We start from the raw sequence: 56,665 nt of genomic DNA on the forward strand, positions 1-56,665 counted from the left end.
AAAATGTCTCACGGTCGCTGAACCGCTACACGGTTCATCGCAGTCCGGAAAAAGCTTGAATCGCATTTGATTGAGAAAAAGGTCCTCATCAACCAAGCCCTGGCTAATGTTAACAGCGGCCAGCGGATTGACCGTGTACATAACTTGATGTCGGGATTACTGAAAGATCTAGAAGACAACGCCGAAGTTAATGCAGAACGCACACTTTTCCACTTAGGACTTAAGGGAAAGGTCGCGGAAATTGAGTATCTGGAATATCCTAAATCCTTCTCTTCCGACACAAAATCAGCAATATTCTTAGAAGCCACACTCAAGAACGCGCTTGAGTGCCCAATATGCGGAGGCAAAGTAGATGCCTCGAAATCAGTATCATACGATCATATTATCCCAAAAAAAATTGGGGGAGATGGAGCAAAACAAAATGCTCAAATGACCCATCCATTTTGCAACACCACGGTCAAAAACTAGTTCTCAAGCTTTCTTTGTAGCGTCCCTAACTCATCCACTTCAGAACCCTTGGTTCGATCGGGTTGGCAAATTCGCGATCTTCGGTGCGGCAGTCCGTCCACTCACGTTTGAGGCGTTGGTACCATTTGGCCTGGACGTCGATGTCGTCGATCCAGAGCATGGCTTTCTGGTGGGCCATGCCCTGGTTTTGCAAATCTACCATGTCGCCATCCTGGCGGAGGAATTTGCGGGCCATGGGCTTGGCGATCGGCACAGCGAGATGCAGCAGCGGCGCCCCGGTCCACCAGGTGAACTGGGTGATCCGTGTACGCTTGGGTGCCTCTGGCGTCAGGCAGGTGAGTGTCAGCAGGCGCGCAGTATCATTGGAAATGATCTCCCAGCGATAGCCCGGCAGCTGGAACCGAATTTCCGTTTCCACCTTGCCGCCGAACACCCAGCGATAGAGCTTTGAATTGGAACTTGGCTGGTGACGGTCAATCGCCCAGCCGCGCTCTGTCGGCACAAAGGGCTTTTCCTTCAGCTTCAGCCCGGCCGAGGGCGGGCGCCACCACCATTGATTGTGCACGAACGGAACATGCGCAGGGTCCATCAGGCCGACGACGGCATCATCCATATGCGCGTTGAACACGTCATGAATGACAAAGCCCGGCTTTTCCGGCAGCGGGCCAAATTCCGGCGGCGGCACGACGGGCGGCGCATCACTGCGCGGATTGTGCGCAACATAGAGATAGACCGCGCCGTTCGCCTCATGCACCGGATAGCGGCGCACCTTCACGCGGGAGGGGTCATACGGGCTGTCATCGGTCAGGCTCGGCATGTGCTTGCAGCCGCCATCGGTGCCGAAGCGCCAGCCATGATAGGGGCATTGCAGCGTCCACTCGCCATCGGTTTCCAGCTGCTGACCGGCAGACAGCGGCACCAGGCGGTGAGGGCAGATGTCGCGCAGGGCAAATGCCTCCCCTGCCGGCGTACGGCCAACAACGACCGGCTCTCCCAGCACCATGACGCGGTGCTGCTTGCCCGCTTTCAGCTCATCCGACGGGGCGGCGAGATACCAGGAATCCGTCAGATAGCCATCATCCGTGATGCCGACTTTGCCTGTCGATGCGGAAGCCGCCTGTTGCGGCGCGGAGGAAGAGGAGTCAGCCATACGACCTGCTTACACCCGCACCCGGCACAGGAAAACCCGGTCTGACACGTAGGCCAAACCGGGTTCCCCACTTCGATTCACCGGCCTGCCTTCCGGAGAACCGAATTTTTCATGCAGCTTATGCGGCCACGCGGTTAATTCCGCCTTCGGCGAGCTGGGACATTTCCCGGTCGCCTGAATAGGTATTATCGAGACAGACCTGCAGCTTTTTGGCGTCGTCTTCCAAGCCGAGACGGCGGGCATAGGCCAGCACGGTGCCGTAACCGGCCAGCGCATAGTGGGTCATGCGCTGATATTGCGAAATGATAGAGGCGTCGCGAACATCCGGATCGGCAATGTCGGCGTCAATGGCGTGGGCTTTTGCCTCTTTCACCAGGCCTTCCATGCCCTGGCAGAATTCACCCTTCGGGTCTGCCTTGTGGTGGCGCAGCAGGGATTCGACGGCCTCCACGCCGTCTTCAATGCCGCTGACACCGCGCTTCAGCGCACTCTGCAGCTCGTCATTATGGGCCTTTTCCTGCAGCCGTTCCGTCACTTTCTTTGATTGACGGTTGGCGCTGTAAAGGTCCTGAAGTTGGTCGATGTATAGATCTTGGAGCGTCTGAATGCTCATGGGGCGTCTCCTTCTTGATTGCGTACACATAATCAATGGGAGAGGCGCTGCATCGTTCCGAGAATTGCCTGTTATTAATGGAAATCCGCCCGAATTCGCGCTTTCGGGGCATTTGCGCGCGCGGCGCATGAAGGAGAGTGCTTCCCGCAAGCCGAAAGCACGGCTATATCCCGCCCATGACACCACGTGACAAAATTCGGAATTTTTCCATCATCGCCCATATCGACCACGGCAAGTCCACGCTGGCGGATCGCCTGATCCAGACCTGCGGTGGCCTGACGGACCGCGAGATGAAGGAACAGGTGCTCGACTCGATGGACATCGAGAAAGAGCGCGGCATCACTATCAAGGCGCAGACCGTGCGGCTGAACTATACGGCCGCAGATGGCGAAACCTATGTCCTGAACTTGATGGATACGCCGGGGCATGTCGACTTCTCCTATGAGGTCAGCCGGTGCCTGGCGGCGTGCGAGGGCTCGCTTCTCGTGGTGGATGCCTCCCAAGGGGTTGAGGCGCAGACGCTGGCCAACGTCTATCAGGCGATTGATCAGGATCATGAGATCGTGCCCGTCCTCAACAAGGTGGACCTGCCGGCGGCTGACGTGGACCGCGTGAAGGAACAGATAGAGGATGTCATCGGGCTCGACGCTTCCGATGCGCTGGAAATTTCCGCCAAGACCGGCCTTGGCGTGCCGGATGTGCTGGAAGCCATTGTGAAGCGCCTGCCCCCGCCCCCGTCTGGCGAGGCGGACAAGCCGCTGAAGGCCGCGCTGGTGGATGCCTATTACGACCCGTATCTGGGTGTCGTGGTCATCGTGCGCGTGCATGATGGTGTGCTGAAGAAGAAGCAGAAAGTCCGCATGATGCGTACCGGCGCGACCTATGAGGTCGACAAGGTAGGCGTCTTCGGGCCGAAGCCGGTCGATGTGGAAGAGCTGGGCCCCGGCGAAGTGGGCTTCCTCGTCGCCTCGATCAAGGAAGTGGCCGACACGGCGGTTGGTGACACGATTACGGAAGAAAAACGCCAGGCCGACAAGCCCCTGCCCGGCTATAAGGAAGTTGTGCCGGTCGTGTTCTGCGGCCTGTTCCCGGTCGACGCGGCAGACTTTGACGATCTGCGCGCGGCGATGGGCAAGCTGCGCCTGAATGATGCGAGCTTTACGTGGGAGATGGAAACCTCTGCCGCACTGGGCATGGGTTTCCGCTGCGGCTTCCTGGGCCTGCTGCACCTGGAAATCATCCAGGAGCGTCTCAGCCGCGAATTCGACCTGGACCTGATCGCCACTGCGCCGAGCGTTGTCTATGAAATGACGATGACGGATGGTGAAGAGATCGAGCTGCACAATCCGGCGGACATGCCGGAAGTGACCAAGATCAAGGAAATCCGCGAACCCTGGATCGACGCGACGATCTACACGCCGGATGAATATCTGGGCGCCATTCTGAAACTGTGCCAGGACCGGCGCGGTATTCAGAAAGAACTGTCCTATGTCGGCGGGCGCGCCATGGTGAAATACGAATTACCGCTGAACGAAGTGGTGTTCGATTTCTATGATCGCCTGAAATCGATCAGCCGCGGCTATGCGAGCTTTGATTACGACATTATCGGCCACCGCGCCGAGAATCTCGTCAAGCTGCAGATCTTGGTGAATGATGACCCAGTCGACGCGCTGGCCATGCTGGTACACCGCGACCGCGCCGAAAGCCGTGGCCGCCAGATGTGCGAGCGCCTGAAGGATCTGATCCCCCGCCAGATGTTCAAGATCCCGATCCAGGCAGCCATTGGCGGCAAGGTGATCGCCCGCGAAACCCTCAGCGCCCTGAGGAAAGATGTGACAGCGAAATGCTATGGCGGTGACGCCAGCCGGAAGCGGAAACTGCTGGACAAGCAGGCCGCCGGTAAAAAGCGCATGCGCCAGTTCGGCAAGGTGGAAATCCCGCAGGAAGCCTTCGTCGCAGCCCTGCGGATGGATGGGGATTAAAGCCCCCACCCACGCTGTTTATGGCAGTTCGCAGGTCTCGCCGACCTGTTCATAGGGGCGGTTGCAAGTCCAGCCGTCGCCGCCATAATTGATGTGCGCATTCGCAGGCACCTGGACGGCGGCGCATTGGTCGCCTTCCTTGGTATAGCCGCGATCGCACTCCCATCTGTAGCCATAGGAACTGCTGGTGAGGTAGCCATTGGCAGGCACGTTTATCTCATCACAGCGATCATGATTGGCGACAAAGCCATGCGCGCATTCCCAGCCAGTGCCATATTCCGTATCCGTCAGATAGGCATTATCCGGCACCAGGATTTCCTGGCAGACGGTTCCGTCTGAGGAATAGCCGCGCTCACAAGACCAACTGGTGCCGAAGGAATCAAGATATCCATGCTCGGGTACGGCAATCAGCTGGCACTTCATCCCCTTGCGGACATATCCATACTCGCACTCCCAGCCCCGGCCATAGGCCGTATCAGTGGCGTAACCATTGGGCGGAACAACCACCTTCTCGCATTCTGCGGACGTGGCACGATAGCCTATATCGCACGCCCAGCCGGAGCCATAGGATTTGGAAGAGGAATTCTCCGGCAGCGTCTCTTCAGCACGAGCCGGCATGGCGAAGGAAACGGCCAAAAGGGCCAGAAGGCCCAGAACGCAGACGAGTTGCAGCGTCACCCAGCCGGGCCTGTGCGGCCGCGCGGAGAGGCCGTAATGAAGGGAAAGGGTCAGCTGAGACAGCTTTCTTGAAATGCCGATTGCCATGTTTGGGTGGTCCCGTTTCAGGGCACAAGAAAGATGCCCGGTGCAACGCAGCCCTGACGGCCACAATGTACAAATATTATGTGGCAGGCAGTCTGATGCCTTCTCAACGCTTCCGGCCGGTACATCGCGGCCAGGAACAGAATGAGCTTCGCTTCCACTCTGATGGACTAGTCCACTGAATATGGGGCGGATTGCGGCAATTACATCATTCCTGCGAAAATAAACCTTCTGAGGGCGGGCAGTCAGCCCTCTGCAGCCTTGTCCAGTTCGGCGATTTCGGCATCGATCTGTCTGACGGCGCGGTTGTTCAGCCAGATGATGCCAAAGGCGATGCCGCCCATGATAACGAGGCTGAACAGGAACCCCGGCAAGGCCAAGAGGAAGGGCAGTCCCGTATCCGGCGCGAAGGATACGCCGCTCACGAACAAGAGAGCGCCCGGGAGGAAGGGTAGCAAATACCAGCGCCAGACATTGGCAAGGGCCTCGCGCTGGCGCACCAATTCGCCGCGATGATAGCCGATAAGACTATCCGCTGTGTCGCCGCCATGCGCCATGTTCACGCCGGAATAAGTGTGCATCTTCCAGCTGACATAGAGCGCGCCCAGAATAATGAGACCCGCGCCGAGCTTCACCACAGGTTGAGGAATCAGAAAGGCCATCCAGCCGAAGACGCCGACAACCAGAAGTGCAGCAAGGTATTCCGTGATATTGCGTATACGGAGGCTGGCTTGGAATTTACGCGCGCGCTGGCGCAGCTCTTCCGGAGAAAGGCTGAAGGGCTCCACCGGCTGGGTGGCCCAGAGTTTTTGCAGTCTGTCGAGATCAGGCATTGTCTGTCTCCTGAAAATCCTTGGTCAGGTACGCCTTAAGACGCGAAATACGTGTAGCGATAGCTCCGGGCGTTAGGCCTGTAATATCGGCAATCTCTGCAGCGCTGAGGTCTTCAAGGTAAAGTGTCATGATCTGGTGATCAGGGGATTTGAGCCGCCTGATCCAGGTCATCAAACGCCCCAGTGCATCGGCCTGCTCCATCTCGCCGGACAGGCTGCGCCCGTCCGGCATCTGATCAATCGTGTCCAGCGTAACCGTGCCCCGATTGCGGCGCGCTTCGCGGGCTACATGACTGGCGGCGACATTGTGGGTGACCCGGTAGACCCATGTGCGGAGGCTGCAACGGCCGTCGAATTGCGCAAAACTGCGCCAGATGGCGACGTGCATGTCCTGCACCAGATCTCTCTGGCGCTCGGCATTGGCCTCGGTCGCGCGCGCCAGACGCTGCATGGCGGGCCCGAATGTTTCAGCCGCTTCGCGATAGAGCGCATCCTGATCCTGAGCGTGTTCCATATCTGAATAGTCCCCTGCCCTGCCCCTTTCTTACACGCTTGCGACAGAAAATGCAGATCCGGCGTGGTCTTTCAGGCGATGGCCGTGTTTGCGCCCCTGCGGGGAAGGCTTTCCAAACCGGGCCGGGGCGCTTACATGCCTGGCATGAGCAAGGCGCTGACCATATTGGGTATCGAGACAAGCTGCGATGAAACCGCGGCGGCTGTGTTACGCTTGCAGGATGGGTGCGCGGAGCTGATCTCTGATGTGATCCGCACGCAGCTGGAAGAACATGCGCCCTATCTGGGCGTTGTGCCAGAGATTGCCGCGCGGGCGCATGCCGAACTGGCGGACCTGACCGTGAAGGCGGCAATGCATGAGGCCGGCCTTTCCTATGCTGACCTTGACGGCGTGGCGGCGACCTCTGGCCCCGGCCTGATTGGCGGCGTTCTGGTCGGCATGATGACCGGCAAGGCAATCGCGCAGGCGGCGGGCAAGCCTTTCATCGCGGTGAACCATCTGGAGGGGCACGCCCTCAGCCCCCGGCTCGGCAATGACTGCCCCTTCCCTTATCTGCTGTTGCTGGTCTCCGGCGGGCATTGCCAGTTTCTTGAAGTCCGGGGCCTGGGGGAGTATCGCCGCCTCGGCTCCACGATTGACGATGCCGTGGGCGAGGCCTTTGACAAGACCGCGAAGACGCTGGGCCTCGGCTTTCCGGGTGGCCCGGCGGTGGAGCGTCTTGCCGAAGGCGGCAATGCCGAAGCGTTCGACCTGCCCCGCCCCCTGCTGAACCGGCCCGGACTGGACATGAGCTTTGCCGGCCTGAAGACGGCCGTGGCGCGCGCCGCAGAAGACGCGCCGCAAACGGAGGATCGTCTGCGCGATCTCTGCGCGAGCTTTCAGAAAGCGGTGACGGATGTGCTGGCGGTGAAGGCCGGGCGGGCGCTGGAGGCGTTCGAGCCGGGCGAAGGCCAGGAGAAGAGGTTTGTCGTGGCGGGCGGCGTCGCAGCCAACAAGGCTATCCGGGCCGCGCTGGAACATGTTGCCGCTGAGGTCGGGGCGCGGCTGATTGCGCCGCCGCTGAGACATTGTACGGATAATGCCGCCATGATCGCGCTTGCGGGCGCAGAAAGACTGGCAGCTGGCCTCGTCTCAGGAGAGGCCGGGGACCTTGGCACCGGGGCAAGACCACGCTGGCCGCTGGATGAAGCGGCGGCGAAAGCCTCTCCCGTCTATGAGACAGGACGTCGGGGCGCCAAGGCCTGATATAGCGTCACGGGGCTTAAACCGTGTATTCAACGAGCGCCACGACAGCCGCCAGCATGGCAAAGGCCATCGGAATGGCAGCCGCAAAAGAGAACAGGGCCTGGCGCGTTTCGGTTTTGGACAGGGTCATTTTTCAAGGCACTTTCTAGCAGGTGAACGGCAGACAGCGCCGTCCATACCCTGCATATAGCAAGCGCCTGAATAAAATTCAATGAACAATTTATATTTTATTCAATCATCACTCAATATGTCGTTCTGGCACGACGGCCCCGGCCGACAATCCGGCCAGCAGAAGATTCATGACACCGGCCAGTTCCCGCTGTAATTTCGGCAGGGTGAGGTGTGAGAACATCTGCGGAAAGCGGAATTTCATCAGGGATGCCTGGATCATCTCCGCCACATCTTCCTTGTGCTCGATCGGGCGGAACTCACCAGACTCGATCCCCTCTTCCAGGATCTGGACCAGGTAGACCCGTTCCTGAGCCAGCTGTTCATTCATGAAGAGCGGCCGCTCATCGCCCAGCGTCTCGGCCAGCTCGATCAATTTGTCCTTTTCCTCGAGTGCCTCATAAGTACGAACAAGACTGAACTCGAAGAAACGCCGTAACCGGTCTGCCGCGCTCGCTTTCTGGCGGCATATGCCTGCATAGGACTGGTAGAGTTCTGCATTGAACTTGCGGGCAATGGCCTCGGCGATATCCAGTTTCGAGGCGAAGAAGCGATAAATATTGCCGGCGGACATGTTGCAGTCCTTGGCGATCTCGGACATCGTTGTCTTGGCATAGCCATAATGAACGATGCGCTCCATGGCAGCCTCAAGGATCTGCTGGCGGGTATCTGTTGTATCACTCATTGCGCAAGCATACTCTCAGTTTCTGAAGGATCAATGATTCATTCAGCGCATTTTTTCCGTTCAGCCGATTGGAGGAAAGAGCCCAATCGTGCCATAGGGATGCCCGGTCTGATACAGATATGGAGACAATAACCTTATGCCCCTTTACTGCTTTCACTGCCTTGATGATGAAACCCATGGCGCAGAGCGTCGCTCAGCCAACCGCCCTGCCCATTTGGAATGGGCCGGCACTTTGGGAGAGCGCATTCGCATGGCAGGGCCGCTGATGTCAGAAGATGGCCGCATGATCGGCTCGCTCTTTCTGATCGAAGCCGAAAGTCTGGATGCGGCAAAGGAACTGGGCCAGCAAGACCCATACGCAAAGGCAGGCCTGTTCGCGGATGTCCAAATCAACGAAGTAAAGTGGCTCCTCGGGCCAGGAAAGCCTGCATGAGACAGCTGGTCCTCGGCAATCTGAACTATTCCAGCTGGTCAATCCGTCCCATGATGGTTGCCCGCAAGGTGAGCCTGCCTGTGGAGGAAGTAATCGTCCCTCTGGATTTTCCGGAAACGTCCGCCCAGCTGAAAGAGATCAGCCCGACGGCCAAGGTACCGCTTCTGATATGGGGTGATGTGACTGTCTGGGAAAGCCTGGCGATCACGGAATGGATTGCCGAGTGGGCCCCGGCCGGCACTGTCTGGCCGGAAGACAGCAGTAAGCGCGCCATCGCCCGCGCCGTAGCCGGCGAAATGCATGCCGGCTTCCCAGCCCTGCGCAAGGCCTGCCCGATGGATATTCGCGGGCGCGAGGAAATGCCCGAAATGACAGAATCGCTCCATTCCGATATTATGCGCATACAGAATATATTCAGCAGACTGCGCGAAGAATATGGAGCAGGCGGAGACTTCCTGTTCGGAAAATGGAGCGCGGCAGACGCATTCTATCTGCCTGTTGTGACGCGGTTTCGCACTTACGGACTCAAGCTAACCGGCGCCGCGAAAGACTATTATGATACCGTTCTGGAAGATCCGGATTTCAAGACGCTGGAAAAGCAGGCCGAAGCCGAACCGTGGTGGATCAAATACACTGCAGACGGACGTTCAAGCGGCTATGTCAGGACGGAAAGCTGAGCAGATCATAACCTAGGTCATGCCGGAACAGCGTCCGGACATAATCTGAATAGATCTCCATAGCCTCACCGCTGAACAGCTCGTCCAATGGCGTTTTCCGGTTTTGCAGTACATTAGGCTCTCCCGCAGGATCCACCTTCTTGGCCATGGCCTCTTTCGTCCCCGCAGCAAGAGCGGCATTGATCGCGGTGGGCGTGAGATCAAGGCCCCATTGGCAAGAGACGGCTTCAAGAATCGCGCGGGGATTCTTTTGGGTCTGCTCATAATGAACCAACAGGATCGTGTCGCGATGCCGGGCATAAACATCCCCCCAGCGGTTCCAGAAGCGGGCGAGCCAGTATAGGTCGCAACGATACCGCGACCCGCCGGGGTCCCCCTTCAGATAGGTCAGCCAATCCACCTCAATGTCATATTCCCATTTGGCGTAATGGCTGGCGAGGATCGACATGGGATGACGCACGGCGAGCACATAAGGCGGCAGCCCGGCCAGGCTGCGCGCCCAGCCCACATCTGCCAGATGATGCGGAATCGTATGGCTGAACGCCAGACGTGGAAGCTCAGGATAGGTCACATCATCCTTAGGCCAACCAATGTAAGGTCGAACCGCATTCTCCGAGAAGTAGGTTGGGTGCGGAATATCATAGGTTTCCGCCAGTGCCACAGCGAGCATATATTTCAGCCAATGCGTGCCGGAATTCTTGGACGTCACCAATATGCCGTCGAAACGACCGTGCCGCAAAATGGAGAAATTTGTCCACGCCTCATTCAAGGCTTTGGCGCGATATTCGGCGGGGAGACGATTTGGCATCACCTCTGACATATTATTCCCGCACATCCGTGGCAACGGACTACCGCAGAAAAAGGCTTCAGATCTTCAGTCCTGCCTTATCTCTGAACACCTGCAGCACGGCCAATTGCTCACGCGTCGGCACGCCCTCTGCTTCTGAGACAGAAACCAGCATGGCATCCAGATCAACAATCTCCTTGGGGCCGAGTTGCGGTGCACTGACAATCAGGTGACTGAGCCTGCGCATGGTCTGGCGTGGGTCCGGTGCGGTATTTGTCACCCAGGCCGCATGGGCAGACAATTCCTCGGCCTCGGCCAGCGTGAAATTGAAATGCTGCATGATCTCTTCCTTCAAAGTGCGCGCCTGAGCCTCTGTCAGGGGGCCTCCACGGGCACGCGCAACTTCCATCATCATAATGGCGGCCGCTTCTCTGGGATCTGTGATCAAGCTGATGCCATTTTGTCCGGCTTTGTAGCGGAAAGCGAAGCGGCGCGGCGCATTGGCAACGGTGCGGGCAGCATCAAGCGCGCCCCTGGCCCCCTGGCGCGCCATGTGAATCCGCCAGGTCCAGACCCAGATGACTGTGAGTACACCCAATATGAGGATCAGGATTTGCATCAAGCATGTGTAGCGCGGCCTTGAGAGCCGCGCCACACCAAAGTCAAAGGCCTTTATTCTTCCCCGGCATCTTCCTCGGACGGCTCTTCAGCCGGCTGGGCAGCATATGCCTGGGCGAGAACATAGGCCCGAATGGTTTCGGCCTGTTCCGGTGTCAGTTCGTCCGCAAAGGAGACCATGCCATTGGCAGCCAGGTTTCCGTCGATGACAACGCCCCTGAAAGCGTCCTGATTGCCGGTGATTGCAGACCAGCGCAGATCCGGCAGCACACCGGAGCTGACCGCAAGCGGCCCATGGCAAACCGCACAATTGCGGGCAAAATGGACTGCGCCCTCCGCGATCATGGCGTCATCGCCGAACGCCTCCCCTTTCGGGGTCTTGTCGATCATCGGGAAGTCCGGATCAGCGATCTCTGCCGTTCCACCCAGCTTGAAGGTGACCACCTTGCCGACGGTAGAGGGAACCGTCTCGTCATATCCAAAGCCTGCCGCAAGCGCGAAGGCGCTGCCCCAGCCCGTGGTAATGGTGACGTATTGCGTGCCATCAATCATGTAGGTGCCGGGGCCGGAGGCGCCGCCCGCTTTCAGATCATGGCTCCACACCTTGTCGCCGGTCGCCGCGTCATAAGCCGCAAACTCGCCGGTCAGCTTGCCCTGGAAGACGAGGCCACCCGCTGTGGAGAGCACGCCGCCATTCCAGGCATTGCCATGCTCTACCGTCCAACGCGGGGCACGGGCGACCGGGTCCCAGGCGATGAGACGACCTTTCAGGGTCGAACGCAGCATCTTGGCGACTTCCGGAGGGGCAATCGGCGGCACCCCTGCGGAGAAGTCTGCGCCGGTATTCCAGCCCACAGGCTCTGATTCAAAACGGTTGTCGCGCGCATAGGCCTGCGGAATTTCCTGTGCCGGAATGTAGGCGAGATTCAGGTCCGGATTGAAAGCCATCGGGTGCCAGTTATGGCCCCCCAGCGGGCCGGGCGTCTGCAGATAGGGCGTATCACCATAGCGCGCGTCGGCAATTTCGATCGGTCGGCCATTCTCATCAAGGCCGGTGGCCCAGTTCATCGGCACATAGGCATCGCCGGAGATGAACTCACCCGTCTCGGCATCAATCACATAGAAGAAGCCATTCTTCGGAGCCTGCATGGCAACACGGCGAGTAGCACCGCCCTCTCCTACTGGCAAGTCTGCGAGAATGATGCTTTGCGTGGCAGTATAGTCCCAATTGTCGCCTGGCGTTGTCTGGAAGTGCCATTTGTATTCACCTGTCTCAGCGTCCACCGCGACGATGGAAGACAGGAACAAATTGTCCCCGCCGGACGGGTCCCGATAGGCGCGGTTCCAGGGCGAGCCATTGCCGACACCGAAGATGATCTGGTCTTTCACATCATCATAAACGATGGAATCCCAGACCGTGCCGCCGCCACCATCTGTGACCCAGGCGCCCTCATCCCCCCAGGAGACATTGCCGATTTTCTCAAACGCGGCATCGGACGCTTCGCCATCTGGCTGCTTTTCGGGATTGGGGACGGTGTAGAAACGCCAGATCCGGTCCCCAGTTTCGGCATCATAGGCGGAAAGATAACCCCGTACGCCGAGTTCCGCTCCGCCATTTCCGATCAAAACCTTGCCATTCGCAACACGCGGCGCGCCGGTGATCGTGTAGGGCTTGGACTGGTCGACCGTGACCGTGCTCCACAGGCGTTCGCCCGTCTTGGCGTCCAGCGCTTCCAGACGACCATCTATGACGCCAACATAAATCTTGCCATCATAGACAGCGACACCGCGGTTCACGACATCGCAGCAGGCATTCACGCCGACAGACTTGTCAACGGCCGGGTCATAGACCCACAGCTCTTCCCCTGTCTTCGCATCAAGCGCGTAGACGATGGACCAGGCCGAGGTGACGTACATGACGCCATCGACGACGATCGGTGTGGATTCCACGCCGCGATTTGTAGCGAGGTCATATGTCCAAGCCACACCGAGATCGCCGATCGTTTCCTTGCTGATCTGAGTCAGTGTGGAATGGCGCTGCTCATCATAGGTTCCGCCATAGGTAAGCCATTCATCGCCGCCGCTGGCGGTTTCGATGCGAGCCGTATCGACAGCGGCGAAAGCCTCCGGCTCGGCAGGTGTCTCTGGTGTATTTTCGGTTTTTGCCTGCCCGCAGGCGGTTAGGATTGCGAGCGATGCCCCCGCAATCAAGGTAGACTGCCAATTCCTCATGGCCGTTTCGCTCCCCTTTGATTTTCATGCAGGACGGTCTGATGCCGCCTTAATGGAGAGATGCTAAAGGATGGCCGCAGATTGTCGAGACCTGTCTCTAGGTCAGCCCGCATTGACCGCCGAATTGCCAGCATGTCGGGATAGATCGGCCTGCGCGTCATCAATCGCCGCTTCGATCAGTTTACGCCAGTCTGCTTTTGTGGCGGCAGTATCGCTGCCTGCCGGGAAAGTGACCGAGCGGGACGCATTTACCGTACCGCCCTCAAGGCGATTGCCGATACGGGTGAAACCCGCCAGCGCGTCCGATGCGCCGCCGCCCTGCGCGCCATAGCCGGGCACCAGGAACAGGGCCTGCGGCGCCAGACTGCGCAGATGGCGCGCCTCGTCCGGACCTGTTGCACCCGCTACCAGCATCAGACTGGACCAGCCTTCCGCGCCCTTCAGCCGCTCAATCGCCGGGGCAAGCGCCTCAACCACGCGGGCATAGAGCGGTGCACCTTCCAGATCCCGGGCCTGGAAATCCGCAGAGCCGGGATTCGACGTGCGCGCCAGTACGACGACGCCCTTCCCTGTCGTTTCGGCCTGTTCAAGGAAAGGCTCCAGCGTATCAAGGCCCATATAGGGGTTCACAGTAACGGCATCGGATGGGAACGGTGCGTTCACAGAAAGATAGGCGGCCGCATAGCCCTTGGCCGTAGTGCCAATGTCGCCGCGCTTGGCGTCCGCGATGACAAGCAGGCCCGCCTCCCGGGAGGCTTCGCAAACACGCTGCAGGGCGCGCATCCCGTCCGGTCCGTGACGCTCAAAAAGGCCCACTTGCGGCTTCACTACAGCGACGCGGCCAGCCGCAGCTGCCACCACAGCCTCACCCCAGTCAGCCAGCCCCTCTGGCGTGTCGCCGCCGAACAGATCCGGAATGCGGCCGGGGTGTGGATCGATGCCGACACAGAGGGGCCCAAGCTCCCGCGTGCCCAAAATCAGGCGGCTGGCAAAATCGCTCATGGGCTCACCCGGCAGGCAACTTTGACGACCTGCAGGCGACGTCGCGCATTGTCTGACATGGGACCGTAGGTCTCCTCTTGGAATATCTCTGTCGGGCCGTCTTCGCGGTCCACACTCAAACTTGTCAGGAAGGCATCTATAGAGGTCGGCGCCGCTGTATAGATGCGGCCTCGGCGTGGGCTTTCAGCCACGATCACGCCGCGGACTTCGCCCTTATTGTCAAACACCGGACCGCCGGAAATGCCACCCAGAGAGCCGGTTAGTCCGCGCGTGCGGCCAATCTCTGCCCAGGCAAGAATGGGCTCGGCCCCTTCCCGTCGTCCGCGCGTAATCAGTTTCGAGCGTGACATCAGCTTGGTCGCAACCTCTCCCGGGCGTCCCTGCGGATAGCCGACATGATAGCCATGCGCGCCGATACGCAGCGGTGAATCGAGGTCGAACTTTACCGGGCTCGGACTGCGGCCCGTAGACAACAGCGCCAGATCATGATCCGGGTCCACGACAATGCTCTCGACCGGAACATACTGGCCGGGCGCAACCAACAGGCCGACAGAGTTGCAGCCATCCACGACATGTCGCGCGGTGATCCATTGGCCCGACTTGTTGACGGCAAAGGCCGTGCCAATACCGTCCTTGGGTTCATTGACCTGAACCAGAACCTGTTCGTCCAGCGGAGAGGGGGGCGGCAGGGTTGGCCCATCGGCTTCAATAACCGCTGGCGCAGGTTCCGGGGCGTCCGCTTTAGGGTCCTGCGCGAACATCGTCCAGACGAAGACCGCCAGAACCGCCATATAGATCACCCAGTCAAACGAACGCAAAGCCAGGCTCCCTTTTCAGAATCGTTGCAAGGCCGGATCCCATAGACCGGCTGCAAGTATAAGAGCTGAGGATAATTTTGCGGCAATCAAGACGATGGCTGCGCCAGCCTCCTCTTGTTCGATTCGCTTTGGAATGTCCGTCAGTATGACGTCGACGAGGCGATACACGATGAGTTGAATAAGCAGTGACACGATGCCCCAGATCGCCAGATCCATCAGCGTGACACTGGAGGCGAGACAAGATGCAATTGGAATGGCAAGCCCGGCTATAGCTCCCGCCAGCGCCAATCCGGCAGAAGAATTTCCTTTTTTTACAAGGGCAAGCTCTTTCCATGGCGTCAGCAGCACATAAATCGTGCTGGCAATGACCAGCATGATGCCGGCCGCACCGGTCCACAAAAGGAAGCGCGGAAACGCCTCGACAAATGCCAGAGTTTCACCACCCATACGGAGCTCGCTCTTTCCTCTACGACATGTCAGCCCCATTTGAGCCTGACACATCCCTAGCCATAGCTTGGCACAGCCTCAAGGAGACATCTCATGCTCAAAGGTAAAACTGCACTCGTTACCGGATCAACAAGCGGGATCGGAAAAGCGATCGCCGAGCGTCTCGCGCGGGAGGGGTGTGATGTCGTTCTGAACGGCTTTGGCGACCACGATGCCATCGAGGCCCAACGCGAAAGCATGGAGCAAGAACATGGCGTGAAAGTTGGCTATGCCAATGCGGACCTGACCGATCCGGACGCCATTGAAGGCATGATGGGCTATGTCATGCGCGATTTCGGCGGCGCAGACATTCTGGTCAACAATGCCGGGGTGCAACATGTTGCACCACTGGAAGACTTTCCGGTCTCCAAATGGGAGCTGATCATCGCGCTGAACCTCAGCGCAGCTTTTCATACAATCCGCATGGCCATCGGCCCGATGAAGGAAAAAGGCTGGGGCCGGATCATCAATACCGGCAGCGCCCACGCCAAGGTCGCCTCCCCCTACAAGTCAGCCTATGTCACGGCCAAGCACGGCCTGGCCGGCTTGACCAAGGTGACGGCGCTGGAAGGCGCACAGCATGGCGTGCGCTGCAACCTTATCTGCCCTGGCTATGTTCACACACCACTGGTTGATGGCCAGATCGACGATACGGCCAAGGCACGAGGCATGACCCGCGACCAGGTCGTGAAGGATGTGATCCTGGCCGCCCAGCCGACCAAAGAATTCGTCACGGCAGAACAGATTGCCGGCTTTGCGGCCTTCCTCTGCTCACCGGATGCAGATCAGATCAATGGCGCGGACCTGTCCATTGATGGCGGCTGGGTCGCGCAGTAGCGCCTATTCCTGCAGCACTTTCCCGAGGCACGCCGCGATGGTTTCCGGCGTGTCTTCATGTGTGAAGAAGGTTTTCAGCTGCCAATCCTTGTCCATCAGATACAGAAGAGACGTATGGTCCATCGTGTATTCTGAGGCGCTGTCAGGCTGTTCGACACGGGAATAGTCTGCCACGAACTCATCAGCCGCCTTGCGGATCTGTTCCGGCGTGCCGGTCAGGCCGGTCAGGTTTTTAGGGAAGCGCGGTGCCTCCACATAGGAGGCCAGCGCCTCCGGCGTATCCCGTTCCGGGTCCACCGAAATAAGCAGGGTCTGCGGCGGCGCAACACCGTCCGGCAGCTGCTCATAGGCGCGCTCCACATTGACCAGGGTCATCGGACAGACATCCGGGCAATAGGTGAAGCCGAAATAGATAAGCGTGAACTGGCCCTTGTAATCATCCTGCGTTACGGCCTTGCCGGTTTGATCGGTCAGCGAGATCGGCCCGCCGATTTCCGGATAGGCCCGGCTGAGGCAGTCCGCCGTGTTACCGCCGGAGACGGCAATATCGGTTTTTGTCTCTCCATTCGTCGCGGCAGGAGACGGGCTGCAGGCCGAAAGCACGGCAAGAAGGGCGGAGGCGCCAAGCAGCGCAGGCATATGTCTTGTCATGGCAGTGATATGGAACGCAACAGGCGCTTGGCGCAAGCGTCACGCTGCCGCATAAGGCGCAGATGGATGATTTGTCCCGCGAAGCCCAGTTCGATCTTGATGATGCGATCTTCACCTTGCCCCCGGAAGGACTAGGCTCTGCCCAGTCTGCACTGGGCCGCACGCGCCTGCGCACTTTCATCACGCTGCGCTGGCTGGCGGTGGCCGGACAGACGGCAGCGGTCCTTTTCGTCGCTTTCGGGCTTGGCTTCACGCTACCACTGGCGCTGTGCCTAGCGATCATCGCCGCGTCCGCCTGGCTGAACGTTTTCCTGTCCTTTGCCTTTCAGAGCCAGCGCCTGACGCGCGGATGGGAAGCGACGCTGCAACTTTTCTTCGACACGATGCAGCTGGCCGCGCTGATCGCAGCGACAGGCGGCCTGTCGAACCCGTTCCTGCTGTTGCTGGTTGCTCCTGTGACTGTCGCCGCGCTCAGCCTCAGCCCGTTCCGGGCCACTTTGGTGGCGCTGCTGGCGCTGATACTGGCGGCGCTGATGCCGGTGCTGCACTTGCCCCTGCCCTGGGGTGTGGCGAATGCGATCTCCCTGCCTCCCCTGTTCCAGCTGGGCCAGTTTTCGGCGTTGGCCGTAGGCGTTGTCTTCTTCTCCCTTTCCGCCGCGCGGGTCAGTCAGGATGAGGCGCGCCTCGTGCGGGCGCTGGACGCTGCGAGCGTGGTGATGGCGCGGGAGCAGCGCCTTTCTGCGCTTGGCGCCATGTCGGCCATGACCACACATGAACTCGGCACGCCGCTGGCCACGATCCATCTGGTCGCCAAGGAATTGCAGGCCGAACTCAGCAAGGATGACCCTCGCGCAGAAGACATTACCTTGATTGCCGAACAGGCCGACCGGTGCCGCAATATCCTCGCCACAATCCGCGAAGCGCGCGAGGCGACGGACATTGTCCACGCACAGATCCCGCTGGATGCGCTGGTGACGGAGGCAGCCGCGCCATTCAAGGGCCTCGGCGTGGATCTGCGCGTGAGAGCCGAGCCCAGCGATGGCGGCAGTGCCAAACCCCCGGTCCTGAAGCGTAGCCCGGAAATCCTGCACGCCCTGGGCGCCTTTATTGAAAATGCCGTCAGCTTTGCCGATACAAGCGTGAATGTCGTTGCAACCTGGAGTGAGGAGCAGATGACGGTCACAATCAGTGATGACGGGCCCGGTTTTGCTGCCGAAGTGCTGCCAAAACTGGGCGAACCCTATGTTTCCCAGCGCGGCGAGGCCCATCTTGGCGGCGGCGACATGGGACTCGGTTTCTTCATCGCAAAAACGCTGATCGAGCGCACTGGCGGGCGTATTGCAACCCGCAACCGGACACCGCCGAAGAAGGGCGCGGTCGTACAAACTTTATGGCCTTTGCGTCTTTTGCAGGTGTCTGACTTGGAATAGTAGGCGCAACTGGCCTATATGTTCAGGATTAGTTCAGGGGTTTTGGCGATGGATCGGCCAGTAAATGTAAACCTGCATGAGAGTCTCAAGGATATTGAGGATCGCTCGTGCCTTGTCATGGATGATGACGGCCCGTTCGTGCAAAGACTTGCACGTGCGCTTGCACAGCGGGGGTTTGTGGTTTCCGCAGTCTCCAGCGTCAGTGAGGGCAAGGACATTGCCCGCCTGAACCCGCCCGCCTTTGCGGTTCTGGACCTGCGCCTGGAAGATGGCAGCGGCCTGGATGTGGTGGAAGTACTGCACAAGCACCGCCCGGACGCACGCGCCGTGATCCTGACCGGCTATGGCGCAATTGCCACCGCCGTGGCCGCCGTAAAGGCTGGCGCCGTGGATTACCTGTCCAAGCCAGCGGATGTGGAAGATATTATCCGCGCTCTGGTGGCCTCTACCGATGAAAAACCTGCACCGCCGGAAAACCCGATGTCGGCAGATCGGGTGCGCTGGGAACACATTCAACGCGTGTATGAGCTGTGCAATCACAATGTCTCAGAAACGGCCCGCCGCCTGAACATGCACCGCCGCACATTGCAACGTATTCTGGCCAAGCGCGCCCCGAGATAAGCTCTGCAAGGCGACCGTCACTGTGTGACCTCATCTCTGGGGCATGGCTTCCATGCGACGATAAGGCATTGCAAGCGATTCTCAGAGACTGGTAAGCGCGGCAGATGAAAACTTTCCACTGCCTGACCACACCGCTGATCCTGACCGCCATCGGTGCGCCAGCCTTCGGCCAGATTAATGATGCCCCAACCCGGCTTGACCCGGTCGTCACCACGGCAACCGCGAGCGAAACGCCGCTGAGCGATATTCCCATGTCCGTCAGTGTTATCGGCGCGGCGGACCTTTCCCTGACCGATGCCTATGTCGGCGCAGAGGATGTGACCGACCTGCTGACCGGCGTGGAAGCGGCCGTGGCCAATGGCACGCAGGTGGCCTTCCAGATCCGCGGCATCGGGGCAGTAGACCATCAGGCGCTGACGCCAACTGCCGCCTCCGTCTATTCCGATGGCGTCTATCTGGCGACCAATGTGCAGACCGGGATGATGCTGTACGATCTGGAACGGATCGAGGTTCTGAAAGGTCCGCAAGGCACGCTGTATGGCCGCAATGCATCTGGCGGCGCGATCAATTTCATTTCCGTGCGCCCCGGAGAAGACCAGCGCCGCTATGTCCGCGCAGGCTATGGCAATTTCAATCGCGTGGATCTCGACGGCGCCTATGGCAACAGCCTCGACAATGGCTTCAGCTATCGCCTGGCCGGACGGTATCTGAGCCGCGATGCTGTGCTGGACAATGTAGACGGCCCGGAAGATGCGGGCGGTGTGCGCGATGAGTTCGGCCTGCGCCTTGGCCTGAACTGGGAACGCGCACTGGGCGGCAGCCTGCTGGTCCGCACGCATTATGAAGAAGACAATGGCGTCAACGCGACACCGCGCAATGACACGCTAAACCTCAGCGATCACGAGATATCCTCGTCCGGTGACGGCCTGCAAGATACGGACAATGAGTTCTACGGCATCTCTGCCGAGTATGAACGCGCACTGGGCCGCTGGACGCTGACCTCCCTGACATCCTTTGAAGGATACAACCAGGATTACGGTTTTGACTTTGACGGCGCGGCCGCCCTGTATGGCGATCCAGCGCTGAGCGCGAACCTCTCCTATATCCGCGACTTCCGTCAGTACACACAGGAAGTACGCCTGAAGACCGATTGGGACAAAGGCAGCAGCCTGTTCGGCATTCATGCCTCTCAGGAAGATTTCAGCCAGACCTATACAATCTGGTGCGGAGAGCTGGACCCAGCGACCCTGATTGGGAGTTGCGCCTATGTGGGCGCGGGCAGCCGCGCGGGCCCTGATCCGATATCGGATGGCACGGCCATGACGCTGGTGACGGACATCCGCCAGGAGCGCACCAGCCTTGCCGCCTTCACCTATAATGAGTTCGACCTGTCAGACCGCCTGACCGCAACGCTGGGCGCACGCCTGACGCATGAAGAGATAGAAGGCATTGGCAGTGGACGGCATGTTTTTGATGACGGCACAATTGGCTATAATAATGTCAACGGCCTGGGCCTTGCTGCAGGCAGCAACAAGATTGATGACACGCAGCTGAGTGGCAATCTGGCGCTGTCTTACAAAATGGCAAACGGTACAGCCTATGCCTCCATCGCCAACAGCTATAAATCTGGCGGCTTCAATGGCGAGGTGCAGAACAATGTGACCCATTTCGCCGATGATGGACTGTTCGATGCCGAAACCGTCACTGCCTATGAAGTGGGCTATAAGGGCCGGCCGAGTGCGACGTTGACCTACAATATTTCCGCCTTCTATCAGGACTATGACAGCCCGCAGGCCCGCATCTTTGTGGACTTCCAATTGCCGGGCGGGGGCAGCATCACGTCCAACTCCCTGTCCAATCTGGATGCGGCGACGTCTTATGGCCTCGAAGCCGATCTAACCTGGCAGGCCACGGAAGCCTTCATGCTGGAAGCGGGCCTGACCCTACTGGAGACAGAGATTGACCAGTCTTCAGATACGGGCGGCAATTCTACAAAATTTAACGGCAATCCTCTGCCCTTCGCGCCGGATGTCTCTGCAAAGCTGGGCGGACGGTATGCCTACACGCTGTCGCAAGGGGTGGAAGGCACGCTGTCCGCACATCTGAAATATCGCGGCGAATATTATCTTGACCCGGAAGGTCTGGACACACGCATGCAAAAGGGCTTCACGACCGTGCAGGGTGAAGCGGGGCTGCGCTTTGTCGAGACAGGCGTGACGCTGACCGTATGGGGGCGGAATTTGACCGACGAAGACTATGCCGTCTCCGGCTATGGCTTTATCGGCTATAACACGTTCCGCTCCGACCCGCGCACCTATGGCGTGCGGATCGGTTATGATTTCTAGGACCTAGCCTTCCGGGCAGCCGCCACGATCAAACCGGTAAGCCCGGAAATTCACCGGGTCTCCGTTTGAATAGTTCAGCGCGTAATAGGACTCGGTCTCTGTCACGCACAAACTCATCTGCTCGGCCTGCTGGCGCAGATGCGCGACTTCTTCCGTGACCGCAGGCTCTGCCTTACGGTCTTCGAAATTGATCAGATAGACCACCGGATAGGCGGACGGGTCCGATGGAAGATCGAGTGGGGTTTCCGGTGGATGCAAATTCTGTGTGCCGAGCGTCAGCACATAGGAGGGTTCTGCATAGCCGAGCGCCAGAATACGCGCAGGCGTCTGCCATTTGCAATCTTCACCCGGCACACCGCAGACATCTTCCAGGGCCAGTCGCGCGGTTTCCGTCGGCTGCACCCAGACCTGACTGGGCAGCATGTAGATGCGCACATGCCAGCCGATCAGCACGCTGGCGAGGATGGAAAAGAGCGCCGCATTGCATTCATGCCGGCGTGAGAATTCGATAATCGCCACGCCGCAGAGAATAAAGCCAGGCCACCAAAGCCAGAGAGGGAATTCCCGGTATTGAGACCAGGAAGCGAGCACTTCATCGGCTGAAACCGTGGTGAAGTCCCCTGCCGTCTCGGCCATGAAATAGGTCGTTACGCCCGGATAGGACGCCGCCAACAAGAGGATTGCCCCCAGGCCGAACAGGGCAATCGAGACCCAACGGGTCACCGGCCATTTCGCGCCATCCATCAGTCTTGTCGCCGCATACCCGCCGAGTAGGCCAAAGGCGGGATAGGCCGGCAGAATATAGTGACTGAGCAAGGTCGGCATCAACTCGAAGAAGGCGTAGGTCAGCACGGCCCAGGCGACGATCAGGCGCAGGCCGCGCATCTCATCGGTCGAAACGCTTTCGCCAATGGGCCAGCGATCCTGCCATTTCGGCTGACTGGCCAGCCAGCCGAGCGTGACCAGCAGCAAGGCAGGCCAGACCGGCAGTGGCTTCAGGGTGGCAATCGTATTGACCGCTTGAGGGACCATGCCTGTGCTCGAAGGACGCGGCAGCAGCGGCAGAAGATAACTAAGTGCCAGAAGGCCTACGAACAGCACGGCTGAGACCAACAGGATGTGTCGCATCCATTTCCGGCCTTCAGGCCCGTTGGGCTTCAACGCTTTCCAGGCGGCAACAAAGCCTGGCACCAGGAACAATGTCGCCGGGAAATACCAGGCCGGCAGGTGTGTCAGGTGGTAGAAGGGCCAGCCGCCATGACCCTCAGAGGCCCCGGTGAACTTGTCTTTCAGATCCTTCCCGACAGCGCCCTTGATATACTGGCCATCGGTCGCCGCCTGAATCCACAGGAACCAGGGCAGCACCATCGCCACAAAGATCGCCGGCCCCGGCCACCAGAGCAGGACACGCCACCAGTCTCCCCCCTTCCCGTCTGCCGCCTTGGTCCAGACCCAAGCACCAATGCCGGCATAGGCGGCAACCATGGGCGTGACCGGCCCCTTGATCAGGAAGCTGGCCCCCATGCAGAACCAGAAAAGCAGCGCCATCTTTTTGGACTGGTCCTTGTTGATGTAGAGCCGCGCCAGCGCCCCGATGCTGAGCGTCGTCAGAAAGACGAGCACGCCATCGGTCTTGGAGATATGCGCTTCCGACGTCAGCAGTAGGGTTGCCCCAAATGTCGCCGCGCCGACAAAGCTGGCGCGCCGGCCAATCAGTGGCAGCCCGGCCCAGAAACAGGCCAGCGTCGCGAAGGCCGCGCCCAACCAGCTGGGAACGCGATAGGTCCAGATCTGCTTGGCTTCCGGCCCGGTGAGAACGGCCGTTGCGCCCGCCTGCAACCAGTGAATCCCTGCCGGCTTCTTGTTCCGCAGCTCATCCTGATACTGGATGCGGATATAGTCATGCTCTTCCAGCATTTGCTTGGAGGCCTGGGCGAAACGGCTTTCATCGCGGTCCAGAGCAGGAAGGTTAAACACGCCTGGCGCGGCAGCGCCAAAGGTCAGCACGAACAGGAGCACCCATGGCTTCCAGCCAGCGGAAAGTCGGTCTAGCAAAGTCATGCCAGCCATTTACCGTGTTCGGGCGCATTCGTCTTGCAATTTTGCCCGTAATTTGCATCGCAGCCGGAAATGCGCACCGGGTCTCGCCTTGAGGGCCAACGCTTTGTATGAGCGTGCAAAACAAGCCCCATGACATCAGGGGCGAATAGCCTGAAAGGTGCCAGACATGGCCCAGTCACTTGAATTTTCCGTCGTTGTTCCCGTCCATAATGAGGCTGGCAATGTCGAGACCCTGATCACAGAGATCGCCAGGGCCCTGGATGGCCGGGCCTTTGAAATGGTGTTCGTGGACGACGCCTCCACCGACGATACACGTGCCAAGCTCGCTGAGCTGAAAGGAAAATTCCCGATGCTGCGCGTTCTGGGTCACCGCAAGAATGCCGGCCAGAGCCGTGCGATCCGCTCTGGTATCCTGGCCGCGCGTGCGCCGGTGATCGGTACGCTGGATGGGGACGGACAGAATGATCCGGCAGACCTGCCGGACCTTTACCGTCAGCTGACCCGCGCCGATGCACCGGACAATTTGAAAATGGTGATGGGCCGCCGTGCCAAGCGCAAGGACACAGCCTGGAAACGCTTTGGCAGTCGCTTTGCCAACAATATCCGCAAGCGCATGCTGAAGGATGATTGTGACGATTCCGGTTGTGGCATCAAAGCGATGAAGCGCGACGCCTATATCCAGCTGCCCTTTTTCGATCACATGCACCGCTACATGCCGGCGCTGATGCGGGCCGAGGGCTTTGATGTCGAATATCGGGATGTAAATCACCGCGAACGCGGCACGGGCACGTCCAACTACACCAATTTCGGACGCCTGAACGATGCGTTCTCGGATCTGCGCGGTGTGACCTGGCTGATACGCCGCCGCCGCAATCCGGGCGGAGCAGACGAGATCTAGCCCCCCCTGCCCGGCCAAACGGTGCGGATTCAGCGATAGGCTGCGATTGCGATGAAAATCTCGCCATCCTCATCAAACACAAAGGTTTCGGCGGCCTTCTGGCCGCGATGATTGGTGTAGAGCACGGTGATGGCATCCGATCCGGTCAATACGTCATCCAGCTCAAAGAAAAGGCCGCTCGCCATGGCGAGGGCCTTCTCCCAATATTCCCGCAGGGCTGGCTTGCCCATGATGCTGCCTGAGCCCGTGCCCAGGACTTGCGCAATGCGCGGAGAATGGAACACGATCCCGTCTGCATAGTGCGACAGCACCGCATCAAGATCGTGATCATTCCACGCCGCGACCCAGTCTCGGGCGAAGTTTTCCGGGTCAGGCCTTGCCATGACAGCAGACCTGTCAGCCCTGACCGCTGACGGCCAGAATGTCTTCCACCGTGCGCAGGCCCGGCTTCGGAGACGTCACCAGCACGGCCATGTTACCGGGCAAGTGCTTGTTATCCAGCATCTTGTCATGCGCCGCCGGAATATCGGACCATGGGAAGACTTCCGACATGCCAGGGTCAATCCGGCGGTTGATGACCAGATCGTTCGCCGCAGAGGCCTGTTTCAGATTTGCGAAGTGGCTGCCCTGAACACGCTTCTGGCGCATCCAGAGGAACCGCGCATCCATGGTCAGGTTGAAGCCGGTTGTCCCGGCACAGATCACAACCATACCGCCACGCTTCACGACAAAGACAGACACCGGGAAAGTCGACTCGCCAGGATGTTCGAACACGATGTCGACATCCTTGTTGCCGGTGATCTCCCAGATCGCCTTGCCGAATTTGCGACTCTCGCGCATGTAATCCTTGAATTCGGGGCCGTTTACCGTGGGCAGCTGGCCCCAGCAATTAAAGTCCTTCCGGTTCAGCACGCCCTTGGCGCCAAGACTGAGCACATGATCTTTCTTGTCGTCACTGGAGACGACGCCGATCGCGTTCGCCCCGGTGACCGCACAAAGCTGGACACCGAAACTGCCAAGACCGCCAGACGCGCCCCAGACCAGCACGTTGTCGGCCGGTTTCACGATGTGCGGACGATGGCCGAACAGCATGCGGTAAGCGGTGGCCAATGTCAGCGTGTAGCAGGCGCTTTCTTCCCAGGTCAGGTGTTTCGGGCGCGGCATGCACTGACGAGCCTGAACGCGGCAGAACTGCGCGAAAGAACCATCCGGCGTCTCATAGCCCCAGATGCGCTGGCTGGGCGAAAACATCGGATCGCCGCCATTGCACTCCTCATCATCGCCATCATCCTGGTTACAATGGATAACGACTTCATCGCCCGGCTTCACGCGCGTCACCTTGCGACCAACGGCCCAGACAATGCCTGCGGCGTCAGAGCCGGCAACGTGAAAATCCTGTTTGTGAACATCGAACACAGACACTGGCTCACCCAAGGCGGCCCAGATTCCATTATAGTTCACGCCTGCGGCCATCACGAGCACAAGCACTTCGTCGGAATCTATTTCCGGAACCGGAACCTGCTCCATTTGCATTGCCGTTGATGGGCGGCCATGACGCTCGCGGCGAATTGCCCAAGCGTGCATGAATTTGGGGACGTGAAACTCCGGTGGAATCTCACCTACCTCATAAATATCCTTAACTTCCCTCGCCATAATCGGGGTGCCCTCCTCCAATTGTGTCTGCCAAATTTCTATGAGCGCACTTATCGGAGTGGCTTCACAAATTCCTCGGCTCGCGCCACCTTGGCCGCTCGGCGGTAAGCTTGCAAGATGTTTGTTGCGCTGCACAATTCTTTACAGGGAGGCATGGCAAAAATGCCAATAGGTGACCAGGTGCATCTTAACGGCCAGATCGTGCCGCTCTCCGAAGCCTATATTTCGCCTCTCGATCGGGGCTTTCTGTTCGCCCATGCCGCCTATGAAGTGACCGCTGTCTATAATGGCAAATTCGTGGATCTGGACGGCCATCTGCTGCGCCTTAGGCGCACTCTGGATGGCATCGCCCTGCCCAATCCGCACAGCGATGCCGACTGGACGCGTATCCATCAGGAGCTGATTGACGCGAATGGCATCAACGAGGGGCTCGTATATTTGCAGGTCACGGGCGGCGCCTATGAGGCACGGGACTATACCGGACCAGATACGTTTGAACCGACCATATTCATGTATGCAGATACCAAGCCTCTGATCGGTCAAGGGCCGAGCGAGGTATCGCTGCGATCTTCATGCATGACACACGCTGGGCCCGTCGTGACATGAAGACGGTACAATTGCTGTCGCAGGCCCTCGCCTATCGCGCGGCCAAGCAGGCGAGGGCAGATACAGCCTTTCTGGTGCAGGACGGCAAGGTAACAGAGGCCGCTTCCGCCAACGCCTGGATCGTGGATGAGATGGGCCGGCTGATCACCCGCAATCTTTCCGCGGACATCCTGCCCGGCATCACCCGCTCAGGCGTTCTGCGCCTGCTGGACAAGACCGGACTTGAAATGGAAGAGCGCGCTTTTACGCCGGACGAAGCCCTGAACGCAGCAGAAGTTTTCACGACATCCGCGGGAGCCATGATCGCGCCCGTCATCATGCTGGAAGGCCAGCCCATCGGCATGGGCAAGCCAGGGCCTGTCACGCGCAAGGTGCAGAAGGCCTATTACGAAGCGATTGGCGCGGATGTGGACTCTGTCGCGCCCTGGGTTCTAGCCTGAAGCAAGTGCCAGATCTTGAGACTCAGAATCACCATGGCAAGTAGCAAGGTGACGGAATTGGCCAGGATCATCGGCAGGGATTGCTCCATGATGCCATAGACCAGCCATGCAGCGACGCCCGTCGTGAACATAATGTACATGATCAGCGAAATGCCCTTGGTTTGACGCGTGCGGATCACAAGTAAAGCCTGCGGCAGGAAAGACAATGTTGTCAGGGCCGCCGCCAAAAGGCCGATAGAGTCAGACATATCCTGTATCTCCGGAAACTTGGATGAGACCTAGCTGATGTGTGGTAGCGGTAAAATGCCGGAATTCAATCACGGTCGATGATTTCGCCCTCAATGATGTCGCCATTTCCAGGCTGGCCATCGCCGATATTATCATTCGCGCCACTGGTACCAAACGCCGCATTCACCTGCGCCAGAGCCCCCTCCATTTCGCGCCCCGCAATAGATGCGCTGACCCGGTTTGCGGTGAGCGCAACCCCTGCTGCAGCGAGAAGAAGGATCAGATCCGGCAAGCCCAGCCCACGCGCCAATGACACATCCCGGAACAGGGCGAGGATACCGAGGCTAAGAATGAAAACGCCCGCCAGCAGGCCAATACGCCAGGCAAGTCCCGGCAAAAATCCTGAGAAATCAGGTCGGTCTTCACTTCCGGCAAGCCGAATAAGGCGCAGTCTTTCTACCCAGCTGACCCCCAGCATTCCGATGGCCAGCACCACCACCATCAGCGCGCTACGCTCCATAATGGCGGCCAGTACGACGCCCGCCGGGAAAGCCAGCAGGGCAACAAGCCGCAAGATCAGAACGGTCTTGAGGGGAGAAGAAGACTGTATCACATTCATTTCCTGTTTCAGGTCATGTGGTTGTTCAGGCGGGCAGCGGCAAGCACGGAATGCTTGCCTTGTTACGTCTCACGCGGCATGTTGCGGCGCAACATAATCAGGGGAGAATTCCGTGGCAGACATGGATAAATCATATCAGCACAAGCCAGACCGGCCGTGGATTTTCCGCACCTATGCCGGGCACTCTACCGCAGAGAAATCGAACGCGCTGTATCGCGGCAATCTGGCAAAGGGCCAGACCGGCCTGTCGATCGCCTTCGATCTGCCGACCCAGACGGCCTATGACGCCGATCATGTGCTTTCGCGCGGCGAAGTCGGCAAGGTTGGCGTGCCGGTAAAGCATCTGGGCGACATGCGCGCGCTGATGGCTGATCTGCCGCTGGAGGAAATGAACACCTCCATGACGATCAATGCCCCGGCGGCCTGGATGCTGGCGCTGTATGTCGCGTTGGCGGACGAGCGCGGCGATGACCGCAAGGAGCTGCGCGGCACGACGCAGAACGACATCGTGAAGGAATATCTCTCCCGCGGCACCTATGTTTTCCCGCCAGAGCCGAGCCTGCGCTTGATCTCTGACATGGTGAGCTGGTGCTACACAGAAGTTCCTAAATGGAACCCTATGAATGTTTGCTCCTACCATTTGCAGGAAGCGGGTGCGACGCCGGAACAGGAACTCGCCTATGCCCTGGCGACCGCGATTTCGGTGCTGGATACGGTGAAAGCTGGCGGGCAAGTTCCGGATTCAGACTTTGAAACCGTCTTCGGACGCATTTCATTCTTCGTGAACGCTGGCGTGCGTTTCGTAACGGAACTATGCAAAATGCGTGCTTTTGTGGAACTTTGGGAAGAGATTGGCCGCGAGCGCTATGGCGTAAGTGATCCCAAGGCGCTGCTGTTTCGCTATGGGGTTCAGGTGAACTCGCTTGGCCTGACAGAGCCACAGCCGGAGAACAATGTCTATCGCATCCTAATCGAGTCGCTGGCCGTAACGCTGTCCAAGAAGGCCCGCTGCCGCGCGTTACAATTGCCCGCCTGGAATGAGGCCCTCGGCCTGCCGCGTCCATGGGATCAGCAATGGTCCCTGCGTCTGCAGCAAATCCTGGCCTATGAGACAGACCTTCTGGAATATGAAGACATCTTCGATGGCAGCCATGTGATCGAGTCCAAGACCGATGAGCTGAAAAAGCTCGCCCGCAAAACACTGGCCGACATTGATGCGCGCGGCGGCGCGACACAATCCATCGACTATATGAAGGAGAGCCTCGTCGGCGCACATATCGACCGCATCAAGGCAATCGAGAGCGGTGACCTAACGGTTGTGGGCGTGAACCGCTATACTGAATCCGAGGCAAGCCCGCTGGGCGCTGGCGAAGGCGCAATCCAGACGGTCGATCCGGCAGAAGAGGCCGCCCAGGTGCGCGACCTGAAGGAATGGCGCAAATCCCGCGACCAGGTCGCCGTCGATGCTGCTCTGGAGGGCCTGCGACAGGCGGCTAGCGAAGGCAGCAACATCATGGAGCCGTCCATCGCCTGCGCCAAAGTCGGCGTGACAACCGGCGAGTGGGGCAATGTGATGCGCGAAGTATTCGGTGAGTATCGCGCCCCAACCGGCGTCGCCACGATTGCGCGCGGCGATGTCGGCGAAGACATTGATGCCGTCCGCAAGGAAGTCGACCGGGTGTCCGAAGCGCTGGGCCGCCGCCTGACCTATGTGGTCGGCAAGCCGGGCCTGGATGGACACTCCAACGGCTCGGAACAGATTGCAGCGCGCGGACGGGAAGTCGGCATGGATGTCGTCTATGAAGGGATCCGCTTCACGCCGGCAGAGATTGCCGAGCAAGCCAAAGACGCGAAGGCGCATGTTGTAGGGCTGTCGGTTCTCTCCGGTAGCCATCTGGACCTGGCCCGCGAAACACTGGCGGAACTCCGCAAGGTTGGCCTCGGCCATGTGCCGGTCATCATTGGCGGCATCATCCCACCGGAAGATGCCATGGCGCTGAAGCAGATGGGCATTGCCCGAGTCTACACACCCAAGGATTTCAAGATCACGGAGATCATGGGGGATGTCGTGAAAATCGTGGAAAACGCGTGGCTAACGCCTGCCTGACGCATTCTTCTGCACTGCCATGATTGAATGCTAACCTGTTCGCCTCTATCCGGCGCAAACTCGCAAGAAGGCTTTGGCTCATGACGCACACAGAACCGTTCGAACTCGGCTGGGAAGAGTGGCTGTCGCTACCGGATCTCGGCTTGCCCGCGATCAAGGCAAAGGTGGATACCGGTGCGCGCACGTCCGCCCTGCATGCGAGCGTTATCGAGACGTTCGGCCCGCCTGATGCGCCGCAAGTTCGCTTCCTGATCCAGCCCGACCCATCCGATCCGGGGCTTGAGATCACCTGCTCGGCACCTGTCGTGGACCGGCGGGAAGTCACCAGTTCCAATGGCGACACCGAGCTGCGTTATGTGATCCAGACGGACGTGCAGATGGGCGAACGCCGCTGGCCGATTCAGCTGACGCTAACCAATCGCGAGACGATGAGCTATCGCATGCTGTTTGGACGTGGCGCGATCCAGCCGGATATGATTGTCGATGCCAATGCCTCCTTCCAGCAACCGGAGCTGGCGTACGCGGCCTATGCCGGCCTGCCCAAGAAAAAGCCCGTCAAACGCCCGCTGCGCATCGCCCTACTGACACGGGAGCCAAACAATTATTCCAGCCGCCGCCTGATCGAAGCCGCTGAAGAACGCGGCCACGTCATCGAGGCCATTGATACGGCCCGCTGCTATATGCAGATCGGCACGTTGGATCCGGAAGTCCATTATGATGGCAAGGCCCTGCCCCGCTATGATGCAGTCATCCCGCGCATAGGGGCCGGCATTACCGATTATGGCCTGGCCGTTCTTCGACAATTCTCGAATACGGGTGCCTTTTGTCTGAATGGCGCTGGCTCAATTGGCCGCTCACGCGACAAATTGCTGGCCCACCAGATGTTGGCACGCGCCAAGATCGGCATGCCGATAACGGCCTTTGCCCACAGCCCGAAGGATACCAAGGGCCTCATCTCTCTGGCGGGCGGCGCGCCGGTTGTCGTGAAACTGCTCTCCTCCACGCAAGGGAAAGGCGTTGTGTTGGCTGAAACGCGCAAGGCCGCCGAAAGCCTGGTCGATGCATTCCGGGGGCTGGAGGCAAACTTCCTGGTACAGGAATTTGTCGAGGAAGCCGCCGGAGCCGATGTGCGCGCCTTCGTCGTCGGCAACAAAATTGTCGGCTCCATGAAGCGTCAGGCTCAAAAGGGAGAGTTCCGCTCCAACCTTCATCGGGGCGGCACGGCATCCGCCGTCAAACTCACCAAGGCAGAACGTGATACCGCGCGCGAAGCTGCCCGCGTGCTGGGCCTGAGAGTGGCAGGTGTGGACCTGCTGCAGACAAAGGACGGGCCAAAGGTTCTGGAGGTGAACTCTTCACCCGGGCTGGAAGGGATTGAGACGGCGACCGGCAAGGATATTGCCGGGCTGATCATATCTCATCTGGAAAGCCAGGTACGTCCTCTCTCCCGTGTCCGCGAGCCTGCTGCAAAAACGCGCCGACGTGCACGTCAGCTCAGCGCGAACTGAAAAGCTTTCCCTCTTCCGTCACTAAGACAATGATGAAGGACACAATGCCAAGACACGCAAAGCCGATAATCAGCGGCAGCGTGGAACCATTATAGAATCGGCCGATCATAATACCGATCAGGCTGGAAACGGTTGTCGTGGCAAAACCATAGGCCGCTGAGGCCGTACCTGCGATCTTGCCCAAGGGCTCCATCGCCAACGCCGAGAAGTTCGCCCCCATCAGGCCAAAACAGGCGAAAGTGATCGCAAACATAGGGAAAAACCACAGCAGGCTTTCGCCGAACATGTAGGTCACGAGCGCCAGTGAGACAGACATCAGGGTGAAAAAAATCACCGCCGCATGGCTGATCCGGCGCATGCCAATTTTCTCGACAATGCGGGAGTTTAAGAAATTCGCGCAGGCCAGCGCACCCGCAACGCCGGCAAACCAGAAGGCGAAGGTTTCTTCCTGTTTGAAGACATCCCGGAAGATCTGCTCGGACGAACCGATGAACGAAAACAGCGCGCCGAAGATCACTCCGGAGGCGCACATATAGCCAAAGGTCGTGCGATTGCGGATCACCGCCATGTAGCTGCGGGCAGCAGCGCCCAGATTGAGGGGATTACGGTTCTCCGGGGCAAGGGTCTCGGGCAGGCGAAGCCATGTCCATACCAGCAAGGCTGAGCCGAACACGGCGAGCACAGCAAAAATCCACTCCCATGGCGCAACGAACAGGATCAACTGGCCAATAGCTGGCGCAATCATCGGCACGACCATGAAAATCGTCATGACCAGCGACATGAAGCCTGCCATACGCCGCCCCGCATAAAGGTCACGTACAACGGACACTGCAACCAGTCGCGCGCCAGAGGCAAAGACGCCCTGCATGAACCGCACTGCCAAAAGGGCATGAAATTCCCTTATGGTGATGCACAGCAACGCCATCAGCACATAGCCAATCAGACCCACAAAGAGAGGGGCGCGCCTGCCGAACCGGTCCGAAATCGGCCCCCAGACGAGCTGCGGCGCACCAAAACCGAGGACATAGGAAAAGACAATCAGCTGCTGGCGGTTGGCATCTTCCGGAGATGTACCCGTCAGTCCAATGGACTGGGCAATCTGACTCAGGGCCGGAAGCATGATGTCGATAGCCAGCGCATTGAGCGCCATCAGACCTGCCACCATGATCACCATTTCCGTACGACCAGGCACAGGACGCCCATGGGCGCCAACACTTCTCACGGGTTCTGTAGGAATGGGTTCACTGTCCGGCATACGCCCTGATGCCTTTCTATAATCGGATGAGCAGCCTATCTGGAACACTCGGTATGAAATAACCAGTCTTGCTCACATAAAAAGCCCCGCCCTTTCGGACGGGGCTGATCTGCAATTGTTGCAAATGCCTATTTCGGCTCTGGGCGCAGAATGTTGTTGCCAAGATTGAACAACACCTGTTCGGCATCGAAAAAGGCTGCATCATCAGGCTTCACGCCCTTGCCCATAAGAATCTCTGCGGACGCCTCATAACTGGTGCGCTCTCGATATTCCGCCGGCCCCCCCCAATAGGGATCATAATAGCCGAACGGCGAAACATTCCATGAGTAGGGATAGCGCGACCGCAGGAAGGGATCGCGATAATATGGCGCGTGCGGACCGTAATAGATGTAGTCCAGATAGAAATGGTCGTAGAAAGGCGAATAGGGCCTGCCGCCGACTGGCACCAGACGGCTCTCGGCATCCGTATCGCGGCGCACAACACGGAAATAGTCAAATCCACGCTCTCGCGTCAGTTCGGCAGCGCGATAGAGCAGATAGGTCTCAACCGTTTTTCGATCCGTCAGTGTGTTACCGGAAAACTGGACCAGGAAACGGTTGGCTTCAATCTGCTGCTCTGAATAGCCGCGATTGGAGTCAGTTGCTGCCTGATAAGGCGTAGCCGTCGCGCATGCGGCCAAAATGGCAAGCGCGGCCGCCCCGGCGATGGTCTTGAGTTTGGGCATGAGTCATTACCCTCCGAATATGAGTTCCCTTGTAATGTATGGATGAAGCCACCTGAACGCCAGTTGAATTCGCTTCACAATTTGGCGAGCTATCCCCGGCACATTACAGGATGCAAAAAGGGCGACTTCATAGGCCGCCCTTTTCGAAACAAATATTCCGCGTGAGATCAGGCGGCTTTATAGCCGATCACCGCTTTGACTTCGAGGAACTCCTCAAAGCCGTGTTCACCCCATTCGCGACCATTGCCGGACTGGCCATAGCCACCGAATGGCGCGGTAAAGTCAGGGCGTGCGCCATTGACCTGGATCTGACCTGCACGGATGCGGTTGGCCACTTTACGGGCTTCGTCTTCCGGTCCCTGCACATAGCCGGCAAGGCCGTAAACCGTGTCATTGGCCATCTCGACAGCATCATCGACATCTTCATACGGGATCATCACGAGCACAGGGCCGAAGATCTCTTCCCGTGCAATGGTCATGTCATTGGTGACATTCGCAAACACGGTTGGACGGGCAAAATAGCCCTTGTTGAAACCTTCCGGACGACCAGGGCCACCTGCAACGAGGGTTGCGCCCTCCTCAATGCCTTTCTGGATCAGATCCTGAACTTTCTGGTACTGATTGCCATTGGAGATCGGGCCAATTGCGCCTGGCTCAGCTTCGGCCGGCATCATCACCTTGATGGATTCTGCTGTCGCCTTGGCGATAGCAATGGCCTCTTCCTGCTGGTCTTTCTGCACAAACATCCGGGAGGGGGCATTACAGGATTGACCCGAATTGGTCATCATCTGCATCACGCCTCCGCCAACGGCCTTTTTCAGGTCAGCCGACGGCAGGACAATATTGGGGCTTTTACCACCAAGTTCCTGTGCCACGCGCTTGACCGTAGGGGCGGCGGCCTGAGCCACGAGCACGCCCGCACGGGTTGAGCCAGTGAAACTCATCATGTCGACATCCGGATGCGCGGACAGCGATGCGCCCACACCTGGGCCGTCGCCATTCACGAGGTTGAAGACACCTTTCGGGACGCCAGCTTCGTGCATGATCTCCGTCAGGATCATGGCGTCAAGCGGAGCAATCTCGGAAGGCTTCAGAACCATCGTGCAGCCTGCAGCGATGGCCGGGGCAACCTTGCAGGCGATCTGGTTTATCGGCCAGTTCCAGGGCGTGATGAAGCCGCAAACCCCGATGGGTTCCTTGCGCAGAAGGGTCGTCCCCTTCAACTCTTCAAACTCATAGTCACGCAGAATGGCTGCTGTCGTGGCGAAGTGCCCCATGCCAGCTGGCACCTGCGCAGCATTGGCCAACCACATCGGTGCGCCCATCTCGTTGGAAACGGCTTCGGCCAGTTCCGGCAGGCGCTTCTGCATGCCTTCCGCAATTTTCTCCAGCAGCTCAGCGCGATACTCGACGCTTGTCTGGGAAAAGGACGGGAACGCCGTCTTGGCCGCGGCAACAGCCTTGTCGACATCCGCCTGCGAGCCGATCGAAATGACTGCGAAGTTTTCCTCAGTCGCCGGGTTCTCGACTTCCAGCGTGCGCGGCTCAACGGGGTCTACCCATTCGCCGTTGATGTAGAATTTGAGATACTCTTTCATGCTGTTCGGGCCTCCCTATGGTCCATAGTCACTATAGACTATAGGGGCGGCACCGGTCAGCGGCGAGTCCTGACGCGAGGGAATTTCACCCCACGCCGTAACTTGCCCGATGTTCAACTTGTATGAACATCATCCACGTCAAAGGCGGCAATGGTCGCCAGGTTGACAATATCGCCCACAGTCGCACCCAGGGAGGCGATCTGGACAGGTTTCTCCAGACCCAACAGCATCGGACCGATGACCGTCGCACGGCTCATCGATTCCAGCAGCTTAGTCGAGATCGACGCAGCATGAATGGCTGGCATGACAAGTACGTTGGCCGGCCCCGTCAGACGGGAGAACGGGTAGAGCAGCTTGTGGCCGGTATTCAGGGCCACATCGGCGTTCATGTCGCCTTCATACTCGAAATCGATATTCTTCATACTATCGAGAATCGCGACCGCCTCGCGGACCTTCTCGCCACGTTCGCCCATCGGGTTGCCGAAGGTCGAGTAGGACAGGAAGGCCACACGCGGCGTGAAGCCGAGTGCACGCACGCCGCGCGCGGCTTCGATGGCGATGTTTGCGAGATCTTGGCCTTGGGGTAGCTCAGTCACGCTGGTATCGGCGATGAAGACGGTGCGCCCACGGTTGATGACCATGGACATACCGATAATGGCCTGCCCTGGAATTGGGTCCAGAACCAGGAGCGCGTCATTGAGCGCAACGTCGTAGTTCCGCGTCACGCCGGTGACCATGCCATCGGCATCGCCATTTTTTAGCATACAGCAGCCGAACACGTTCCGGTCCTGATTGACCAGACGTTGGGCGTCACGCTTCAGATATCCATCGCGCTGAAGGCGGGAATAAAGCATATCCGTATAAAGCGGATTATTGTCTGACAGACGCGCATTGATGATTTCGAGCGAGCCGGGCTGGATGCCCATCTGCTCCATGGCGCGCTGCACCTGGGCTTCGCGGCCAATCAGGATCGGATGGCCCAGACCCTGATTCTTGAAGCTGAACGCAGCGCGAACAACGGCAGGCTCTTCCCCTTCCGCAAACACGATTCGGCGCTGGTTTTCCTTGCAGTGCGCCTGAACGCCCTGAATGAACGCCGCAGACGGATCCGCCCGGCGGGCCAACGAGTGGCGATAAGCTTCCATGTCATTGATCGGCTTGCGGGCTACGCCGGTATCCATGGCAGCCTGTGCCACGAAAGGCGGAATAAAGCTGATCAGGCGCGGGTCGAACGGTGTCGGAATGATGTATTCACGGCCAAAGCTCGGACGGGCACCATGATAGGCAGCCGCCACCTCGTCCGGCACATCCTCACGCGCGAGTTCAGCAATGGCGTGAGCGGCTGCAACCTTCATCTCCTCATTGATGCCCCGTGCACGGACATCCAAAGCGCCGCGGAAAATGTACGGGAAACCCAAAACATTATTGACCTGGTTCGGATAGTCCGAGCGGCCTGTCGCGATGATGGCATCATCCCTAACAGACTTGATGTCTTCCGGAGTAATTTCCGGGTCCGGATTGGCCATAGCGAAAATGATCGGGTCCTTGGCCATGGACTTCACCATGTCCTTGGTCACCGCACCTTTGGCGGAGAGGCCAAGCAGGCAGTCAGCGCCTTCGCACGCTTCCGCCAGCGTGCGCTTCGATGTTTTTATCGCAAAAGCAGACTTGAACTGGTCCATCTTCTCGGTGCGACCTTCATAGACCACGCCGGAGGAGTCGCACATCACAATGTTCTCGGCCTTGACGCCGAGATGGCGGATAAGGCCTGCAACAGAAAGACCTGCAGCGCCGGCACCGGAGACGGCAACCTTCAAGTCTTCCATATTACGCCCCGTGATGTGGCAGGCATTGATCAGACCCGCAGCGGCAATGATTGCCGTACCATGCTGGTCATCATGGAAGACCGGGATATCGAGTTCTTCGCGCAGGCGACTCTCGATAATGAAGCAGTCAGGTGAGGAAATATCCTCAAGGTTGATGCCGCCCCAAGTGGAGCCGATATTACGCACTGTGGAAATGAACTCTTCGACATCGGTCGTGTCGACCTCGATATCGAAGCTGTCGATATCCGCAAAACGCTTGAAGAGAACGGATTTACCTTCCATCACCGGCTTGGAAGCCATAGGCCCAAGGTTACCCAGCCCGAGGATGGCTGTACCGTTGGAAATCACGGCAACAAGGTTGCCCTTCGAGGTGTAATCATAGGCTTTGTCTTCATCTTCGGAGATCGCAAGAACAGGAATGGCAACACCTGGACTATATGCCAGCGACAGGTCCCTTTGAGTCCCCATCGGCTTGGTTGGCACCATGGAAATCTTGCCTGGATGAGGCTGGGAGTGAAAATCCAGAGCTTCTTCATCTGTGAAGCTGGGCCGTTTGCTAGTCATATCGCGGGAAATCCGTCTGCAAAATTTTGAATTGGCCGGCAAACTAGGCCGGTGCGTACAGCCTGCCAACCGCAAAAGGGAACTAATCTTGTCCTATTGCGCAGTTTGTCGCGTCATAGCTGGTTTGAGACTTTGCGAATCTCTTGCGCAATCGCTAGCGTCCGGCGTTATGGCTGACACCGCATCTCCTCAGAAACCTGCGTCCGCACCGACCCCTTTCATGGCGCAATACCTGTCCATCAAGGCCAGGCATGAAGACGCCTTGCTGTTTTTCCGGATGGGCGACTTCTATGAATTGTTCTTTCAAGATGCCGTTCAGGCGGCTGACATCCTTGACATAACCCTCACCGCACGGGGCGAGTATGATGGTAAACCCATTCCCATGGCGGGCGTGCCCTATCATGCTGCGGAAGGATATCTGGCGCGGCTGATCAAGGCGGGATGCCGGGTCGCCGTATGCGAACAAACCGAGAGTCCTGCCGAAGCGAAGAAGCGCGGCTCAAAAGCCATTGTTAACCGCGACATTGTTCGCATCGTAACCCCCGGCACGCTGACAGAAGACGCCCTGCTGCCTGCCCGGCAGGGCCAGGCCCTGTGCGCCATCAGCCTTGGCGCAGGCGGCACCGAAGCGGCCATAGCCGTGTGTGATGTTTCAACCGGACGGTTCGATGTCTCGGCGCTGGCCGCAGATGCGCTGGCCGATACGCTCACGGCCTACCCTCTCTCAGAACTGCTCGTTTCGGAGGGAGACCTCGACAAGCCCACCGTGGCAAATGCCGTCGCCGCCTCTGCCGCGCCCGTAACATTCCGGCCTGCACGCGCCGCCTCTCACATTTCTGGGCAGACGCTGATGAAGGAAACCTTTGGCGTGTCTGCTCTGGAAGCGTTTGGAGACTTTACCCGTGCCGAACTCGCCTCAGTCGGCCTCTTGCTGGACTATGTGAAGCTAACACAGGCCGGCGCGGACATACGCCTGGACCCGCCTATACGCGCACAGGCCAATGGCCACCTCGCGATTGATCCGGCAACCCGAACGAGCCTGGAGATTGACCGCTCCATGCGGGGCGAACGAGACGGATCCCTGCTCGGCACGATTGACCGAACCGTGACCGCGCCGGGCGCACGCCTGTTGTCTGCACGACTTTCCCGGCCATCGGTTGACCGCGCAGAGATTGAAGCGCGCCTTGATGCCGCTTCCTGGTTTGCAGATGATCGCGACATGGTTGAAACCGTACGCGCCAGCCTGAAGGCTGCGCCAGACCTTGAGCGCGCCCGCACGCGCTTGCGCCTCGGGCGCGGCGGTCCAAGGGACCTAGCGGCAATCTCCCGCGCCCTCATCGCGGCGCATGAAGCTTCCACCCGACTGGGTGAAGACGTCTCGGCCCTGCCAGGCAAGATTGCCAACGCAGCAGAGGCCCTGAACCTTTCCAATAGCCTGAACCTTCGTCAGCTGGCAGATGATCTGGAAACCGCCATCACAGAGAATCCGCCTACACTGGCGCGCGAAGGCGGGTTCATCAACAAAGGCTGGGACAGCGCACTCGATGAAGCCCGCAGTCTACGAGACGACAGTCGCCAGATCATCGCTGGCCTGCAGGCTAAATATGCCGAACTGACCGGCATTAACGCCCTAAAAATCAAGTTCAACAATGTACTTGGCTATTTCGTGGATGTGCCAGCCCGCCATGGCGACCTGCTGATGAAGGCACCGCTGTCGGAGACATTCATCCACCGCCAGACCCTGGCCAGCAATGTACGTTTTTCAACACAGGAGCTGTCGGAGCTGGCCGGTCGCATCTCCCGCGCGGAAGATGAAGCACGCTCTCGCGAGATTGCCATTTTCGACCAGTTCTGTAAACGGATTGAAGCGCTGAGCAGCACGCTTGCCCATACGGCGAACGCCATCGCCGAACTGGACGTAGCCGCCGCTACGGCTGAGTGGGCCTTTGTAGCAGACGCTGTGCGCCCTGCCCTATCAGACAGCATTATGTTCGAGGCTGACGGCCTGCGCCATCCCGTTGTAGAGGCCGCCCTGAAGAAAGAAGGACAAGGCTTCACAGCGAACAATCTCAGCCTGTCAGCGACTGAGGAGGCCACCACGCGCCTCTTGCTCGTTACCGGCCCGAACATGGCGGGTAAGTCGACCTATTTGCGACAGGCGGCGTTGGCCGTCATCATGGCGCAGGCTGGCCTATTTGTACCGGCACGATCCCTGACACTAGGCCTTACTGACCGCGTATTCTCTCGTGTTGGAGCTTCTGATGATCTGGCCCGCGGCCGATCGACCTTTATGGTGGAAATGGTGGAAACCGCTGCTATTCTCAATCAGGCTACCGAGCGTAGCTTTGTCATCATGGATGAAGTGGGGCGCGGCACCTCCACCTGGGATGGCCTTGCCATTGCGTGGGCCGCGGTGGAGCATCTGCACTCGGTGAACAGGGCACGGTCCCTCTTTGCCACGCACTATCATGAACTGACCAAGCTGGTGGATGACTTGCCAGGCGCAGCAAACGCGTCGCTACGGGCAAAGGAATGGAAAGACGACCTGGTCTTCCTCCATGAGGTACAATGCGGGCCGGCGGACAAATCCTATGGCGTGCAGGTCGCCCGACTGGCTGGCCTACCCAAAAAAGCCGTTAAACGGGCCGCACAAATCCTCAAGCAGCTCGAGGCCGAACCCAGCGCCCCGGAAAGCCTCCCCCTATTTGCCGCCGCTGGATTTGCTCCGGCACCGAATGAAGATGAACCCGAACATCAGGCAGAACCTTCCGAGGCGGACAAATTACTGCAACAGGTTGATCCAGACGCCCTGACGCCGCGCGAGGCCCTGGACATGCTCTATCGCCTGAAGGCTCTGTCTCAAAACTAACATATGAGCGTGATCATTTTGCTCATCGCCTGAAACACACAAGCATCCCGTCGGCAATCAGCCTGCAACTTTCACAGGGTTCTTGTTGCAAACCAGTTGCTTCACGAACTCGACATGGCTGCGCAGGCGATAAAGATCATCCGTATAGGACAGCGGAACCTCCACTTGTCCAATCTCTGCCTGCAAGCGCTCAAGATCCTCCAGCACCTTGCCGCGCGCCTGATCTCCCTCTGTAGACCGGCCTCGCCGTTCCAGATCTCGTATATCTGCATACCAGACATAAATCTTGCGACGCACACGCCAGCGGTAAATCGGCGGTGCCGCGCGAACGAGGGGGAACAGCAGGGTCAGAAGTGGAATTGCCAGTACCCAAGCCCGCTCAAGAAAATTGGCGACATCGAAAGAAAAATACCGGCGCAGGAAAGAAGGCCCATCCTGATAATACCGCCGGGCCTGCTCTGACACGGGCAGGTCAGTAATATCAGGATCAGGATAAACCCCGGCCTCTGCCAGAAGCGTCCCCTCAGAATGAATTTGCGAGGCCGCATCAATCAGAATGGCTTCAATCGCCGGATGCAATTCCTTGTTCACGATCAGCTGCGCAACCGGTGCAACAAGCGGAACATCTGTAGACGGGATATCCTCTCCCAGATCCACGACACCTCGCAGCAAGCTAACCGCAGACAGGGCCTGAATGCGACGGGACAATGCAGGTGCGCGTTCAAAGGGCAGCACGCGCACATGCGGGGTATTGAGTAGCCTGTCGATATAGGGCGCCTGAATGGAGGCAGTGAAAAGGGCCGCATCAATCTCCCCGGCAATAAGAGCATCTGCGGCCTCCATCCCCGCCAGGTCCAGGCGCGTTGTCTCCAGCCAGTCACCGCCATATTCTGCCTGTAGCTGAGTCGCCAGAATACGGCTGCCGGAACCTGATCCGCCGATTGAAACACGGCTGTTGCGCAGATCAGCGAAATCGTCTGCCATCACATCCTGGCGCACAAACACCCAGAAGGGTTCAGGGAAAAGGCCACCCAGAGAACGAAGATCATTAGCATCTGAAGCCTTTGCAAGACCGCCCTGAACCAAGCCGACATCCACATCATCGTCTTCAAGCATACGAAGGTTGTCGATAGAGCCGGCCGTCTCAATCAGGATGACGTCCACCCCCTGCTCTCCCAGAAGCCGTTTATAGCGTTCCGCAAACGCATGATACGCCCCGCCGTTGGGCCCCGCCGCGAAACGGACTTGCTTGGGCGGTGCCGGATCCATCAGGATCAGCGCAAGCAATACGCCCCCGAGCGCGATCATGACCAGCGGCCAGTAGACTTTCAGGAAATCCCGCAAGCTCGACATAGATATCGCCTCCACCTTGCGCAATATACTCGACATCCTTGCTGTAGGCTGGCTTCAGCTCAGGATCAATCAAGTGTCGGCCGGGCCGTAAAATGATTTTGTGCGACCCAGCATGGAACCTATTTAGCTAAGGAAGGTTCATTTGTGATCGCAGGCACTCATCATAGAGCGCCTCAGCACAGCAAGGAGACCATTATGAACCACCCAGTCACACTTAGCAGATTCCTGTCTGTCATAGTGATCGGTGTTCTGGCCGCAGCCGTGTTTGCCATGATCTTGGCCCCACAACCATCCATCTATGCGGGCTAAATGCCCCTACGCCTTGTGATAAGGCGTGCCAGCAAGGATGGAAACAGCCCTGTAGACCTGTTCTGCCAGCATGGCGCGCACCAAACGGTGCGGCCAAGTCTGCGGACCGAAGGCCATCGTATCTGGTACCTGCGAGCGCACGGCCTCACCATAGCCCTCAGCTCCACCAATGAGGAGAACGAGATCCGGAATGCCTTGGTCACGCCATCCGCCGAGCCGGTTTGCAAAATCCGTTGATTTCAGGGAGCGACCGAATTCATCGAGCCGGATACATTTCGCACCTGAGGGAATTTTCGCCAGAATGCGCTCGGCTTCGGCATCAAGGCCGCCACCGCTGGCCACTTCAATCTCTTCGATACCGCGAAAACCTAGTGAACGTGCAATCGGCGTTGCGCGCTTGATATATTCATCCGCCAGTTCGCGTTCCGGGCCAGACTTCAGCCTGCCCACAACAAGGAAGATCAGGCGCATGGCCTGTTAATTGACAGATCGGGTAGAGGAAGGGGTCTGGGAAGCCCAGATTTTTTCCAGATTGTAGAACTCACGAACTTCAGGACGGAACAGGTGGATGATCACATCCCCTGTGTCGATGAGCACCCAGTCTGCATTCGGCATACCTTCCACGCTGGCCGGTCTGCCGGTCAGCTTTTTCACGTCCTGTGAAATATGATCTGCAAGAGCCGCAACATGACGGCCTGAACGACCGGAAGCGATGATCATGAAATCGGCAAGGGAAGACTTGCCTTCCAGGTCGATGAACAGAATGTCCTCGGCCTTGTCATCCTCAAGTGCCTGGGCGAGTGATTCAGCCACGGCACGGATTTCTTCGAGAGTGGCCGGCTTGGCGGACTGGAGCCGCGGGGCGCTGGAAGTCAGGGTTTCAATTCCTTCTATGGTTTGCCCGGACAAGATAATGGAATCTGAAGGCCCAAACAACCAGCCAATTGCGGGCAAACCCGCAGCTTACGCATGTTTAAAAGCCTGATGGGCCTGCAAAGAACGGCCTGCTTGCCAGAATTTTGCCGTATCCTGCTGGCAGACAGGCAAGCCAGATCCTGCTGATGGAGTATAGTTTCATGCAAAAACGTCTCGCGATCGCCGTTCTTTTTCTGTCCTTACCCCTGACCGGATGCGCTGTTGCAGCCATTGGAACAGCCGGCGCCGTCGGACTGACCGCCGCTCAGGAAAAGACTATGGGCGAAGCTGTTGACGACGCCACGGCCTCCAATGAGATCAAAAGCAAGCTGCTGTCTGAAAGCGCCAACAGCTTTGGCGAGGTGGATGTTGAAGTCACCGGCGGCCTGGTGCTGCTCTCCGGCCGGGTAAATACACCTGAAGAACGTGTAAAGGCTGAAGGCATCGCATGGACCTCTACCCGTACCAAGGATGTCGCCAATGAGATCCGTATTGAGCCACCAGGCGGTTTTCTGGCTAATGTTTCCGATGAAATCATCACAGGCCGCGTCCGGGCCCGCTTGATCGGCTCCAGCACGGTCAAAAGCCTGAACTTCAATGTCGAGACCTATGATGGCGTCGTCTATCTGATGGGAATTGCGCGGTCTGCCGAAGAGCTGAAACGTGCCGCAGAAGAGGCCAGCGTCGTCGGCGGCGTAAAGCAAGTTGTCTCCTATGTGCGTATTCGCGGAGACACTGTCGGGCGTGCTGCGCCTACAACACAGAGGTCACCCTCTACCCAAACCACACCTGATGCCTCATATGACACTGGGGCCGATGCTGAACTCATCGGCGCAAGCTATTAAGGGGATCGGGGCCAGTAGCTCTGCGATCCCAAAACAGGAGCGCACGGCATGAGTCTTCGCGTCGCGATCCAGATGGATCCGCTGGAATCTGTAAACATTGAAGGCGATACCAGTTTCGCCTTGGCTGAAACGGCTCAGGCACGGGGCATGGAATTGTTCGTCTATGGCCCGCAGGACATGAGCTATGAGGAAGGCCGCGTTACCGCCCGCGTCCGCCCGGCAAAGGTCCAGCGCGTCAAGGGAACGCCCGGCATCTTCGAAGAGGCCATCACACTGGATCTGGCAAAGGATGTCGATGTCATCCTGATGCGCCAGGATCCGCCCTTCGACATGGGCTATATCACCGCCTGTCACCTGCTGGAGGAGATCTCCGGCGAGACGTTGGTGCTGAACGACCCTGCCGGTGTGCGCTCCAGCCCGGAAAAAATCTTTCCGCTGATGTTCCCGGAATTGATGCCGCCAACTCTGGTCTCCCGCGACATGACGGCCATCGAAGCTTTCCGAGCAAAGCACAAAGACATTATCATCAAGCCGCTTTACGGACATGGCGGCGCAGGTGTCTTCCGTCTGAAGGAAGATGATCCCAATTTTGACTCGCTGACAGAAATCTTCCTCACCCGCTCCCGCGAGCCTGTGATGGTACAGGCCTTCCTGCCCGCCGTAAGCGAAGGCGACAAGCGAATCATCCTGATAGACGGCGTGGCAGCAGGCGCGCTGAATCGTCGCCCAAAAGATGGACAGATCCGCTCCAACATGGTGGTCGGCGGAACTGCCGAAGCCACAGAACTCAGCGACGCTGACAAGAAGATCTGCGAAACTATTGGCCCGGAACTGCGCCGGCGCGGCCTGATGCTGACGGGGATCGACGTGATTGGAGGGCGCCTGACGGAGATTAATGTCACCTCCCCCACAGGTGTTCAAGCCATCAAGAAATTAAGCGGCATTGATATCACGGAAATTTTCTGGGACGGTGTGCAAGAGAAACTTGCGGGCCGCTAAAGGTCGCTGCAAGATCAGGGGATGAACATGAAACTGACGACTGCGCTGGCCTTGATGTCCCTGACTGTTGCAGGGGTTGCCTGTTCAGAGCCGAAGCCTCAAGACACTGCCTCCGCCCAGGCGACTGCCCAGACAGACGCCGTGCAGGATGAGTATACCGGAACGCTCAACTTGAACCTGCCGAGTACGTCAGCCTCGAATCAGGCAGGCACAGGCAGCCTCAATCTGCGGATTGGCCAGAATGATGACAGCGGCAACCTTATGGTTGGCCGGTCCGGCTTTGGTGGCGGAAACTTTCAGGACGCTCCGCAATTGGAGCTGAGCCTGAATGACTCAGCGTCGGCGTCAGAACCGCAAGACCAAGATGATATCATCCGTCTGGATCCCAAAAAGTAATAAGCTTCTTCTTTAATAGGGCGCAGATTGCCCCCAGTGGCCTTATGCTGGTCGTAAGCTTGTGCATAAATACTACCATTGGTTGCGATTGATCCAGTTTTTAGCCTATAAGGCACGCAGGGGTAGAGGGCTGGGCTCGATTGCACAGCCTGCCCATGGTCTCAGCCTATGGACATGCCATGGCAACAAGAAACGAGTCTTCGGGCATCAAGGCCCGCAAACCCAGCAATGCGGATCTTTATGCCGGTCGCCAGGTGCGCACAGCCCGCAAGCAGAGAGGACTGACCCAAGAGGGCCTTGCCAGCCAGCTGGGCATCACCTTTCAACAGATTCAAAAATATGAAGCAGGGCATAGCCGCCTGACAGCCGGACGCCTGCGCGAGATTGCCATCGTGCTGCGCAAATCCATTGATTTCTTCTATGAGCCTATCAATTTGAAGGCCGAAGAAAGCGCCGAGGCCGAACTGCGCGCCAGGGTCAAAGACCTACAGCACAAGGCCCGCAAGCTGATCTCAAACATGGCTGACCCTGACGACCTTGAGGCAGCCGTTCATCTGCTGAACGCCATGAAGCCTGGCCCGGACAGAGATGCGCAGGTCTAGCGCTGACAGGTGCTGCAGAAAAAGCTGGAGCGGCCAGACTGGACCAAGCGTTTGATAGGCCCACCGCAATTCCGGCAGGCCTGCCCTTCCCGGGCATACACAGCGAAAGAATGCTGGAAATAGCCAAGCTCTCCGTTCGTGCTGGCAAAATCCGATATGGAAGACCCGCCAGCCTCAATCGCTTCGGTAATCACCTCATTGATCGCAGGCGCCAGCCGCGCGGCGCGCTGGCCAGGCACAGTCGATGCCCTCCGCTTGGGAGAGATGCCGGACCGCCACAATGCCTCACAGACATAGATGTTGCCGAGCCCTGCAATGATCGACTGATCGAGCAAAGCTGCCTTGATAGGCGCCTTCCGGCCCTGCAGCACCTCATCCAGATAGGCCGCAGAAAACGCATTCGACAGAGGCTCCGGTCCCATGCGCATCAGTCTTGGATACGCTTGGAACGTCTCGGCGGGCCAAAGCTCCATAAAGCCGAAGCGGCGCGGATCATTATAGGTGACCGTTGCGCCGCTACCGAGATGAAACACGACATGATCATGGCGAGCATCCGTGCCCGTTTCATGATGGAACTCACCTAGCTGACTGCCCCCCACGGTGAAGCGGCCCGTCATGCCAAGATGCATCACCAACATCTCGCCCGTGGAAAGGGTCAGCGTCAGAAATTTGGCGCGGCGGCCCATATGGTCTATGCGAGCGCCTGTCAGCCTCTCAGCGAAGCCATCCGGAAAGGGAAACCGCAGATTGGCGCGGTTCTGAACAAGGCGTTCAATACGCTGCCCCTCCATGATGGGGACCAGTCCGCGGCGAACTGTCTCTACTTCGGGTAATTCAGGCATCGTTATCGCATATAGTCTATGGCTGATCAGGTAACTATGGTGGCGTGCATGTCCGACGGCAGCAATACAGAACGCAAAGTCTCATTCGGCTTTCAGGAAGTAACGGAATCCGAGAAGGTCGCCCGTGTGAAGGGTGTCTTCCGTTCGGTCGCCTCACGCTATGACCTGATGAATGACCTGATGTCCGCGGGCGTACACCGCTTGTGGAAACATGATGCCATGAACCAGATCAACCCACAGCCCGGCGAAAAACATCTTGATGTAGCCGGTGGTACAGGCGAACTCGCCCGCGCCTTTCTGGAACTGGCTGACAAGGCTGGCAAACGACGTGGCATAGACACATCCGCTACTGCGATTGTCTGCGACATCAATGACGCCATGCTGGAAGCTGGCAAAGCGCGCGGAGACAATGACAGATGGGCAGGTCGGCTAGACTGGGTCTGCGCAGATGGGCAGAATTTGCCCTATCCTGATCGCACCTTTGATGCGGTGACCGTGTCCTTCGGTATTCGCAATTTTGCAGACCGCATCGCAGGCCTGAAAGAGTTCCGGCGCGTATTGAAGCCCGGCGGGCGCCTTGGCGTTCTGGAGTTCAGCCACATGACGGCCCCGGCCCTTCAGCAGGCCTATGACACCTACAGCTTCAACGTCATCCCGCGCCTTGGCAGCCTCGTTGCAGGGGATCAGGAGAGCTATCAATACTTGGTGGAATCCATCCGGAAGTTCCCCGACCAGGAGACCTTCCGGCGCGAAATAGAAAACGCGGGATTTTCCCGCGTTTCCGTAACCAATTATTCCGGAGGCATTGCCGCCCTGCATTTTGGCTGGGCGGTCTGATGTCAGGCAGTCTTAATTGCCGTCAATCGCGATACCATTTTCACTTACCGAAATGGTCACATCGGCCTGATTTGCCGGGGAGTGTTCGGCATAGTAATAGGCGCCAAAGGCAATCAGCCCGACTAAAAGGCCTCCGGCCAAAAAATACATCAACCCATTGTTTCCAGACGATTTTATGTCGGCCATGACAGCCTCCTTTTGTTATATTTCATCAGTGTGGAAACGCCTTAACCCGTTTCGGGTTCCCAGCCATAAAAAGGGGCCAATATGGGCGTGATTTCAGACTATCGGCGCCTGATGCGCGCCGGCATCGCGCTTGCGCGTCACGATGTAATCCTGCCAGGTGCTTATCAAAGCCGTCTGCCCCTACCAGCGCGCATCGCCGGTCACACGTTGCGTGTCTTCGGCGGCGGCGCAAAAGGTAGGCCGGGCGAACGTCTGGCAATTGCTCTGGAGAGGCTGGGGCCTGCTTACATCAAGCTGGGCCAGTTCCTTGCAACGCGGCCCGATGTATTCGGCGCAGAAGTGACAGGCGATCTTGGCCGCCTGAAGGATAAGCTGCCCCCCTTCTCCATGAAGGACGCGCGTGCGGCTCTGGTAGAGGAATTCGGCACCGAAGACACCGAGCGGCTGTTCAACCAGTTGTCGGCCCCCATAGCCGCAGCCTCAATCGCACAGGTCCACCGTATGAGCCTGCCGGATGGCGACCGCGCCGTAAAAATCCTGCGGCCGGGCATCGAAAAGCGTCTCAGCGCAGAATTGTCCGCCATGAAGCGCGCAGCCCGCACGATTGAAGGCATCTCAGTTGAGAGCCAGCGCCTGAAGCCTGTCGCCTTCACCGAAACCATCGCAGCCGCCATGATGCGCGAAACCGATCTTCGCCTTGAAGCAGGCGGCGCGGACGAAATGCGCGAAATCAGCTTGAAATCCGGCCATTTCATTGTTCCCAAGGTCGATTGGGACCGGACAGGTCGCCGCGTGCTGACCATGGACTGGATCGACGGGACACCACTGACAGATCCGGCAGCGCTCGACCGGCCCGGCATTGATCGCAAGAAGCTGGCCAATGATATTACGCAGGGCTTCCTGACCCATGCCATCGAGCATGGTGTCTTTCATGCGGACATGCATGAGGGCAACATCATCATCACGCCTGAAAACAAGATTGCGCTGGTCGACTTTGGCATTATTGGCCGCATCGGCATGACGGAGCGTCGCTTTCTGGCAGAAATTCTGTGGGGCTTCCTGAAGCGTGACTACAGACGTATTGCCGAAGTGCACTTCGAAGCAGGCTATGTGCCCGCACATCAGTCTGTCGGCGATTTTGCACAGGCCCTGCGCTCCATCGGAGAGCCTGTGCATGGCAAGCCGGCCGAGGATGTCTCCATGGGGCGCATCCTGCTGCAGCTGTTCGACTATACGCATACATTCGGCATGTCTCTACGGCCGGAACTTGTTCTGTTGCAGAAAACCATGGTGCAAGTGGAAGGTGTCGCGCGGGCGATTGACCCGAGCCACAATATCTGGACCGCCTCTGAACCTGTCGTCGGCGGATGGATCCGCAAGAGCTTTGGCCCGGAAGGCGCGGCGAAACTCATCTCCGGCAATCTGCGGGAAGTGACAAACCGCCTGAAACGTTTGCCGGAAGTGATGGACCGTTTCGAAGCATCTCTTGAACCGTCACCACCGCCTGCCCCGCTGCCACGCAGGTTTGCGCCCTGGTGGGGCTGGTTTGGCCTGATTGCCGTTCTTGCCGGCCTGGCCGTCTGGGCCTTCAAATAAGCCTAATCAGGTCCCAAATCCTGCTGAAAGTCCGGTATTCCTTAACGCAGTGCCGACAATCACAGGGTTTTCATGGGGTAACAGCAAGAAATTTGCGATAAAACAAGCTCAGACCTAGAGCGCGGAAGATGACACAGAAACGTATCCTCCTGATCATATCCGGCGGTATTGCCGCCTATAAGAGCCTGGAGCTGATCCGCGAGCTGGGCAGGCGGGGTATTGCCTGCTGGTGTATCCTGACCAAGGCTGGCCAGGAATTCGTGACGCCACTGTCCGTCTCCGCCCTGTCGGGTGACAAGGTCTACACAGAGCTGTTTGACCTGAATGAAGAAGCTGAGATGGGCCATATCGAGCTATCGCGCTCGGCTGACCTTGTCGTCGCCTGCCCGGCAACGGCAGATCTGATGGCCAAGGCGGCCGCAGGCCTCGCCAATGATCTTGCTTCGACAACCTTGCTGGCAACTGACAAGCCGGTTCTTATGGTGCCTGCGATGAATGTCCGTATGTGGCAACATCCCGCTACACAGCGCAATATCGAGACCCTTCGCGCGGACGGCGTGACCGTGATGGCCCCGGATGAAGGCGCCATGGCTTGCGGCGAGTTCGGCCCGGGGCGGCTGCCTGAAATTCCTGCCATCGTGTCTGAGATCAAGCGTGTCCTGGAGGGCGACACCGCAGATGCCCTGAACAGGGTGCACGCCCTTGTCACCGCAGGCCCCACGCGCGAACCGCTGGATCCTGTGCGGTTCCTCTCAAATCATTCCTCAGGCCGTCAGGGTTATGCCATTGCTGATGCGCTGGTAAAACTCGGCGCGAAAGTCACGCTGGTCTCCGGCCCGGTCTCTCTGACGCCCCCGGCTGGCGTTAACTTCGTATCCGTCGAAACCGCCCGGCAGATGCTGAAGGCCTGCGAAGACGCTCTGCCTGCAGACGTTTTTATCTCGGTCGCCGCAGTCGCGGACTGGCGCCCGGCGCGTGCTGCAACAAAAAAACTTAAAATCAAGGGCGCGGGCAGTGAACATCCTTCCATGGAGCTGACCGAGAACCCGGACATTCTCAAAACAATCGCCCACAAGCGCAAGAACCGCCCGGGCCTTGTCATCGGGTTTGCGGCTGAGACGCATGATGTCGAAGAACATGCCGAGGCAAAGCTCGCTCGCAAGAATTGCGACTGGATCGTCGCCAATGACGTTTCCGGAGATGTTATGGGCGGGGCAGAAAATCAGATCGTCCTTATCACGCGCGACGGCTCTGAACGCTGGCCGCGCATGGGCAAGGAAGATGTCGCCCGGCAACTGGCAAAACGCATTGCCGACACGCTTGGGGATGAGGGCACCGGCCTGAAACTCGCTGCAGAATAGCGCGCCTAGTTTGGTGGCTCACCGTTACGGGCCAACACTTCACCCGCCAGATAGAGCGATCCGCAAATAAGAATACGGTCTGCACCGGATTCGACAGCGGCTTTCATCGCTTCCTCTAAACTCTTGCAGCCCGTCGCCTCCAAGCCAGCCGTTGTCGCCGCCTCTGCCAGATCCTGCGGCTCCGCCCCTTGATGTCCTGGCGCATTTGGCAAGGTGAAAACCTGCGGTCGCACCTGCCGGAACGGCATGAAGAAGCCTGTCGCATCCTTTGAGGCAAGCATGGCGGAGACGAGCGCGGTCTTGCCGGGCAATTTCTGAAGATGTCGGGCGATCGCCCGTGCCGCATGCGGATTATGTCCGCCATCCAGCCAGACATCCCGTCCTTCGGCCAAGGCAGTTACCGGGCCAGGCTTCAACTTCTGCATCCGGGCAGGCCAGCTGGCATTACGCGCCCCGGCAAAGATCTCTTCCTGACTAACGCGTATGGAATTGCCAAACAGCTGTACGGCCATGGCTGCAAGCGCCGCATTCGCGCGTTGGTGCTCTCCGATGAGGCCCAGATCCGCTGGCATGGCATCAATAAAATGCGCCTTCATGCGATAGAGTGGCGCGCCCACATCTTCGGCCCGCGCAGCTATTACCTCATCGCACACTTTGCGCTGGATCGCCGTAAGCGCCGGACACCCTGCCTTGATGATACCCGCCTTTTCCCGTGCAATCTTGCGCAGGTCTGAGCCAAGGAAAGCCTTGTGATCGAAATCGACAGGCGTAATCACGCTGAGTGCTGGTGCATCAATCACATTGGTCGCATCATAACTACCGCCGAGCCCCACTTCGAGGATCAGCACATCAGCAGGCACTTCAGAAAAAGCCAGCAAGGCAGTCGCCGTCGTGGCTTCAAAATGTGTGATCTCAAAGCCATTGATTGCCTCATAGGTACGTTCCAGCCAGGATATAAGGCGCTCATCGTCAACAATCTCTCCTGCCAGCCGGATACGCTCATTGAAGCGCACCAGATGCGGACTGCTGAAGACATGTACTTTCAGGCCTGCGGCTTCCATCATCGCGCGCATGAAGGCACAGGTAGAGCCTTTGCCATTTGTACCGGCGACGTGGATCACAGGCGGCAATCTGTCTTGCGGCCGCCCCATGGCCTCAAGCGCGTTCAGAACACGGTCGAGGGAGAGGTGGATCGTTTCAGGATAGAGCCCTTCGAACCGCCCCAACGCCTCCGCCAGGGCTGGACTGTTCCCAATCAAGCAGTGCTGCCCTTCCCTTTCGCCGCCTGCGTCTCATGCGTTTTAGGCGGCGTCAACGAGGCCGGAATGCGATCTTCGCGCCGTCGGGTGCTTGGCAGAAGCAGGCTCAGCACGCGGGCCACGGTCTCTTTCAGCTTGCGGCGGTCGCAGACGATATCGACCTGGCCTTTCTCGCGGAGGAATTCAGAACGCTGGAAGCCTTGCGGCAAGCTTTCCCGGATGGTCTGCTCAATCACACGCGGGCCAGAGAACGCAATCATCGCGCCAGGCTCGGCAATGTGAACGTCGCCCAGCATCGCATAGGAGGCGGAAACGCCGCCGGAGGTCGGGTCTGTCAGGACGACCACATAAGGAAGCTTTGCCTCGGCCAGTTCATTGATCGCCAGAGTCGTGCGCGGCATCTGCATCAGGCTGAGTGTGCCTTCCTGCATGCGCGCGCCACCGGATGCAGTGCAGACGACAAAAGCTGCCTTGCGCGCCAGCGCCATTTGCGCGGCTGCGATGAAGCCTTCCCCTGCCGCCATGCCAAGAGACCCGCCCATGAAAGCGAAATCTTGAACCAGAACAACCGTCGGTGCGCCGCCGATCTTGCCATAGGCTGCAACCATGCAATCGTCTTGCAACAGCGGGGCACCGCCTTGCTCTGTTTCCTTCTTTTCGCGCGCAGCAATCTTCGCCTTCGCCGCTTTGAGGCGGGACGGATAAGGCTTGTCATCCTTGAATTTCAACGGATCATGCGGAACGGAAGGCAGCTCGATTGGCTCCCAACGCTCATCATCGAACAGGATGCGGAACCGTGTACGCGGGCTGATACGCAAATGCGCGCCAGCTGGCGTGACATACCAGTTTTCCTCCAGATCGGTCTTATAGACGAGCTCTCCGGAAATAGGACACTTCACCCACAGATCGTCGGGCGTGTCCTTCTTTGCGAGCATGGTCTTCAGGCCCGGCGGGGTGACCTTGGTAATCCAGTTCATGCCTCAACCTCCTCGGCGGCATTTATTATTAGGGCTTGGCAATCGTTCTGATTGCCAAGCTTAACTCTTGTGCCAGAGCGCCCATTCCCCGCGGCGCACTGGAAAAATTCCCTGACTCGTGGGCCTTTTCAGCATGGTCCACGAAAGCGGAGCCTACGACAACCCCATCGGCTATTTTAGCCATTTCTGCAGCCTGTACGCCAGTTTTGACCCCAAAACCAACGCAGACAGGCAGTCCTGAAACGCGTTTAGCCATTTCGATGTTCCCGGAAATCGCTTTCGGATCAGCGCTTCCCGCCCCGGTGACCCCCGTCACAGCAACAAAATAGAGGAAACCACTCGCTCCTTCGGCGACTTTTGCCATGCGGGCTTCGTGGGTTGTCGGTGTCGCCAAGCGGATGACAGACAGGTCGTGTTTTGCGTATTCCTCACGCAGCTCGCCATCCTCTTCGGGCGGCAAATCCACCAGAATCGTACCATCAATACCTGCCTCTGCGGCTGCGCTGGCAAATTCGCCATAGCCCATACGAAAGACCGGGTTGGCATAGCCCATCAGAATCAGCGGGGTGGTCTGGTCTTCCTCGCGGAAGCGGGCAGCCAGTTGCAACGTGTCGCGCAATGTCGTGCCATTAGCCAGCGAACGCAGGCCGGCTTTCTGGATGGACGCACCATCGGCCATGGGGTCGGTGAACGGGGCGCCAAGCTCGATAATGTCCGCACCATTGTCGCGCAGCGCTTTCATCGCCTCGAAACTGGTTTCCAGATCAGGATCGCCAGCCATGATGTAAGTGACCAAAGCGGCGCGGTTCTCGCCCTTGGCTCGGGCGAAGGCATCAGAAATTCGGGAAGTAGGCATCAGGTGTCCGTATTCTCGTGAACCCACGCCTCATAAGGCGCATTCGCCTGAATGCAAGGCAAAGCCACCATTGCAGGCACATCATAAGGATGGTGTGTCAGGACCAGCGCTTCAACACGGTCCCAGTTCGCTTTGGGCGCTTTCAGCCAGAGAATGAACTCGAATGCCTGTTCCACCACACCTTTCCAGCGATAGGTGGAAGACACCGGCCCTTCCAGATTTGCGCAGGCTGCCAGCCGGTGCTCAATCGCAGCATCGCCAATCTCTTCAGCCACACGGCGCGAGGGACAGGTAATGCGAATGAGAAGAAGGTCTGTCACATCAATCCCCCAGAGACTTCATTCAGATGAATCACAGTGAGCATCTTACCTCGTCTCAGTCCACCGCGTCATGGCACACGACACAAATCTTATTGCCATCCGGATCCCGAAAATATGCGCCGTAATAGTTCGGATGATAGAGCGGGCGTAAACCCGGCGCGCCTTCATCCTGGGCGGCTGCAGCTATGGCCAGGGCGTGAACGGCGTCGACTGCAGACCGGGTTGGCGCCAGGAAGGCGACCATCTGGCCATTTCCGGGTTCATGCGGCGCGCCATTGGTTGGCCGCGTCAGCGCAATCAATGGCCGGTCCATGGCCGGGTTCTTCCACATAGTGAAAGGGTCCGAACGCTCAAACGGTACGCGCACATGACCAAGCGCCTGCATGATCGGCTCATAAAACGCGATCGCGCGGTCCAGGTCATTCGTTCCGAGCGTGATGTGGGAGATCATCTGTCCCTGTGCTGTTTCTGCTCGGGCACCGGCGCAGACAGGCCGCCCCAACACGTTTACATATCTACACCGAGCGCCTTGGCGACGGAGAACACGTCCTTGTCGCCCCGGCCGCACATATTCAGAATAATCAGGCCATCCGGCCCCAGCTCCTTGGCGGCCTCACCCACGCGCGCAATAGCGTGAGAAGGCTCAAGCGCCGGAATGATACCCTCAAGGCGCGTGCAAAGCTGGAACGCCTCAAGCGCCTCAGCGTCAGTGCAGGAAAGATACTCAGCTCGTCCTGTATCCCGCAGGAAGGCGTGCTCCGGGCCGATCCCGGGATAGTCGAGACCGGCAGAGATGGAATGCGCATCTACGATCTGGCCGTCATCCGTCTGCAGAAGATAGGTCTTGTTGCCATGCAGGATGCCCGGCTTGCCGCCATTCAGGGCCGCCGCATGCTCACCGGTTTCAATGCCGTGGCCCGCCGCTTCAACCCCCAGCAAGCGAACGCTTTCGTCCTCCAGGAAAGGATGGAAAAGGCCGATCGCATTGGACCCGCCGCCGATGCACGCCATGACGGCGTCCGGCAGGCGACCTTCCCGCTCAAGAATCTGGGCCCGCGCTTCCTTGCCAATCACGCTCTGGAAATCACGCACCAGTTCCGGATACGGATGAGGCCCTGCCGCCGTGCCGATGCAGTAGAATGTGTCTTCCACATTCGTCACCCAGTCACGCAGGGCTTCGTTCATTGCGTCCTTCAGCGTTCCGGTGCCGGAAGAGACAGGCACAATTTCAGCGCCCAGCAGGCGCATGCGGAAGACGTTCGGCTTCTGGCGCTCAACATCGGTTTCGCCCATGAAGACCACGCATTTCAGGCCAAAGCGCGCGCAGATGGTTGCCGTGGCAACGCCGTGCTGGCCTGCCCCGGTCTCCGCAATGATGCGCGTCTTGCCCATACGCATGGCCAGCAGAACCTGGCCCAGGCAGTTATTGATCTTGTGCGCGCCGGTATGGTTCAGCTCGTCGCGTTTGAAGTAGATCTTCGCGCCGCCGAAATGCTCGGTCATACGCTCGGCAAAGTAAAGCGGAGACGGGCGGCCGACATAATGGGTCCACAAATCGTCCATCTGGGCCTTGAAGGCCGGATCTTCCTTGGCCTTGCGGTACTCGGCCTCCAGCTCAAGGATGAGCGGCATCAGCGTTTCGGCCACATACCGACCGCCAAACTCTCCAAAACGGCCATTCACGTCAGGCCATTGGTCCCATGTATTCCGCAAATCCATCTGTCCTGCTTTCCTTGCAATCACGCGTGTGTACTTAGACCGAAGGGCTCGCCAAGGAAAGCGCAGCGATGAAGCCCGGCTGCGACACGGCCACTTTCCTATTGCGCTTTCGCCGCCTCAATGAAGGCCTGTACCAACGCGCGGTCCTTAAGACCCTTCAGCCGCTCGACACCTGAAGAGACATCGACGGCTGACGCGCCGGTTAACCGGATGGCCTCGCCCACATTATCCGGCGTCAGCCCGCCGGCCAGCAGCCACGGCTTCGGCGCACCCCAACCCTGCAGAAGCGTCCAGTCAAAAGCGAGGCCATGACCGCCGGTCCGGTCAGCGCCTTCTGGCGGTTTGGCATCAATGAGTAGGCGATCTGCCGCCGTATAGAGTGCGGCGCGCTCTAGGTCCTCAGACGTGGCAACTCCCAGGGCTTTCCAGACCTCTGCACCCGTCGCCGCCTTGATCTCCGCCACACGCTCGGGCGTTTCAGACCCATGCAATTGCAAGACGCGGATACCTAACGCAACAATCCGCTCAATCTGCGCGTCATTCGGATTAACAAGAAGCGCGACAGGCACAGCGAGGCCAACCTGCATCAGCAATGTCGCCGCGGCCGCCTCTGTCACATAACGGGGGCTCGCCTCAACGAACACAAAGCCGATCCAATCTGCCCCCTTCTGCACCGCAAAGCGCACGAGGTCCGGATCGGTCAAGCCGCAAATCTTTACCTGGGTCATGGCAAGGGCGTTACGTCAGGCAGGGCCTGCGGGTCAATTGCCCATGGTTAAATCCAGAAATCTATTTAAGAATCGCTGCGAAGAAAATCCGGCCAGAATCCTTCGGCGCGATATCCTGGCTGAAGGTCCAGCGCATATGCGTGATCTCTTCAGGAATTTCCAGATGCGCTGGCGTAGCGCTGTCTGACACCAGGCGCGCGCCGGAAATGTAGGTCTTGCCACCATCTACCGAGAAATCCACAAACGCCTCA

The 56,665-nt window shown here is 58.6% G+C and carries 55 protein-coding genes and 1 pseudogene (1 of these 56 cut by a window edge); 21 read left to right on the forward strand and 35 right to left on the reverse strand.

Translation table 11 applies throughout. The features are described 5' to 3' along the window. Window positions 1-66: 66 nt before the first annotated feature. A complete protein-coding gene (locus HY2_RS15975) occupies window positions 67-468 on the forward strand; it encodes an HNH endonuclease signature motif containing protein (protein WP_034829438.1) in 402 nt (133 codons plus the stop codon). A gap of 25 nt (window positions 469-493) precedes the next feature. Here HY2_RS15975 and HY2_RS15980 read toward each other — a convergent pair whose 3' ends face one another. Next, window positions 494-1,618: an aromatic ring-hydroxylating oxygenase subunit alpha gene (locus tag HY2_RS15980; protein ID WP_034829439.1), complete on the reverse strand. Its 1,125-nt coding sequence runs from the start codon at window positions 1,616-1,618 to the stop codon at window positions 494-496. Between the two features lie 118 nt (window positions 1,619-1,736). After that, window positions 1,737-2,231 carry a YciE/YciF ferroxidase family protein gene (locus HY2_RS15985; RefSeq protein WP_034829440.1) on the reverse strand — a complete coding sequence of 165 codons (495 nt, stop codon included), beginning with the start codon at window positions 2,229-2,231 and terminating at the stop codon, window positions 1,737-1,739. A gap of 176 nt (window positions 2,232-2,407) precedes the next feature. Here HY2_RS15985 and lepA point away from each other — a divergent pair, with 176 nt between their 5' ends. Beyond that, window positions 2,408-4,213 (forward strand): translation elongation factor 4, encoded by a 1,806-nt coding sequence (gene lepA / locus HY2_RS15990; protein WP_034829441.1) that lies wholly within the window; start codon window positions 2,408-2,410, stop codon window positions 4,211-4,213. Window positions 4,214-4,231: 18 nt separating this feature from the next. Here the strand turns inward: lepA and HY2_RS15995 are convergent, their stop codons facing one another. The 3 genes from HY2_RS15995 to HY2_RS16005 all read right to left on the reverse strand — a co-directional run bounded on the left by HY2_RS15995 (window position 4,232) and on the right by HY2_RS16005 (window position 6,322). After that, complete coding sequence (locus HY2_RS15995; protein WP_051595122.1) at window positions 4,232-4,978, reverse strand: hypothetical protein; 747 nt, start codon at window positions 4,976-4,978, stop codon at window positions 4,232-4,234. A gap of 242 nt (window positions 4,979-5,220) precedes the next feature. After that, window positions 5,221-5,808: a hypothetical protein gene (locus tag HY2_RS16000; RefSeq protein ID WP_034829443.1), complete on the reverse strand. Its 588-nt coding sequence runs from the start codon at window positions 5,806-5,808 to the stop codon at window positions 5,221-5,223. Further along, window positions 5,801-6,322 (reverse strand): RNA polymerase sigma factor, encoded by a 522-nt coding sequence (locus HY2_RS16005; protein WP_034829446.1) that lies wholly within the window; start codon window positions 6,320-6,322, stop codon window positions 5,801-5,803. The genes HY2_RS16000 and HY2_RS16005 overlap by 8 nt, the downstream gene beginning before the upstream one ends. A 135-nt stretch (window positions 6,323-6,457) precedes the next feature. Between HY2_RS16005 and tsaD the strand changes: the two genes are divergently transcribed. Then, window positions 6,458-7,567, forward strand: coding sequence for a tRNA (adenosine(37)-N6)-threonylcarbamoyltransferase complex transferase subunit TsaD (gene tsaD / locus HY2_RS16010; protein ID WP_034829584.1), 1,110 nt, complete (start codon window positions 6,458-6,460; stop codon window positions 7,565-7,567). A 238-nt stretch (window positions 7,568-7,805) separates the two neighbouring features. Here tsaD and HY2_RS16015 read toward each other — a convergent pair whose 3' ends face one another. Next, entirely contained in the window at window positions 7,806-8,420 is a 615-nt protein-coding gene (locus HY2_RS16015; RefSeq protein WP_034829448.1) for a TetR/AcrR family transcriptional regulator, read from the reverse strand. A gap of 136 nt (window positions 8,421-8,556) precedes the next feature. Between HY2_RS16015 and HY2_RS16020 the strand changes: the two genes are divergently transcribed. Together HY2_RS16020 and HY2_RS16025 are read left to right on the forward strand one after the other, a co-directional pair. Next, entirely contained in the window at window positions 8,557-8,853 is a 297-nt protein-coding gene (locus tag HY2_RS16020) for a YciI family protein (RefSeq protein ID WP_034829450.1), read from the forward strand. Continuing rightward, window positions 8,850-9,530 (forward strand): glutathione S-transferase family protein, encoded by a 681-nt coding sequence (locus HY2_RS16025; RefSeq protein WP_051595123.1) that lies wholly within the window; start codon window positions 8,850-8,852, stop codon window positions 9,528-9,530. The genes HY2_RS16020 and HY2_RS16025 overlap by 4 nt, the downstream gene beginning before the upstream one ends. On the opposite strand, the gene HY2_RS16030 is transcribed toward HY2_RS16025, so the two are convergent. The 6 genes from HY2_RS16030 to HY2_RS16055 form a co-directional block, all read right to left on the reverse strand. Next, complete coding sequence (locus HY2_RS16030; protein WP_034829588.1) at window positions 9,514-10,338, reverse strand: sulfotransferase domain-containing protein; 825 nt, start codon at window positions 10,336-10,338, stop codon at window positions 9,514-9,516. The two genes, HY2_RS16025 and HY2_RS16030, sit on opposite strands and share 17 nt — an antisense overlap. A gap of 58 nt (window positions 10,339-10,396) precedes the next feature. After that, the gene (locus HY2_RS16035; RefSeq protein ID WP_146617138.1) at window positions 10,397-10,915 is read right to left on the reverse strand and encodes a tellurite resistance TerB family protein; all 519 of its coding nucleotides are present in this window, start codon (window positions 10,913-10,915) and stop codon (window positions 10,397-10,399) included. Window positions 10,916-10,989: 74 nt separating this feature from the next. Then, complete coding sequence (locus tag HY2_RS16040) at window positions 10,990-13,167, reverse strand: PQQ-dependent dehydrogenase, methanol/ethanol family (protein WP_051595124.1); 2,178 nt, start codon at window positions 13,165-13,167, stop codon at window positions 10,990-10,992. Between the two features lie 102 nt (window positions 13,168-13,269). After that, the gene (gene pyrF, locus HY2_RS16045; RefSeq protein ID WP_051595125.1) at window positions 13,270-14,169 is read right to left on the reverse strand and encodes an orotidine-5'-phosphate decarboxylase; all 900 of its coding nucleotides are present in this window, start codon (window positions 14,167-14,169) and stop codon (window positions 13,270-13,272) included. Continuing rightward, window positions 14,166-14,987: a S1 family peptidase gene (locus HY2_RS16050; protein WP_034829455.1), complete on the reverse strand. Its 822-nt coding sequence runs from the start codon at window positions 14,985-14,987 to the stop codon at window positions 14,166-14,168. The genes pyrF and HY2_RS16050 overlap by 4 nt, the downstream gene beginning before the upstream one ends. Before the next feature lie 15 nt (window positions 14,988-15,002). Then, window positions 15,003-15,434, reverse strand: coding sequence for a DUF350 domain-containing protein (locus HY2_RS16055; protein ID WP_034829457.1), 432 nt, complete (start codon window positions 15,432-15,434; stop codon window positions 15,003-15,005). Between the two features lie 93 nt (window positions 15,435-15,527). On the opposite strand from HY2_RS16055, the gene HY2_RS16060 reads away from it, so the two are divergent. Beyond that, window positions 15,528-16,310, forward strand: a complete 783-nt coding sequence (locus tag HY2_RS16060; protein WP_034829459.1) for a 3-hydroxybutyrate dehydrogenase — start codon at window positions 15,528-15,530, stop codon at window positions 16,308-16,310. A gap of 3 nt (window positions 16,311-16,313) precedes the next feature. Here HY2_RS16060 and HY2_RS16065 read toward each other — a convergent pair whose 3' ends face one another. Further along, window positions 16,314-16,961, reverse strand: coding sequence for an SCO family protein (locus HY2_RS16065; RefSeq protein ID WP_034829596.1), 648 nt, complete (start codon window positions 16,959-16,961; stop codon window positions 16,314-16,316). A 62-nt stretch (window positions 16,962-17,023) separates the two neighbouring features. Between HY2_RS16065 and HY2_RS16070 the strand changes: the two genes are divergently transcribed. The 3 genes from HY2_RS16070 to HY2_RS16080 all read left to right on the forward strand — a co-directional run bounded on the left by HY2_RS16070 (window position 17,024) and on the right by HY2_RS16080 (window position 21,357). Then, window positions 17,024-18,391: an ActS/PrrB/RegB family redox-sensitive histidine kinase gene (locus HY2_RS16070; RefSeq protein WP_034829462.1), complete on the forward strand. Its 1,368-nt coding sequence runs from the start codon at window positions 17,024-17,026 to the stop codon at window positions 18,389-18,391. A gap of 48 nt (window positions 18,392-18,439) precedes the next feature. After that, window positions 18,440-19,012: an ActR/PrrA/RegA family redox response regulator transcription factor gene (locus HY2_RS16075; RefSeq protein ID WP_034829464.1), complete on the forward strand. Its 573-nt coding sequence runs from the start codon at window positions 18,440-18,442 to the stop codon at window positions 19,010-19,012. Between the two features lie 104 nt (window positions 19,013-19,116). Beyond that, a complete protein-coding gene (locus HY2_RS16080; protein ID WP_051595126.1) occupies window positions 19,117-21,357 on the forward strand; it encodes a TonB-dependent receptor in 2,241 nt (746 codons plus the stop codon). A 3-nt stretch (window positions 21,358-21,360) separates the two neighbouring features. On the opposite strand, the gene HY2_RS17570 is transcribed toward HY2_RS16080, so the two are convergent. Beyond that, entirely contained in the window at window positions 21,361-23,427 is a 2,067-nt protein-coding gene (locus HY2_RS17570) for an ArnT family glycosyltransferase (protein ID WP_199285710.1), read from the reverse strand. Between the two features lie 157 nt (window positions 23,428-23,584). Here HY2_RS17570 and HY2_RS16090 point away from each other — a divergent pair, with 157 nt between their 5' ends. Further along, the gene (locus HY2_RS16090; protein ID WP_034829466.1) at window positions 23,585-24,316 is read left to right on the forward strand and encodes a glycosyltransferase family 2 protein; all 732 of its coding nucleotides are present in this window, start codon (window positions 23,585-23,587) and stop codon (window positions 24,314-24,316) included. A gap of 29 nt (window positions 24,317-24,345) precedes the next feature. Here HY2_RS16090 and HY2_RS16095 read toward each other — a convergent pair whose 3' ends face one another. After that, window positions 24,346-24,699 carry a nuclear transport factor 2 family protein gene (locus tag HY2_RS16095; protein WP_034829468.1) on the reverse strand — a complete coding sequence of 118 codons (354 nt, stop codon included), beginning with the start codon at window positions 24,697-24,699 and terminating at the stop codon, window positions 24,346-24,348. Window positions 24,700-24,712: 13 nt separating this feature from the next. Then, complete coding sequence (ccrA, locus tag HY2_RS16100; protein WP_034829470.1) at window positions 24,713-25,969, reverse strand: crotonyl-CoA carboxylase/reductase; 1,257 nt, start codon at window positions 25,967-25,969, stop codon at window positions 24,713-24,715. Between the two features lie 162 nt (window positions 25,970-26,131). Here ccrA and HY2_RS17905 point away from each other — a divergent pair. Next, a pseudogene (locus HY2_RS17905) lies at window positions 26,132-27,015 on the forward strand (aminotransferase class IV). On the opposite strand, the gene HY2_RS16110 reads toward HY2_RS17905, so the two are convergent. Together HY2_RS16110 and HY2_RS16115 are read right to left on the reverse strand one after the other, a co-directional pair. Then, window positions 26,961-27,263 (reverse strand): SemiSWEET transporter, encoded by a 303-nt coding sequence (locus HY2_RS16110; protein WP_034829471.1) that lies wholly within the window; start codon window positions 27,261-27,263, stop codon window positions 26,961-26,963. The pseudogene HY2_RS17905 and the gene HY2_RS16110 sit on opposite strands and share 55 nt — an antisense overlap. Before the next feature lie 65 nt (window positions 27,264-27,328). Beyond that, a complete protein-coding gene (locus tag HY2_RS16115) occupies window positions 27,329-27,856 on the reverse strand; it encodes a hypothetical protein (protein ID WP_146617139.1) in 528 nt (175 codons plus the stop codon). Window positions 27,857-27,983: 127 nt separating this feature from the next. On the opposite strand from HY2_RS16115, the gene HY2_RS16120 reads away from it, so the two are divergent. Together HY2_RS16120 and rimK are read left to right on the forward strand one after the other, a co-directional pair. Continuing rightward, a complete protein-coding gene (locus HY2_RS16120; protein WP_034829475.1) occupies window positions 27,984-29,969 on the forward strand; it encodes a protein meaA in 1,986 nt (661 codons plus the stop codon). Between the two features lie 80 nt (window positions 29,970-30,049). Next, window positions 30,050-31,477: a 30S ribosomal protein S6--L-glutamate ligase gene (gene rimK / locus HY2_RS16125; RefSeq protein ID WP_034829477.1), complete on the forward strand. Its 1,428-nt coding sequence runs from the start codon at window positions 30,050-30,052 to the stop codon at window positions 31,475-31,477. On the opposite strand, the gene HY2_RS16130 is transcribed toward rimK, so the two are convergent. The 4 genes from HY2_RS16130 to HY2_RS17820 form a co-directional block, all read right to left on the reverse strand. Further along, window positions 31,464-32,669 carry a multidrug effflux MFS transporter gene (locus tag HY2_RS16130; protein WP_233346670.1) on the reverse strand — a complete coding sequence of 402 codons (1,206 nt, stop codon included), beginning with the start codon at window positions 32,667-32,669 and terminating at the stop codon, window positions 31,464-31,466. The two genes, rimK and HY2_RS16130, sit on opposite strands and share 14 nt — an antisense overlap. Window positions 32,670-32,860: 191 nt before the next feature. Then, entirely contained in the window at window positions 32,861-33,457 is a 597-nt protein-coding gene (locus HY2_RS16135) for a CC0125/CC1285 family lipoprotein (protein ID WP_034829479.1), read from the reverse strand. Window positions 33,458-33,624: 167 nt separating this feature from the next. Then, window positions 33,625-35,055, reverse strand: coding sequence for an aldehyde dehydrogenase family protein (locus tag HY2_RS16140; RefSeq protein WP_034829482.1), 1,431 nt, complete (start codon window positions 35,053-35,055; stop codon window positions 33,625-33,627). A gap of 113 nt (window positions 35,056-35,168) precedes the next feature. Further along, window positions 35,169-37,445, reverse strand: coding sequence for an NADP-dependent malic enzyme (locus HY2_RS17820; RefSeq protein WP_034829483.1), 2,277 nt, complete (start codon window positions 37,443-37,445; stop codon window positions 35,169-35,171). 169 nt (window positions 37,446-37,614) lie between these two features. On the opposite strand from HY2_RS17820, the gene mutS reads away from it, so the two are divergent. Further along, the gene (gene mutS, locus HY2_RS16150; protein WP_034829485.1) at window positions 37,615-40,314 is read left to right on the forward strand and encodes a DNA mismatch repair protein MutS; all 2,700 of its coding nucleotides are present in this window, start codon (window positions 37,615-37,617) and stop codon (window positions 40,312-40,314) included. Between the two features lie 57 nt (window positions 40,315-40,371). On the opposite strand, the gene HY2_RS16155 is transcribed toward mutS, so the two are convergent. The 3 genes from HY2_RS16155 to rsfS all read right to left on the reverse strand — a co-directional run bounded on the left by HY2_RS16155 (window position 40,372) and on the right by rsfS (window position 42,798). Next, window positions 40,372-41,703, reverse strand: coding sequence for a TAXI family TRAP transporter solute-binding subunit (locus tag HY2_RS16155; RefSeq protein WP_233346203.1), 1,332 nt, complete (start codon window positions 41,701-41,703; stop codon window positions 40,372-40,374). Between the two features lie 279 nt (window positions 41,704-41,982). After that, the gene (locus HY2_RS16160; protein ID WP_034829490.1) at window positions 41,983-42,447 is read right to left on the reverse strand and encodes a 23S rRNA (pseudouridine(1915)-N(3))-methyltransferase RlmH; all 465 of its coding nucleotides are present in this window, start codon (window positions 42,445-42,447) and stop codon (window positions 41,983-41,985) included. 6 nt (window positions 42,448-42,453) lie between these two features. Next, window positions 42,454-42,798, reverse strand: coding sequence for a ribosome silencing factor (gene rsfS / locus HY2_RS16165; RefSeq protein ID WP_407066575.1), 345 nt, complete (start codon window positions 42,796-42,798; stop codon window positions 42,454-42,456). Window positions 42,799-43,052: 254 nt separating this feature from the next. Between rsfS and HY2_RS16170 the strand changes: the two genes are divergently transcribed. The 4 genes from HY2_RS16170 to HY2_RS16185 all read left to right on the forward strand — a co-directional run bounded on the left by HY2_RS16170 (window position 43,053) and on the right by HY2_RS16185 (window position 45,733). Continuing rightward, entirely contained in the window at window positions 43,053-43,736 is a 684-nt protein-coding gene (locus HY2_RS16170) for a BON domain-containing protein (protein WP_081815106.1), read from the forward strand. A gap of 48 nt (window positions 43,737-43,784) precedes the next feature. Next, window positions 43,785-44,735 (forward strand): glutathione synthase, encoded by a 951-nt coding sequence (gene gshB / locus HY2_RS16175; RefSeq protein ID WP_034829493.1) that lies wholly within the window; start codon window positions 43,785-43,787, stop codon window positions 44,733-44,735. Window positions 44,736-44,762: 27 nt separating this feature from the next. Beyond that, complete coding sequence (locus HY2_RS16180; RefSeq protein ID WP_146617140.1) at window positions 44,763-45,131, forward strand: hypothetical protein; 369 nt, start codon at window positions 44,763-44,765, stop codon at window positions 45,129-45,131. Window positions 45,132-45,310: 179 nt separating this feature from the next. After that, entirely contained in the window at window positions 45,311-45,733 is a 423-nt protein-coding gene (locus HY2_RS16185) for a helix-turn-helix domain-containing protein (RefSeq protein WP_064773936.1), read from the forward strand. Here HY2_RS16185 and mutM read toward each other — a convergent pair. After that, on the reverse strand, window positions 45,730-46,575 hold the full coding sequence (gene mutM / locus HY2_RS16190; RefSeq protein WP_034829497.1) for a bifunctional DNA-formamidopyrimidine glycosylase/DNA-(apurinic or apyrimidinic site) lyase: 846 nt from the start codon (window positions 46,573-46,575) through the stop codon (window positions 45,730-45,732). The two genes, HY2_RS16185 and mutM, sit on opposite strands and share 4 nt — an antisense overlap. A gap of 18 nt (window positions 46,576-46,593) precedes the next feature. Here mutM and HY2_RS16195 point away from each other — a divergent pair, with 18 nt between their 5' ends. Next, window positions 46,594-47,412, forward strand: coding sequence for a class I SAM-dependent methyltransferase (locus HY2_RS16195; RefSeq protein WP_233346672.1), 819 nt, complete (start codon window positions 46,594-46,596; stop codon window positions 47,410-47,412). A gap of 12 nt (window positions 47,413-47,424) precedes the next feature. Here the strand turns inward: HY2_RS16195 and HY2_RS17400 are convergent, their stop codons facing one another. Further along, entirely contained in the window at window positions 47,425-47,598 is a 174-nt protein-coding gene (locus tag HY2_RS17400) for a hypothetical protein (RefSeq protein WP_155836569.1), read from the reverse strand. Window positions 47,599-47,679: 81 nt separating this feature from the next. Between HY2_RS17400 and ubiB the strand changes: the two genes are divergently transcribed. Both ubiB and coaBC read left to right on the forward strand, forming a co-directional pair. After that, complete coding sequence (gene ubiB / locus HY2_RS16200; protein ID WP_034829498.1) at window positions 47,680-49,194, forward strand: 2-polyprenylphenol 6-hydroxylase; 1,515 nt, start codon at window positions 47,680-47,682, stop codon at window positions 49,192-49,194. A 128-nt stretch (window positions 49,195-49,322) separates the two neighbouring features. Further along, window positions 49,323-50,555 (forward strand): bifunctional phosphopantothenoylcysteine decarboxylase/phosphopantothenate--cysteine ligase CoaBC, encoded by a 1,233-nt coding sequence (gene coaBC, locus HY2_RS16205; RefSeq protein ID WP_034829500.1) that lies wholly within the window; start codon window positions 49,323-49,325, stop codon window positions 50,553-50,555. Window positions 50,556-50,560: 5 nt separating this feature from the next. On the opposite strand, the gene HY2_RS16210 is transcribed toward coaBC, so the two are convergent. The 8 genes from HY2_RS16210 to HY2_RS16245 all read right to left on the reverse strand — a co-directional run. Then, the gene (locus HY2_RS16210; RefSeq protein ID WP_034829502.1) at window positions 50,561-51,814 is read right to left on the reverse strand and encodes a bifunctional folylpolyglutamate synthase/dihydrofolate synthase; all 1,254 of its coding nucleotides are present in this window, start codon (window positions 51,812-51,814) and stop codon (window positions 50,561-50,563) included. Further along, window positions 51,811-52,791 (reverse strand): acetyl-CoA carboxylase carboxyltransferase subunit beta, encoded by a 981-nt coding sequence (locus tag HY2_RS16215; protein WP_051595129.1) that lies wholly within the window; start codon window positions 52,789-52,791, stop codon window positions 51,811-51,813. The genes HY2_RS16210 and HY2_RS16215 overlap by 4 nt, the downstream gene beginning before the upstream one ends. A gap of 28 nt (window positions 52,792-52,819) precedes the next feature. Beyond that, complete coding sequence (gene trpA, locus HY2_RS16220) at window positions 52,820-53,647, reverse strand: tryptophan synthase subunit alpha (protein WP_034829505.1); 828 nt, start codon at window positions 53,645-53,647, stop codon at window positions 52,820-52,822. Then, window positions 53,647-53,967, reverse strand: coding sequence for a divalent-cation tolerance protein CutA (gene cutA / locus HY2_RS16225; protein WP_034792685.1), 321 nt, complete (start codon window positions 53,965-53,967; stop codon window positions 53,647-53,649). The genes trpA and cutA overlap by 1 nt, the downstream gene beginning before the upstream one ends. Before the next feature lie 55 nt (window positions 53,968-54,022). After that, a complete protein-coding gene (locus HY2_RS16230; RefSeq protein WP_034829507.1) occupies window positions 54,023-54,418 on the reverse strand; it encodes a VOC family protein in 396 nt (131 codons plus the stop codon). Window positions 54,419-54,474: 56 nt separating this feature from the next. Further along, entirely contained in the window at window positions 54,475-55,686 is a 1,212-nt protein-coding gene (gene trpB / locus HY2_RS16235) for a tryptophan synthase subunit beta (RefSeq protein ID WP_034829510.1), read from the reverse strand. 98 nt (window positions 55,687-55,784) lie between these two features. Continuing rightward, window positions 55,785-56,414, reverse strand: a complete 630-nt coding sequence (locus HY2_RS16240; protein ID WP_034829512.1) for a phosphoribosylanthranilate isomerase — start codon at window positions 56,412-56,414, stop codon at window positions 55,785-55,787. 61 nt (window positions 56,415-56,475) lie between these two features. Then, on the reverse strand, window positions 56,476-56,665 hold the final stretch of the coding sequence (locus tag HY2_RS16245; RefSeq protein ID WP_146617141.1) for a hypothetical protein. Its footprint extends 293 nt past the window's final position; 190 of the gene's 483 nt are visible here — the last part of the coding sequence; its start codon lies off the right edge, out of view — the gene reads right to left on this strand; it ends in the stop codon at window positions 56,476-56,478.

The organism is Hyphomonas pacifica, assembly GCF_000682675.1.
In the GTDB taxonomy this organism is placed as follows: domain Bacteria; phylum Pseudomonadota; class Alphaproteobacteria; order Caulobacterales; family Hyphomonadaceae; genus Hyphomonas; species Hyphomonas pacifica.

Bases quoted from the DNA above. Each gene is read 5' to 3' on its own strand.
- HY2_RS15980 (WP_034829439.1), bottom strand. From the start codon at position 1,618: ATGGCTGACTCCTCTTCCTCCGCGCCGCAACAGGCGGCTTCCGCATCG.
- HY2_RS15985 (WP_034829440.1), bottom strand. From the start codon at position 2,231: ATGAGCATTCAGACGCTCCAAGATCTATACATCGACCAACTTCAGGAC.
- lepA (WP_034829441.1), top strand. From the start codon at position 2,408: ATGACACCACGTGACAAAATTCGGAATTTTTCCATCATCGCCCATATC.
- HY2_RS15995 (WP_051595122.1), bottom strand. From the start codon at position 4,978: ATGGCAATCGGCATTTCAAGAAAGCTGTCTCAGCTGACCCTTTCCCTT.
- HY2_RS16000 (WP_034829443.1), bottom strand. From the start codon at position 5,808: ATGCCTGATCTCGACAGACTGCAAAAACTCTGGGCCACCCAGCCGGTG.
- HY2_RS16005 (WP_034829446.1), bottom strand. From the start codon at position 6,322: ATGGAACACGCTCAGGATCAGGATGCGCTCTATCGCGAAGCGGCTGAA.
- tsaD (WP_034829584.1), top strand. From the start codon at position 6,458: ATGCCTGGCATGAGCAAGGCGCTGACCATATTGGGTATCGAGACAAGC.
- HY2_RS16015 (WP_034829448.1), bottom strand. From the start codon at position 8,420: ATGAGTGATACAACAGATACCCGCCAGCAGATCCTTGAGGCTGCCATG.
- HY2_RS16020 (WP_034829450.1), top strand. From the start codon at position 8,557: ATGCCCCTTTACTGCTTTCACTGCCTTGATGATGAAACCCATGGCGCA.
- HY2_RS16025 (WP_051595123.1), top strand. From the start codon at position 8,850: ATGAGACAGCTGGTCCTCGGCAATCTGAACTATTCCAGCTGGTCAATC.
- HY2_RS16030 (WP_034829588.1), bottom strand. From the start codon at position 10,338: ATGCCAAATCGTCTCCCCGCCGAATATCGCGCCAAAGCCTTGAATGAG.
- HY2_RS16040 (WP_051595124.1), bottom strand. From the start codon at position 13,167: ATGAGGAATTGGCAGTCTACCTTGATTGCGGGGGCATCGCTCGCAATC.
- pyrF (WP_051595125.1), bottom strand. From the start codon at position 14,169: ATGAGCGATTTTGCCAGCCGCCTGATTTTGGGCACGCGGGAGCTTGGG.
- HY2_RS16055 (WP_034829457.1), bottom strand. From the start codon at position 15,434: ATGGGTGGTGAAACTCTGGCATTTGTCGAGGCGTTTCCGCGCTTCCTT.
- HY2_RS16060 (WP_034829459.1), top strand. From the start codon at position 15,528: ATGCTCAAAGGTAAAACTGCACTCGTTACCGGATCAACAAGCGGGATC.
- HY2_RS16065 (WP_034829596.1), bottom strand. From the start codon at position 16,961: ATGACAAGACATATGCCTGCGCTGCTTGGCGCCTCCGCCCTTCTTGCC.
- HY2_RS16070 (WP_034829462.1), top strand. From the start codon at position 17,024: ATGGATGATTTGTCCCGCGAAGCCCAGTTCGATCTTGATGATGCGATC.
- HY2_RS16075 (WP_034829464.1), top strand. From the start codon at position 18,440: ATGGATCGGCCAGTAAATGTAAACCTGCATGAGAGTCTCAAGGATATT.
- HY2_RS16080 (WP_051595126.1), top strand. From the start codon at position 19,117: ATGAAAACTTTCCACTGCCTGACCACACCGCTGATCCTGACCGCCATC.
- HY2_RS17570 (WP_199285710.1), bottom strand. From the start codon at position 23,427: ATGGCTGGCATGACTTTGCTAGACCGACTTTCCGCTGGCTGGAAGCCA.
- HY2_RS16090 (WP_034829466.1), top strand. From the start codon at position 23,585: ATGGCCCAGTCACTTGAATTTTCCGTCGTTGTTCCCGTCCATAATGAG.
- HY2_RS16095 (WP_034829468.1), bottom strand. From the start codon at position 24,699: ATGGCAAGGCCTGACCCGGAAAACTTCGCCCGAGACTGGGTCGCGGCG.
- ccrA (WP_034829470.1), bottom strand. From the start codon at position 25,969: ATGGCGAGGGAAGTTAAGGATATTTATGAGGTAGGTGAGATTCCACCG.
- HY2_RS16110 (WP_034829471.1), bottom strand. From the start codon at position 27,263: ATGTCTGACTCTATCGGCCTTTTGGCGGCGGCCCTGACAACATTGTCT.
- HY2_RS16120 (WP_034829475.1), top strand. From the start codon at position 27,984: ATGGATAAATCATATCAGCACAAGCCAGACCGGCCGTGGATTTTCCGC.
- rimK (WP_034829477.1), top strand. From the start codon at position 30,050: ATGACGCACACAGAACCGTTCGAACTCGGCTGGGAAGAGTGGCTGTCG.
- HY2_RS16135 (WP_034829479.1), bottom strand. From the start codon at position 33,457: ATGCCCAAACTCAAGACCATCGCCGGGGCGGCCGCGCTTGCCATTTTG.
- HY2_RS16140 (WP_034829482.1), bottom strand. From the start codon at position 35,055: ATGAAAGAGTATCTCAAATTCTACATCAACGGCGAATGGGTAGACCCC.
- HY2_RS17820 (WP_034829483.1), bottom strand. From the start codon at position 37,445: ATGACTAGCAAACGGCCCAGCTTCACAGATGAAGAAGCTCTGGATTTT.
- mutS (WP_034829485.1), top strand. From the start codon at position 37,615: ATGGCTGACACCGCATCTCCTCAGAAACCTGCGTCCGCACCGACCCCT.
- HY2_RS16155 (WP_233346203.1), bottom strand. From the start codon at position 41,703: ATGTCGAGTATATTGCGCAAGGTGGAGGCGATATCTATGTCGAGCTTG.
- HY2_RS16160 (WP_034829490.1), bottom strand. From the start codon at position 42,447: ATGCGCCTGATCTTCCTTGTTGTGGGCAGGCTGAAGTCTGGCCCGGAA.
- HY2_RS16170 (WP_081815106.1), top strand. From the start codon at position 43,053: ATGCAAAAACGTCTCGCGATCGCCGTTCTTTTTCTGTCCTTACCCCTG.
- gshB (WP_034829493.1), top strand. From the start codon at position 43,785: ATGAGTCTTCGCGTCGCGATCCAGATGGATCCGCTGGAATCTGTAAAC.
- HY2_RS16180 (WP_146617140.1), top strand. From the start codon at position 44,763: ATGAAACTGACGACTGCGCTGGCCTTGATGTCCCTGACTGTTGCAGGG.
- HY2_RS16185 (WP_064773936.1), top strand. From the start codon at position 45,311: ATGGCAACAAGAAACGAGTCTTCGGGCATCAAGGCCCGCAAACCCAGC.
- mutM (WP_034829497.1), bottom strand. From the start codon at position 46,575: ATGCCTGAATTACCCGAAGTAGAGACAGTTCGCCGCGGACTGGTCCCC.
- HY2_RS16195 (WP_233346672.1), top strand. From the start codon at position 46,594: ATGGCTGATCAGGTAACTATGGTGGCGTGCATGTCCGACGGCAGCAAT.
- HY2_RS17400 (WP_155836569.1), bottom strand. From the start codon at position 47,598: ATGGCCGACATAAAATCGTCTGGAAACAATGGGTTGATGTATTTTTTG.
- ubiB (WP_034829498.1), top strand. From the start codon at position 47,680: ATGGGCGTGATTTCAGACTATCGGCGCCTGATGCGCGCCGGCATCGCG.
- coaBC (WP_034829500.1), top strand. From the start codon at position 49,323: ATGACACAGAAACGTATCCTCCTGATCATATCCGGCGGTATTGCCGCC.
- HY2_RS16215 (WP_051595129.1), bottom strand. From the start codon at position 52,791: ATGAACTGGATTACCAAGGTCACCCCGCCGGGCCTGAAGACCATGCTC.
- trpA (WP_034829505.1), bottom strand. From the start codon at position 53,647: ATGCCTACTTCCCGAATTTCTGATGCCTTCGCCCGAGCCAAGGGCGAG.
- HY2_RS16230 (WP_034829507.1), bottom strand. From the start codon at position 54,418: ATGATCTCCCACATCACGCTCGGAACGAATGACCTGGACCGCGCGATC.
- trpB (WP_034829510.1), bottom strand. From the start codon at position 55,686: ATGGATTTGCGGAATACATGGGACCAATGGCCTGACGTGAATGGCCGT.
- HY2_RS16240 (WP_034829512.1), bottom strand. From the start codon at position 56,414: ATGACCCAGGTAAAGATTTGCGGCTTGACCGATCCGGACCTCGTGCGC.